Below are 57,671 nucleotides of genomic sequence, written 5' to 3' on the forward strand. Positions count from 1 at the left end.
CTGACACGCACTCGAGGAGTTACAAAGCTGGTGGCTAGTCGAACAGTCTGGAATGGCTGACCGTAGACGGTGATAGTCCGGTAGGTGAAAGTTGCCAGTCTTCTGTGGGTGTTCCCGAGTAGCGGCGGACTCCTGAAATCTGCCGTGAATCTGCCAGGACCACCTGGTAAGCCTAAATACTTCCTGGTGACCGATAGCGGACGAGTACCGTGAGGGAATGGTGAAAAGTACCCCGGGAGGGGAGTGAAATAGTACCTGAAACCGTTCGCCTACAATCCGTCGGAGCCTTGCGGGGTGACGGCGTGCCTTTTGAAGAATGAGCCTGCGAGTTAGTGGCATGTGGCGAGGTTAACCCGTGTGGGGGAGCCGTAGCGAAAGCGAGTCTGAATAGGGCGTATTCAGTCGCATGCTCTAGACCCGAAGCGGAGTGATCTAGCCATGGGCAGGCTGAAGCGCGGGTAAGACCGCGTGGAGGGCCGAACCCACCAACGTTGAAAAGTTGGGGGATGACCTGTGGTTAGGGGTGAAAGGCCAATCAAACTCCGTGATAGCTGGTTCTCCCCGAAATGCATTTAGGTGCAGCGTCGCGTGTTTCTTGCCGGAGGTAGAGCACTGGATGGTCTAGGGGGCCCACAAGCTTACCGAAATCAGCCAAACTCCGAATGCCGGTAAGTGAGAGCGCGGCAGTGAGACTGCGGGGGATAAGCTTCGTAGTCGAGAGGGAAACAGCCCAGATCACCAGCTAAGGCCCCTAAGCGTGTGCTAAGTGGAAAAGGATGTGGGGTCGCATAGACAACCAGGAGGTTGGCTTAGAAGCAGCCACCCTTTAAAGAGTGCGTAATAGCTCACTGGTCAAGTGGTTCCGCGCCGACAATGTAGCGGGGCTCAAGCACACCGCCGAAGCTGTGGCATTCACATTTCAACCTCGCTTGGACTTGATTCCTTGTGCAGGTGTGTGGATGGGTAGGGGAGCGTCGTGCCGGGGGTGAAGCAGCGGGGTGACCCAGCTGTGGACGCGGCACGAGTGAGAATGCAGGCATGAGTAGCGAAAGAAGGGTGAGAAACCCTTCCGCCGGATGACCAAGGGTTCCAGGGCCAGGCTAATCCGCCCTGGGTGAGTCGGGACCTAAGGCGAGGCCGAGAGGCGTAGTCGATGGACAACGGGTTGATATTCCCGTACCCGCGAAAGAGCGACCCTGATGAACCTCGTTGTGCTAACCACCCAAACCGTGGATGACCTTCGGGTCTGATGCGGGGAGCGTGGGAACCTGGCGGGTAGTAGTCAAGCGATGGGGTGACGCAGGAAGGTAGCTGATCCCGGCCGGTGGTTGTGCCGGGGTAAGCGTGTAGGCCGTACCGTAGGCAAATCCGCGGTGCATGTAGGCTGAGACGTGATGCCGAGCCGATTCAGGTGAAGTCAGTGATCCTATGCTGCCGAGAAAAGCCTCTAGCGAGTTCTGAGCGGCCCGTACCCCAAACCGACACAGGTGGTCAGGTAGAGAATACCGAGGCGATCGGGCGAACTGTGGTTAAGGAACTCGGCAAATTGCCCCCGTAACTTAGGGAGAAGGGGGGCCGGAGACGTGAAGCCCCGCGCGGGTGGAGCGTTGTATGGCCGCAGAGAGCAGGGGGAAGCGACTGTTTACTAAAAACACAGGTCCATGCGAAGAAGTAATTCGATGTATATGGACTGACGCCTGCCCGGTGCTGGAACGTTAAGGGGACCTGTTAGCTCTTCGGGGCGAAGCGGAGAACTTAAGCGCCAGTAAACGGCGGTGGTAACTATAACCATCCTAAGGTAGCGAAATTCCTTGTCGGGTAAGTTCCGACCTGCACGAATGGCGTAACGACTTCCCCACTGTCTCAACCACAGGCCCGGCGAAATTGCATTACGAGTAAAGATGCTCGTTACGCGCGGCAGGACGGAAAGACCCCGGGACCTTTACTATAGCTTGACATTGGTATCTGAATTAGCTTGTGTAGGATAGGTGGGAGCCGGTGAAGTCCATACGCCAGTATGGGTGGAGGCAATCTTGAAATACCACTCTGGTTGATTTGGGTATCTAACTTCGGACCGTTATCCGGTTCAGGGACAGTGTCTGGTGGGTAGTTTAACTGGGGCGGTTGCCTCCTAAAGGGTAACGGAGGCGCCCAAAGGTTCCCTCAGCCTGGTTGGCAATCAGGTGTTGAGTGCAAGTGCACAAGGGAGCTTGACTGTGAGACTGACAGGTCGAGCAGGGACGAAAGTCGGGACTAGTGATCCGGCACTGGCATGTGGAAGCGGTGTCGCTCAACGGATAAAAGGTACCCCGGGGATAACAGGCTGATCTTCCCCAAGAGTCCATATCGACGGGATGGTTTGGCACCTCGATGTCGGCTCGTCGCATCCTGGGGCTGTAGCAGGTCCCAAGGGTTGGGCTGTTCGCCCATTAAAGCGGTACGCGAGCTGGGTTTAGAACGTCGTGAGACAGTTCGGTCCCTATCCGCCGTGCGCGTAGGATACTTGAGAAGGGCTGTCCCTAGTACGAGAGGACCGGGACGGACGAACCTCTGGTGTGCCAGTTGTCCCGCCAGGGGCACGGCTGGTTAGCTACGTTCGGAAGGGATAACCGCTGAAAGCATCTAAGCGGGAAGCTCGCTTCAAGATGAGGTATCCCACCCACTTTGTGGGGTAAGGCCCCCAGCTAGACGACTGGGTTGATAGGCCGGAAATGTAAGCCCGGTAACGGGTTCAGTTGACCGGTACTAATAGGCCGAGGACTTGACTACCAAGCTGCTACGCGTCCACTGTGCAACTCTGAACAAACACCACCCGACGTGGGTTGGTTGACATGTTCATAGAGTTACGGCGGTCATGGCGGAGGGGAAACGCCCGGCAACATTCCGAACCCGGAAGCTAAGCCCTCCAGCGCCGATGGTACTGCACTCGGGAGGGTGTGGGAGAGTAGGACACCGCCGGACAATCTTTCAGTCGAGGGCCGCCCCAGCAGGGTCGGCCCTCGACTGCGTTAGCGTTACGGCGGAAACGCCATCAGGAAGGATGCACCTGTGAGTTCAGGACCGCAGGGCGGGGACCGGCCCCGCCGTCACGAGGACAGCGCCGACCGCGGCCGGGGGCGTAACGACGCCCGCCGCGACGACCGTCCTTCGTACCGGGGTGGCCGCGACGACCGCGCCGGCGGCTTCCGTGGGGGCGAGAACCGCGACGGCGGTTTCCGTCGCGACAGCCGGGCCGGCGGTGGCGAGCGTCGCGAGGGTGGCTTCCGCGGTGGGGACCGTGAGGGTGGTTTCCGCGGTGGTGAGCGTCGCGAGGGTGGCTTCCGTGGCGGGGACCGCGACAACCGCCCCGGCGGCGGCGACCGTCGTGAGGGCGGCTTCCGTGGCGGTGACCGTCGTGAAGGCGGTTTCCGTGGGGGCGACCGCGACAACCGCCCCGGCGGCGGCGACCGTCGTGAGGGTGGTTTCCGTGGCGGGGACCGCGATGGCGGCTTCCGGGGTGGCGACCGTCGTGAGGGCGGTTTCCGCGGCGGTGACCGCGAGGGTGGTTTCCGCGCTGGTGAGCGTCGCGAGGGTGGCTTCCGTGGCGGGGACCGTCGCGAGGGTGGTTTCCGTGGCGGGGACCGCGACAACCGGCCCGGTGGCGGCGACCGTCGCGAAGGTGGCTTCCGCGGTGGCGACCGTGAGGGTGGTTTCCGCGGTGGCGAGCGTCGCGAGGGCGGCTTCCGTGGCGGCGACCGTCGCGAGGGTGGTTTCCGTGGGGGCGACCGCGACAACCGCCCTGGCGGCGGCGACCGTCGTGAGGGTGGCTTCCGTGGCGGTGACCGTGAGGGTGGCTTCCGGGGTGGCGACCGTCGTGAAGGCGGTTTCCGTGGCGGTGACCGCGAGGGTGGTTTCCGCGGTGGCGACCGTCGTGAAGGCGGTTTCCGTGGCGGTGACCGTGAAGGTGGTTTCCGCGGCGGTGACCGTCGTGAAGGTGGTTTCCGTGGCGGTGACCGCGACAACCGCCCCGGCGGCGGCGACCGTCGTGAGGGTGGCTTCCGTGGCGGTGACCGCGAGGGTGGTTTCCGCGGTGGCGACCGTCGTGAAGGCGGTTTCCGTGGCGGTGACCGTGAAGGTGGTTTCCGCGGCGGTGACCGTCGTGAAGGTGGTTTCCGTGGCGGTGACCGCGACAACCGCCCCGGCGGCGACCGTCGCGAGGGCGGTTTCCGTGGCGGTGACCGCGAGGGTGGTTTCCGCGGTGGCGACCGTCGTGAAGGTGGTTTCCGTGGCGGGGACCGCGACAACCGGCCCGGCGGCGGCGACCGTCGCGAAGGCGGCTTCCGGAGCGGTGACCGCGAGGGTGGTTTCCGCGGCGGTGACCGTCGCGAGGGTGGCTTCCGCGGCGGTGACCGCGAGGGTGGTTTCCGCGGTGGCGACCGACGCGAGGGTGGCTTCCGTGGGGGCGACCGCGACAACCGGCCCGGCGGCGACCGTCGTGAGGGCGGCTTCCGCGGCGGTGAGCGTCGCGAGGGCGGCTACCGGGGCGGCGACCGCGACGGCGGCTTCCGCCGCGAGGACCGGGCCCCGGGTGGTTACCGGGGTGGGCGTGACGACCGGGGCGGGGAGCGTCGCGGCTACGAGGACCGGCCGGGCAACTACGGGCCGCAGCGTGAACGTCAGGACGAGCGCGGCGAGGGGCGTACCGGCGAGGCGCCGGAACTGCCGGACGAGGTGGTCGCGAGTGACCTCGACTCGACCGTCCGCGCGGAGCTGCTCTCGCTCGCCAAGCCGGTCGCGGAGACGGTCGCCCGGCACCTGGTCGCGACCGGCCTGCTGATCGACGAGGATCCGACGCTGGCGCTGGCGCACGCCATGGCGGCCCGCCGGCTCGCCTCGCGTATCTCCGCCGTGCGGGAGGCGGTCGGGCTGGCCGCGTACCACGCGGGGGAGTGGCAGACCGCCATCGCCGAGCTGCGGACGTACCACCGGATGAGTGGCCTGCAGAGTCACCTGGCGGTGCTGGCCGACTGCGAGCGGGCGCTGGGCCGGCCGGAACGGGCGATCGACCTGTTCCGTGGCGCGGACCGGGAGAAGCTCGACCAGGCCGTCGCCATCGAGCTGCTGATCGTCGCCGCCGGTGCCCGGGGCGACCTGGGGCAGAAGGACGCGGCCGTGGCGATGCTGCAGGTCCGCGAGCTGACCACCGACTCGCCCGAGCCGTGGACGGCGCGGCTGCGCTACGCGTACGCGGACGCGCTGCTCGCCGTGGGCCGACGTGAGGAGGCCCGGGAGTGGTTCTCCCGGGCGGCCGACGTCGACTCCGAGGGTGAGACCGACGCCGCCGAGCGGCTGCTGGAGCTCGACGGCGTGGTCATCGAGGGTGACGACGAGGACGACGAGCCGGCGGACGACGCGGACGGCAGCGGCCCGGCGGCCGCGCGCCCCGACGACGAGACCGACGCCGCCGACGACCACCTCGACGAAGACGAGGACGACGACCTCGACGACGACCTCGACGGCGACACCCGTCCGCGGGCCGACGGCGCCGACACGGCGGACGCCGGTGACGCGGCTCGGGCCGGTTACCGCGACCGCGACGCCGGCGACCTGGGCGACGACGAGCTGACCGACGCCGAGGCGGAGTCGCTCGCCGGTGACACCCCGCCCGCGTCCGGTGGCACGCCTGCCGGCGGTGACGAGGCGGCGGAGCGCCGGTGACAGCGCCCGCCGGGGACACCGCTTCCGGCGCGGACCGGGGTGCACCCGACCGCGCCGGGGCGGGCGGCCGGCTGGTCGACGGGTACGTCCTGGTCGTCTTCGACCTGGACGGGGTCATCTACCTGATCGACCGGCCCATCCCCGGCGCGGTCGAGGCGGTCGCCCGGCTGCACGACGAGGGGCGGGCGGTCGCGTACGCGACGAACAACGCCTCCCGCCGCTCCAGCGAGGTGGCCGACCTGCTCACCGGCATGGGCGTGCCGGCCCGGCCGACCGAGGTGCTCACCTCGGCGGCCGCCACCGCCGAACTGCTCCGGGACCGACTGCCGGCCGGCGCGCCGGTGCTGGTGGTCGGCGCGGAGGCGCTGCGGGCGGAGTTGCGCGCGGTGGGCCTGCGGCCGGTGTCCACGGCCGACGAGGAGCCCGCCGCCGTGGCCCAGGGCTACGGGCCGCAGGTGGGCTGGTCCGACCTGGCCGAGGCGTCCCTGGCCGTCCGCGCGGGCGTGCCCTGGTACGCCACCAACACCGACCGGACGCTGCCCAGCCCTCGCGGACCGCTGCCCGGCAACGGCTCGCTGGTGGCGGTGCTGCGCACCGCGCTCGACCGGGATCCCGACGTGGTGGTGGGCAAGCCGGAGCCGGCGCTGTTCACCACCGCCGCCCGGCGCGCCGGCAGCGGGCGGACCCTGGTGGTGGGGGACCGGCTCGACACCGACATCGAGGGCGCCCGCCGGGCCGGGCTGGACAGCCTGCTGGTGCTCACCGGGGTCAGCGACGCCGCCGAGCTGCTGGCCGCGCCGGAGTCGCGCCGGCCGGCGTACGTCTCCTTCGACCTGGCGGGGCTCTTCGACCCGGCGGCCGTGGTGGCGGTGCCCGGCCGGCCGGAGGCCGGCGGCTGGTCGGTGACCGTGACCGGCGGGGAGCTGGTCCTCGACGGTGCGGGACGGCCGCTGGACGCGCTCGCGGCGCTGTGCGCGGTGGCCTGGTCGACGTCGGTCGACCCGCGTGTGCGGGCCGGCTCGGCGCAGGCGGCGGAGGCGCTCGCCGCGTTCGGTCTCGACGGCTGAGCCGCCGGCCGCTCAGAGCAGCTTGCGGAGCTTCATCAGGTCGAACGGGTTGGCCTTGATGGAGACCCGCCGGGACGCCATCGCCGACATGATGTCGAGCTTGCCGTGCACCAGGGCGACCAGGTCGTCACTGCCGGTGCTCAGCGCGATCTTGGCCTTCGGGTCGTCGCCGTCGGCGAGGTCGACCAGCCGGCCGCCCTCCAGCCGACCGTGGAAGGCGGTGCCCAGGTCGGTGATCCGGCAGGCCAGGGTGCGGTCCAGGTCGATCTTCCCCTGCGCCTCGGCGTGCTGGTCCAGCCGGGTCGCCAGGTCCTGCAACGCCTGCCGGCACTCGTCCACGCTGGCCACATCGTCTCCTCACCACGAGCCACGCCGTTTCCCGGCACCGTACCGCAATGGGACGTCCCAGGCGCCCGGTAGCGTGGCACCTGCACACCTCGCCCCGCGGAAGGACTCAGGCATGCAGGACGCGTGGCGCGCCTACCTCGAGCTGGCCATGGGCCTGACGGAGGCGCCCCGGAAGAAGGCGCAGGACGCGGTGATGCGCGTCGTCGGCCAGGGCGGCGCGACGGCCGCGCAGCTCCAGTCGCTCGCCGAGGAACTGGTCGCGACCGGCCTGTCGAACCGGGAGGCGCTGACCAAGCTGGTGCGCTTCGAGGTGGACCGGGCACTGGGCGCGGTCGGCCTGGCCACCGCCGACGAGGTCGCCGAGCTGACCCGGCGGGTGCACGACCTGGAACGGCAGCTGCGCGAGGCCCGCACCGTCCCGGCCGGTGCGGGCCCCGAGCGGCCCACGTCGTCGAGCGGCGCGTCGACCGAGCCCGCGCCGTCCGGGGCCGAGCCGCCGGAGGTCGCGCCGACCGGAGCGGCGCCGACCCCGGCGCCGTCCAAGGCGGTCGTGAAGAAGGCCGTGGCCAAGAAGGCGATCGCGCGCAAGCCGGCCGCCACCGTGGCGCGCACACCGGCCGACGACTCGCCCGCCGCCCCGGCACGGCCGGCGAAGAAGACCACCGGGCGCCGGGCGGCCGAGTCGTGACCGCGCCCTTCCGTCCGGGTCCGCCGCCCGGGCCGCGCCCCGGCCCGCCCGCGCGTCCCGGCCCGCCGCCCGGTGTCCGCCCGGCGCCGGTCGAGGAGGTCGGCGAGGCCCGGCACCCGGCGGTCGACGCCGCCGTGCGGGGCATGGCCAACGCCGAGGCGCTCGCCCCGGCCGACCAGATCGCGCAGTACGAGGCGGCGTACGAGACGCTGCGCGAGACGCTCGCCAGCATCGACCAGGCCTGAGCAGAGGCGGAGAACCACACCGATGGCTCGTCGTACCCGGCTGGACGCCGAACTCGTCCGGCGTGGCCTGGCCCGCTCCCGCGAGCAGGCCGCCGCGCTCGTGGAGGCCGGTCGCGTGCAGCTGCGCGGAGTGCCGGCCCGTAAGGCCGCCGCCATGGTCGACCCGGCGGACCCGCTGCTGGTCACCGGCGAGGACCCGACCGAGGACTACGTCTCCCGGGGCGGCCACAAGCTGGCCGGCGCGCTCGCCGCGTTCGCCCCGGGCGGGCTGGCCGTGACCGGCCGGCGCTGCCTGGACGCGGGCGCCTCCACCGGCGGCTTCACCGACGTGCTGCTGCGCGCCGGAGCCGCCGAGGTGGTCGCCGTCGACGTCGGCTACGGGCAGCTCGCCTGGCCGCTGCGCACCGACGAGCGGGTCCGGGTGTTCGAGCGCACGAATGTGCGTACCCTCACGCCGGAGGCGATCGGCGGGCCGGTCGACCTGACGGTGGCCGACCTGTCGTTCATCTCACTGCGTCTGGTGCTGCCGGCACTGGCCGGCTGCACCGGCCCCGACGGCGACCTGGCGCTGATGGTCAAGCCGCAGTTCGAGGTCGGCAAGGAGCGGGTCGGCGCCGGTGGCGTGGTGCGCGACCCGGCGCTGCGGGCCGAGGCGGTGCTCGACGTCGCCGCGGCCGCCGCGCGGCTCGGCCTCGGGCTGGCCGACGTGGCGGCCAGCCCGCTGCCCGGGCCGAGCGGCAACGTCGAGTTCTTCGTATGGTTGCGCCGGGACGCGCCCGCCGCCGATCCGGACCGGGTCCGCACGGTGGTGGCCGCCGGCCCGCAGGGAGCCGCCGCGACGGCGGCCACGACCGAGGAGGTGTCCGGATGAGCCGTACCGCGCTGCTGGTGACCCACACCGGCCGTCGACGCAGCACCGAGCACGCCCGGTCCGTGGCCGCCGACCTGATCGCGGCCGGGTTCGAGGTGCGGGTGGTGGCCGAGGAGGCCGACGACCTGGACCTGCCCGGCGTGGTGCCGGTGACCGGTCCGGAGGCGGCCGAGGGCGCGGAGATCGTCTTCGCGCTCGGCGGGGACGGCACGTTCCTGCGCGCCGCCGAGCTGGCCCGCCCGGCGAAGGCGCCGCTGCTCGGCATCAACCTGGGCAAGGTCGGCTTCCTCGCCGAGGCGGAGATCGACGACCTGGACACCGCGGTGCGCGACGTGGTCGGGCGCAACTACACAGTGGACGAACGGCTCACCCTCGACGTGACCGCCGAGTTCGACGGCGGGCCGACCATCGAGTCGTGGGCGCTCAACGAGATCAGCGTGGAGAAGGGCGAACGCGCCCAGATGCTGGAGCTGCTCGTCGACGTGGACGGCCGGCCGCTGTCGCGCTACGGCTGCGACGGTGTGGTCTGCGCGACCCCGACCGGCTCCACGGCGTACGCGTTCTCCGGCGGCGGCCCGGTGGTCTGGCCGGAGGTGGAGGCGCTGCTGCTGGTGCCGATCAGCGCACACGCGTTGTTCAGCCGCCCGCTGGTCACCGCGCCGACGTCCACGTTCGCCATCACGGTCGACCCGTTCACCACGCTCGCGGTGCTCTGCTGCGACGGCCGGCGGGTCTACGACCTGCCGCCGGGCGCCCGGGTCACCGTGCGGCGCGGCGCGTTGCCGGTGCGCATCGTCCGGCTGCGGGCGCGTCCGTTCACCGACCGGCTGGTGGCCAAGTTCGACCTGCCCGTGCAGGGCTGGCGCGGCAACCGGCGCTGATCGGCCGCTCAGATCCGGCCGGCTCCGCCCCGCTGCGCGTTACCGTGGGCGCACGGGTCACGTCGAGGTGAGTCCGGGCACGGCGGTGAGGCCCGCCGGTTCCCGGACGCGTGACCCGGTGGTCGCGGGCCCGACCAGGGGGTGGTCGGTCCGCGACGGTCGGGGCGCCGGAGCGTTCGCGGCCGGGCCACGGCGGGTGGACCGGCGCGCCGCGCCCGGTCGGGTGTCGACCCCGGTCGGGCCGACAGCTCGTCGAGCCGCCGCCGGAGGAAGCGGCGGCGCACGAGCTGGGGCGACGACGCGACGTCCGGCGCCCCGACCACCCGCGCGGGCAGTGCCCGCCGGCGCCGGACCGACCGTCGAGAACGGTACGGCGTCCACAGGCCACCGTGCCGGCTGGTCAACTGTCACACGGCGGGGCTACTGTCGGGTGCTGTGCTGGAAGAGCTGCGCATCACCGGACTGGGCGTCATCGAGGACACCACGCTGCCGTTGGCCGGGGGGATGAACGTCATCACCGGCGAGACCGGCGCCGGCAAGACGATGGTGGTGACCGGTCTCGGCCTGCTCTTCGGTGGCCGGGCCGACGCCGGCCGGGTGCGCGCCCAGCCGGGCCGCGCGGTGGTCGAGGGGCGGCTGCGCCTGCGCGGGCGGGTGGCCGAGGCGGTGCACGCCCGGATCATCGACGCCGGCGGCGAGCCCGACGAGGACGGCTCGCTGCTGCTGAGCCGCACGGTCACCGTCGAGGGCCGCTCCCGCGCCCACCTGGGCGGGCGCAGCATGCCCGTGTCGACGTTGGGCGAGGTCGGCGAGCAGGTGCTGGCGGTGCACGGGCAGTCCGACCAGCTGCGGCTGCTGCGCCCGGCCGAGCAGCGGGCCGCGCTGGACCGGTTCGCCGGCCCGGAGCACGAGAAGCTGCTCGACGCGTTGCGCGAGACGTACGGCCGGTGGCGGACGGTGGTCGACGACCTGGCCGACCGGCGGCGCAACGCCCGCGAGCGCAACCAGGAGGCCGACCTGCTGCGGTTGGGCCTCGACGAGATCACCCGGGTCGATCCGCAGCCGGGGGAGGACGACGAGCTGAAGGCGGAGGCGCAGCGGCTGGAGCACGCCGAAGGGCTGCGCACCGCCGCGCAGGTGGCGCAGCAGTGCGTCGCCGGCGGCGTGGAGGCCACCGACGAGGCGCCGGACGCGACCGCGCTGCTCGGCACGGCCCGGCGCACGCTGGAGGCGCAGGCCGGCACCGACCCGGCGCTGGGTGAGCTGGCGGCCCGGCTGGAGGAGGCCGCGACGCTGGTCACCGACGTGGCCGCCGAGCTGTCCACCTACCTGGCCGCGCTGGACGCCGATCCGGCCCGCCTGCAGACCATCTACGAGCGGCGGGCCGCGCTGCGCGCGCTCACCCGCAAGTACGCCGACGACGTCGACGGGGTGGTGGCCTGGGCCGAGCGGGCCCGGACCCGGCTGTCCGACCTGGACACCTCCGACGAGCTGCTGGACGAGCTGGACCGCGAGGCGTCCCGGCTGGCCGGTGAGGTGGCCGACCTCGCCGGGCGGGTCTCCGCGTCCCGGCACGAGGCCGCGGTCCGCTTCGCCGAGCAGGTCACCGTCGAGCTGGCGGGGCTGGCCATGCCGCACGCGCGGATCGAGGTGGCGGTGCTGTCCCGGCCGGCCGGGCGGTCCGAGCCGAGCCTGCCGGTCAACGGCGTCGAGGCGGGCGTCGGCGCGGACGGCGCCGACGAGGTCGAGCTGCGGCTCCTCGCCCACCCGGGTGCGCCGGCGCTGCCGTTGCAGCGGGGCGCGTCCGGCGGTGAGCTGTCCCGGGTGATGCTCGCCATCGAGGTGGTGTTCGCCGGTTCCGGCGGCCCGCCCACGCTCGTCTTCGACGAGGTCGACGCCGGGGTCGGCGGCCAGGCCGCGGTGGAGATCGGCCGCCGGCTGGCCCGGCTGGCCCGCAGCCACCAGGTGCTCGTGGTCACCCACCTGCCGCAGGTCGCCGCGTTCGCCGACCGGCACCTGGTGGTGGCGAAGGACACCGGCGGCGCGGTGACCACCAGCGGCGTGCGGGTGGTGGAGGACACCGAGCGGGCCCGCGAGCTGGCCCGGATGCTCGCCGGTTTGCCGGATTCCGATCTGGGTATCGCTCATGCCGAGGAACTCCTGGCCGTGGCGGCCAAGGAAAGGCGTCCGTGATGCCCCGATTGTGAGCGCAAGCACACCGGGGCGCGTCCCGGTGTGCTTCCCTGGGTAGGCGGCCCTGCTCAGGCATGTCGCGACAGCATTACCTGCCCCACATGCCAGGATGGTCACGATGCGTCTACCCACACTGCGCCGGACCCGGAACGCGGAACCGGGCTCGATCCTCGGCACCGCGCGCCTCGACCGCCGGACGAAACGGCTGGTCGGTCGCCTGCGCCCCGGTGACATCGCGGTCATCGACCACGTCGACCTGGACCGGGTGGCGGCCGACTCGCTCGTCGCGGTGGGGGTCGCCGCGGTGGTCAACGCCAAGCCGTCGGTCTCCGGCCGCTATCCCAACCTCGGCCCCGAGGTGCTCGTCGCGGCCGGCATCCCGCTGCTCGACGACCTCGGGGAGAGCGTCTTCGAGCAAATCCGCGAGGGCGACCTGGTGCGGATCGAGGGCAACACCGTCTTCGTCGGCGACGAACCGGTCGCGCACGGCGCGCTGCAGGACGCCGAGACCGTGGCCAAGTCGATGGCCGACGCCCGGGAGGGCCTGTCGGTGCAGTTGGAGGCGTTCGCCGCCAACACGATGGACTACCTCAAGCAGGAACGCGACCTGCTGCTCGACGGCGTCGGCGTGCCGGAGATCCAGACCCAGATCCAGGGCCGGCACTGCCTGATCGTGGTCCGCGGCTACGACTACAAGGCCGACCTGGACGTGCTGCGGCCCTACATCCGCGAGTTCAAGCCGGTGCTGATCGGCGTCGACGGCGGGGCCGACGCGCTGGTCGAGGCGGGCTACACCCCCGACATGATCATCGGCGACATGGACTCGGTCACCGACGACGTGCTGCGCTGCGGCGCCGAGGTGATCGTGCACGCCTACCCGGACGGGCGGGCCCCGGGGCTGCCCCGGGTCAACGGTCTGGGCGTCCCCGCGATCACGTTCCCGGCGGCGGCCACCAGCGAGGACCTGGCCATGTTGCTGGCCGACGAGAAGGGCGCCTCGCTGCTGGTGGCCGTCGGCACCCACGCCACCCTGGTGGAGTTCCTCGACAAGGGCCGCGGCGGCATGGCGTCGACGTTCCTGACCCGGCTGAAGGTGGGCGGCAAGCTGGTCGACGCCAAGGGCGTCAGCCGGCTCTACCGGCAGAGCATCTCCGGTTCGTCGCTGCTGCTGCTGGTCCTCTCGGCGGTGGCCGCGATGGCCTCCGCGGTGGCGGTCTCCACCGTCGGGAAGGCGTATTTGGGCGTGGTCTCCGAATGGTGGGACAATTTCGTGTTCCAGCTCGGCCAGCTCTTCTAGCTCCCCCGACGATCAAGAGGCTGCAAGCGTGATCAACTTCCGCTACCACGTGGTGTCCCTGACCGCGGTCTTCCTCGCGCTGGCGATCGGCCTGGTGGTCGGCACGGCCGCCCTCAACGGCCCGGTCGCCGACGCGCTCCGGGAGAACGTCAACGGCCTGCGCAAGGACAACTCACTGATGCGCCAGTCGGTCAACGACATGCAGAAGCAGTTGGAGACCGAGGAGGACTTCGCCGCCCAGATGGCCCAGGTCGTCCTGCCCGGCAAGCTCAACGACCGCCGGGTGCTGGTGCTCACCCTGCCCAGCGGCCGGGACCAGGCCGAGGGCGTCATCAAGATGCTCCGCACCGCCGGCGCCGACGTCACCGGCCGGATCGACGTGCAGGACAAGTTCATCAACCCGGACAGCAACAACAACCTGCTGGAGTTGGCGGTCACCGCCGCCCGCCCGAACAGCGCCCCGGCCTCCAACCTGCCCGGCAACGGGCACGGCGTGGAGACCTCCAGCGCGCTGCTGGCCAACGTCCTGGTGGACCGGCCGGCGGGCAGCCCGCCGGTCAGCGACGCCGACCGGAGCAGCGTGCTGCAGCAGTACGCCACCGCCGGCTACCTCACCCCGGAGGACAAGATCTCCGGCGCCGCCGAGGCCGTCGTGCTGGTCACCGGCCAGCCGTACGTGGACAAGGACTCGGCGAAGAAGGACGAGTCGGTGGTGAAGATCGCCGAGCAGTTCGACCGGGCGGGGGCGCTCGTGGTCGCCGGCATGGGCTCCACCGGCGGCAACCTGGTCGCGGTGGTCCGCGGCGACCCGGTGCTGTCGCAGACCATCTCCACCGTCGACAACGCCAACACCGTGCAGGGCCAGCTGGTCACCAGCCTCGCCCTGGCACAGCAGCTGACCGAGAAGAAGACCGGCCAGTACGGCGTGGGCGACAACGCCACCGGCCTGCTGCCTAAACTGCCCCAGTGAACGCGCCCGGACCGTCCGGTCCGTGCCGTGCCGCGTTCGGAGTCCGGATCGGAGGGGTCGCGTGAGACTGGGTCGGCTGCTGGCCGTGGGCGTGGGGGTGCTGACCGCCCGCTACGTGCTGCGCGAGGTGCGGATGTCGCCGAGCGCGCCCGCGCTGGAGCGCACCAACTACCGGGGCCGCACCGTGACCCTGGCCGCCGGTCCGGCGCTGGCCGTCGGCGCCGCCACCGCGGGCGCGCTCGGCGCCGGCAGCGCGACGGCCGGCGCGGCCGCCCTGCTCGCCGGGGTCGGCGCGGGCGCGGTCGGGCTCTACGACGACGTGGTCGGCGCCCGCCCGGAACAGAAGGCCGCCAAGGGGTTCGCCGGGCACCTCGCCGCGCTGCGCGAGGGGCAGGTCACCGCCGGGCTGGTCAAGGTCGCCGGGGTGGGCGCGGCCGGGCTCGGCGCCGCGGCGCTGCTCGCCGCCGACCGGCGGGTCGCCGCCCACCCGCGCCGGCAGCGGGCCGGCGCGCTCGGGCGCGGGCTCGACGTGCTGCTCGGCGCCGGCGTGGTGGCCGGCACCGCCAACCTGGTCAACCTGCTCGACCTGCGCCCCGGCCGGGCGCTGAAGTCCGGCATGCTGCTCGGCGCGCCGCTGTCCACCGGCCCCTACGGCGGCATCGCGGCGGGCGCCGTCGGCGCCGCCGCCGGCCTGGTCCGCGAGGACCTGGACGAGCGGGTGATGCTCGGCGACAGCGGCGCCAACGCGCTCGGCGCGGTGCTCGGGGTCAGCCTCGCCGCGCGTACCGGGCCGCTCGGGCGCGCCGCCGTGCTGGCCGTGCTCGCCGCGCTGACCGCGGCCAGCGAGAAGGTCAGCTTCACCCAGGTGATCCAGCGGACCCCGGGGCTGCGACACCTCGACGAGCTGGGCCGGCTCGCCGACTGACGTGACGAAACCGGCACCCCTCGCCGCCGCCGGCCGCGTCGCCGGCGCGGCCGCCCTCATCGCCGTCCTCACCGTGGTCAGCCGGCTCGCCGGGTTCGGCCGCACCGCCGTGTTCACCTGGTCGCTGGCCCCCACCGACCTCGGTGGCGCCTACCTGGTGGCGAACTACGTCCCGAACTTCATCTTCGAGATCGTCGCCGGCGGGGCGCTGGCCAGCCTCGTCGTACCGCTGCTGGCCGGCGCGGTCGAGGTGGGTGACCGGCGGGCGGTGGCCGCCACCACCGGCGCGCTGCTGACCTGGACGTTGAGCCTGCTGGTGCCGCTGGCGGTGCTGGTGGCGCTGTTCGCCGACCCGCTGATGGGCCTGCTCGGGCACGGCCTGGGCGAGGTGCGGCAGGCCTCCGGCGCGCGGATGCTGCGGGTCTTCGCCCCGCAGCTGCCGCTCTACGGCGTGGGGATCGTGCTCACCGGCGTGCTCCAGGCGCACCGGCGGTTCGCCTGGCCGGTCATCGCGCCACTGCTGTCCAGCGTCACGGTCATCGCGGTCTACCTCGGTTTCACCGCCGTCGAGGGCCGGCTGGCCACCATCGGCGTGGCCGGGCGCGGCGGCGAGCTGCTGCTCTCCGGCGGCACCACGCTCGGCGTGGTCGTGCTGTCGCTGTCCCTGTTGATCCCGCTGCGCCGGCTGCGGCTGCCGATCCGGCCGGGCTACCGGTTCCCGGCCGACGCCCGGGCCCGGGTCGGCGGGCTGGTGGGCGCCGGCGTGGTCACCGTCGCCGCCCAGCAGATCGCGCTGGCCGTCACGCTCAACCAGGTCACCTACGGCCGGGTCGCCGACGTCGGCGTCTACAACCTGGCCCAGACGGTCTACTTCCTGCCCTGGGCGGTGCTGGCGGTGCCGCTCGCGGTCGCCGCGTACCCGACGCTGGTGGCGGCGCGGGCGAGCGGTGACGAACGGGGCTACCGGGAGACCCTCGCGCCGGCGGTGCGCGGGATCGTGCTGTTCAGCCTGCTCGGCACCGCCGCGCTGGTCGGCACCGCCATCCCGGTCGGGCACTTCTTCTTCAGCGACCCGCTCGACGCGCGGACCGCGGCGGTCGGGATCGCCGGTTTCGCTCCCGGCCTGCTCGGCTACGGCCTGTTCGCGGTGCTCACCCGGGCCCTCTACGCCCGCGGCGAGACCCGCGCGGCAAGCGTCGCCACCGCGGTGGGCTGGCTGAGCGTGCCCGTGCTCGCGGTCCTGCTCGGCCAGGCGCTGCCGCTGGCCGACCGGGTGCTCGCGGTGACGCTGGCCACCTCCGCCGGGATGGTGCTGCTCGGCGGCCTGCTGCTCGCCGCCGTGGGCCGGTCCGCCGGCCGGGAGGCGCTGGCCGGCGTCGGCCGGTCCGGGGCCGCCGGGCTGCTGGCCGCCGCCGTCGCCGCCGGCGGCGGAGTGGCCACCGCCAGGGGACTCGCCGGGCTCGGCGACGGGACCCCGACGACACTCGCGGCCCTCGCGCAGGGCATGCTGTCCGGGGTCGTGGTCGGTGTCCTGTTCCTCGCCGTCGCCTGGCTGACCGACGCCCGCGACCTGCGGCCGCTGCTCGCGGCCCTGGCCCGCCGGGTACGCCGGCGGCGCCCGGCCGGCGGGGCCGACGGCCCGCGGACCGACCAGCACCCCGGCGAGCGGGGCGACGGAAAGGAGACCGTTTCCTCATGACGGACGCCTCGCCGGCACCGCGCTGGCCCGGGTCGGTCGCCCTGGTGCTCGCCTCCAGCACCGGCGGGGTGGGGCAGCACGTCCGCTCGGTCGCCCGGGGCCTGACCGAGGCCGGCGCCGCCGTGCTGGTCTGCGGCCCGGCCGCCACCCAGGACCAGTTCGACTTCACCGGGGCCGGCGCCCGGTTCACGCCGGTGGAGATCCCGGCCAGCCCCACCCCGGGCGACGCGCGCGCGGTCACCGCGCTGCGCCGGGCGCTCACGCAGACGCCGGTCGACGTGGTGCACGCGCACGGCCTACGCGCCGGGCTGGTCGCCGCGCTCGCCCGCCCCGCCGCTCCGCTGGTCGTGACCTGGCACAACGCGGTGCTCGCCGGTGGGCTGCGCGGCACCGTGTCCCGGCTGGTCGAGCGGGTCGTCGCCCGCTCCGTCCGGGTCGCGCTGGGCGCCTCCGCCGACCTGGTCGAGCGGGCCGCCGCGCTGGGCGCCACCGACGCCCGCCTCGCGCCGGTCGCCGCGCCCGCGCTGCCCGCGCCGCGCCGCCGTCGCGCCGCCGTGCGGGCCGAGTTCGGGGTCACCGGGGACCGCCCGCTGATCCTCTCGGTGGGCCGGTTGCATCCGCAGAAGCGGTACGACGTGCTGATCGACGCGGCCGCCCGGTGGCGGACCCGGATCCCCGCCCCGGCGGTGGTGATCGCCGGCAGCGGGCCCGCCTACCTGCCGCTGGCCGCGCGGATCTCGGCCGCCCGGGCGCCGGTGACCCTGCTCGGGCACCGCACCGACGTGGCGGACCTGCTGGCCGGCGCCGACCTCGCCGTGGTCACCAGCGACTGGGAGGCACGGCAGCTGTTCGCGCAGGAGGCGCTGCGGGCCGGCGTACCGCTGGTCGCGACCGCGGTCGGCGGCCTGCCGGAGCTGGTCGGCGACGCCGCGGCCCTGGTGCCGCCCGGTGACGTGGACGCCGTCGACGCGGCGGTGCGCGAGCTGCTCGACGACGCCCCGCGCCGGGCCGAGCTGAGCCGGCGCGGCACGGCCCGGGCCGCGACCTGGCCCACCGAGGCTGACACCGTGGCCGCCCTCGCCGCCCTCTACGCGGAGCTGACGCCCCAGCACTCGACGGGGAACCGCTGATGCTGCGCCGACTCGTCCCGGTGCTGTTGACGCTGGTGGTGGTGGCGCTGGGCGTCACCGCGCTGGCCGCCCGCCCGGACAACGGCACGCCCCGGCGCAGCGCCGACTTCGTGGTGCTGGTCGGCGCCGCCGGTCTGCGCTGGGACGACGTCGACCCGCAGAACACCCCGACGCTGTGGCGGATGGCCGAGCAGGGCGCGATCGGCTCCCTCTCGGTGCGCTCCGCGCACCGCCCCACCTGCCCGGTCGACGGGTGGCTGACCCTGGGCGCCGGCAACTTCGCCGCCTGGAACGGCCCCCGGACCGGCGGCGGCTGCCCGGCGACCGGGGTGAGCGTCGAGCAGCCCGACCGGATCGGCGCCAACCTGCCCGACCAGGAGTCCGTCGTCGCGTACAACCAGGACAAGCTCGCCTGGGGTGCGACGCCCGGGGCGCTGGCCGAGTCGGTGCGCTGCTCGGTGGCGGTCGGCCCGGGCGCCGCCGTGGCCGCCGCCCGGCCGTTCGGCCGGGTCGACCGGTACGCGCCGGCGCTGCCCGAGGACCCGGCGGAACTGCTCGGCTCCTGCGTGCTGAGCATCGTCGACGTGGGCACCGTCGACGACGACGACCCGGTCGTCCGCGCGGGTCAGGCGCGCGAGGCCGACGCCCGGCTGGCCCGGGTGCTCGCCGCCCGGCCGCCGAACTCGCTGGTGCTGGTCGCCGGCGTCTCCGACACCGACTCGCCGGCGCGGCTGCACGTCGCGGTCGCCGACGGTCCCGGCTGGGACGGCGGGTGGCTGACCTCCGCGAGCACCGCTCGGGCCGGCTACCTGCAACTGGTCGACCTGGCGCCGACCGCGCTCGCCGCGCTCGGCCGGCCGATGCCGGAACGGGCGTTCCTGGGCCGACCCGCGGTGACGGTCGACGACCGGCCCGACGACCTGCGGACCGCGATCGAGGCGCCCGCCGACGCCGACCGGGAGGCCGCCGCCCAGCGGCGGGTCGCCGGCTGGTTCTTCACCCTGCTGGCCGCCGCCCAGCTGGCTCTGGCGGTGGCGGTGCTGCCGCTGCTGCGCCGGGCCCGCCGGCTGGCCGGCCCGCACGGGCCCGCACCGGTGTCCCGGCGCGTGGTCGCCGTGGTGGAGCTGCTGCTGATCGCCGCCGCGCTGGCCGTGCCGGCGGCGTTGCTGGCCGACGCCGCGCCCTGGTGGCGTGGGCACCACGCCGGTTGGTGGTTCGCCTCGGTGACCGGCCTGCTCATCGTCGGCGGCACGGCGGCGGTCCGGTTCACCCCCGGGCACGACCGCACGCTCGGGCCGCTGGGTGCGGTCGCCGGGCTGGCCACGCTGGTGGTCGGCGTGGACGTGCTCACCGGCTCCCGGTTGCAGCTCAACGGCGTGGTCGGCTACTCCGCCCTGGAGGGCGGCCGGTACGCCGGGCTGGGCACGGTCGGGCTGGGCGTGTTCATCGCCGGGTCGCTGCTGTGCGGCGGCTGGCTGGCCCAACGTTTCCGGCGGGGCTGGCGGCCGTTCGTCATGGTCGCGGTCGGCGGCCTCGCGGTGGTGATCGTCGGCAGCCCCTATCTGGGCGCCGACTCGATCGGCGCGATCGCGCTCACCGCCGGCGTGAGCGTCGCCGCCGCGATCTGCACCGGCGGATGGCTGACCGTGAGCCGCCTGGCCTGGGCCACCATGGCCGGGCTGGCGGTCACCATCGGGTTCGCGCTGGTCGACCTGGGCCGGCCGGCGGTCGAGCGGGGCAGCCTGGGCCGGTTCCTGGCCGCGCTCGGCGACGGCACCGGCGGGCTCACCGTGCACCGGTCCAGCACCTCCAACTTCCAGACGCTGGTGAACAGCCCGTTGACCGTGCTGGCCCTGGCCGGGGCGGCGCTGGTCTGGCTGGCCCTGCTCCAGCCCTGGGGCGGGCTGATGCGGCTGTTCGGCATCTACCCCGCGATTCGGGCGGCGATGGCCGGCACCGGCGTGGCGGCCGGCCTCGGCGGGGTGCTGGGCGGCTCGGCGCTGGACGTGGCCGGGGCGGCGGGGGCGCTGGTGGTGCCGATGGCGGCGCTGGCCGCGCTCCGGGTGCTCGACCACTCCACCGACCGCACCCGGCCCGACAGCGGACGTCCCGGGGGCGAGGTCGGCGCGACCCCGCCCGGCGGCGGGCCGGCCGGCGGCGCGGCGGGTCGTGACCCAGCCCGCGACGGCGCGGGCGGTGACCCGGCCGGCGTCGGGTCGGATGGTGGTGGCCCGGCCGGCGGCGGTTCGAGGGGCGGCGCGACCCGCTCGGGCGGCGGCGCGGCGGCTCCCACCGTCGACGTCCCGTCGGGCGACCCCCGCCCTGCCGGTGACGCGGACCGGCCGGCCGGGTCGCCGGGAGGCGTCGCCCGGGGTGGCCCGTCGGCGGCGGGGGAGGACGCCGCGCCCGGCGGGCCGGCCGACCCCCGACTGCCTTCCCAGCCGACCGGGCCGCCCACCGAGGTGCCCGCGACCTGACCCGCCCGGCTCCCGTTCGTCCGGTCCGGTCCGGTCGGGTCCGGCCGCGCCAGCTCGGCGAGGTGGCGGTGTCCGGCGGGGTGTGACCCCGCCGTTCCGGCGTACCGGTGTGGATCTTGGGTGAAGCAGGTCGTCCGGGAGGGTCCGCGGCGGGCGGATGCGGCCCCACGTGCACCGACAGCGGGTGCGACGCCGGCTCACCGTCCGGAAGGTGTTACCGTGGAATCCCGTGGATCGCGTGATCACTTGGCTGATCGGCACGGCGGTTCGCACGACCGCTACGGACGACACGGGAGCAGGCCTTGGCCCCTTCAGCACGGACGACCAGGCACATTTTCGTCACCGGGGGCGTCGCCTCCTCGCTGGGTAAGGGCCTCACCGCCTCCAGCCTCGGCAACCTGCTGACCGCGCGCGGGCTGCGCGTGGTGATGCAGAAGCTCGACCCGTACCTGAACGTCGATCCCGGCACGATGAACCCGTTCCAGCACGGCGAGGTCTTCGTCACCGAGGACGGCGCCGAGACCGACCTCGACGTCGGGCACTACGAGCGGTTCCTCGACCGGGACCTCTCCGGCAAGGCGAACGTCACCACCGGGCAGATCTACTCGGCGGTGATCGCCAAGGAGCGACGCGGCGAATACCTGGGCGACACCGTCCAGGTCATCCCGCACATCACCAACGAGATCAAGGCCCGGATCCTCGGCATGGCCGACCCGGACGCCGACGGCCAGGTCCCCGACGTCGTGATCACCGAGGTCGGTGGCACGGTCGGCGACATCGAGTCGCTGCCGTTCCTGGAGTCGATCCGGCAGATCCGCCACGACCTGGGCCGGGACAACTGCTTCTACCTGCACGTGTCGCTGGTGCCCTACCTGGCGCCCTCGGGCGAGCTGAAGACCAAGCCGACCCAGCACTCGGTGGCGCAGCTGCGCAGCATCGGCATCCAGCCCGACGCGCTGGTGCTGCGCTGCGACCGGGAGATCCCGGACAAGGTCAAGGAGAAGCTGTCGCTGTACTGCGACGTCGACCGGGAGGCGGTCACCGCCGCCCCGGACGCGCCGAGCATCTACGACATCCCGAAGGTGCTGCACCGCGAGGGCCTCGACGCGTACGTGGTGCGCCGGCTCGGCCTGTCGTTCCGCGACGTGGACTGGACCAGCTGGGACGACCTGCTGGAGCGGGTGCACCAGCCCCGCCACACGATCACCGTCGCGCTGGTCGGCAAGTACGTCGACCTGCCCGACGCGTACCTGTCGGTCAGCGAGGCGATCCGGGCCGCCGGTTTCGGCCACCGCGCCCGGGTGCAGCTCAAGTGGGTGCCCAGCGACGACTGCGTCACCCCGGCCGGCGCGGCCGCCGCGCTGGCCGGCGTCGACGGCATCGTCATCCCCGGCGGGTTCGGCGTGCGCGGCATCGAGGGCAAGGTCGGCACCGCCCGGTACGCCCGGGAGAACGGCGTCCCGCTGCTCGGCCTCTGCCTCGGCCTGCAGTGCATGACCATCGAGGTGGCCCGCCACCTGGCCGGCCTGGACGGGGCGAACTCCCTGGAGTTCGACGAGGAGGCGGTGCACCCGGTCATCGCCACCATGGCCGACCAGGAGGACATCGTCGCGGGCCGGGGCGACCTGGGCGGCACCATGCGGCTCGGGGCGTACCCGGCGAAGCTGGCCGAGGGTTCGATCGTCGCCGAGGCGTACGGCAGCGTCGAGGTCAGCGAGCGGCACCGGCACCGCTACGAGGTGAACAACGCCTACCGCGACCAGCTCACCAAGGCCGGCCTGACCATCTCCGGCACCTCGCCCGACGGGCGGCTGGTCGAGTTCGTCGAGCTGGACCGCGAGCTGCACCCGTTCTTCGTGGCCACCCAGGCGCACCCGGAGCTGAAGAGCCGCCCGACCCGGCCGCACCCGCTGTTCGCCGCGTTCGTCGGCGCTGCGGTCGCGTACTCCGAGGCCGACCAGCTCCCGGTGGACCTGGACGGCACGGCGAAGAAGACCGGCCGCGGCGGCGCGGCGAAGGCGTCCGCCAAGTGAGCGGGGTGGAGCACCGGTACGAGGTGACCGCGCGCCGGGACGTCTGGTCCGGCCGGATCTTCTCGGTGGTCAGCGACGACGTGACCATGCCGGGCGGCGGCACCGCCGCGCGCGACTACGTCCGGCACGTGGGCGCGGTGGCCGTGGTGGCGCTCGACGACGCCGGCCAGGTGGTGCTGATCCGCCAGTACCGGCACCCGGTCGGCCGGCACCTGTGGGAGCTGCCGGCGGGTCTGATGGACGTCAGCGGGGAGGACCTGGCCGCCGCGGCGGCACGGGAGCTGGCCGAGGAGGCCGACCTCACCGCGGGACGCGTCGACGTGCTGGTCGACCTGCACAGCTCGCCCGGTTTCTCCGACGAGGTGGTCCGGGTCTTCCTGGCCCGCGACCTCGGCGACGTGCCGGCCGAGCAGCGACACGACCGGCACGACGAGGAGGCCGACCTGCAGGTGGTCCGCGTCGACCTCGACGAGGCGGTCCGGATGGTGCTCGCCGGCGAGATCACCAACGCGTCCTGCGTGGCCGGGCTGCTCGCCGCCGCCCGGGCCCGGGAGACCGGCTTCACCGAGCTGCGCCGCCCCGAGGCGCCGCTGCCGCGCTGATCCGGAAGCGACGACTCCCGGAGCGACGACGAAGGGGCCGCGCGGTGCGACGCACCGCGTGGCCCCTTGGCGTGTGTCGGCGCTCAGTCGCGCAGCGGGCGACCCTGCCCGTCGACGCCACCGTTGACCAGGATCAGGATGCCGTCGATGGTGCCCCAGAGGGCGCCGAAGCCGCAGGTCACGACGCTCACCACGAGCTGGAGGACGCCGGTCTTGGTGTCGCCCATGTAGAACCGCCCGGCGCCGAAGAAGCCGAGCAGGATGCCGAGGACGCCCGCGACGACCTTGCTCTTGTCCGAGACGCCCTGCGGGTACTGCTGGTAAGGAGTGGTCATGAGCGGACACCATAGTGATCCACTCGCGTCCTGTCCGCATCGGCACCCGCCGGTGGGAAGATATTTACCGAAGTCTGTCCTGTCGGCTGAGGTCGTCTCCACCGGGCAGCCCGGTCCACGCCTGACAGATCGTCAGCACCACCGGGCACCGGATGTCACTGTGTTGGCGTCCCCGGGCCTCCCACGCGCCTAGACTGCCGCCGGCGGGACCGGTGGACCGCGTCGGCAACGGAGCCGTCGCGGCGCCGTTCAGTCGGGGGTGAGCCGCCCCGGAGGAAGGTGTCTGCATCGTGAAGGTCGGAATCCCCCGCGAGGTCAAGAACCACGAGTACCGGGTGGCGATCACGCCCGCCGGCGTCAACGAGTTCACCCGCCACGGCCACGAGGTCTTCGTCGAGGCCGGCGCCGGGGTCGGCTCCAGCATCACCGACGACGAGTTCGCCGCCGCCGGCGCGAAGATCCTGGCCACCGCCGACGAGGTCTGGGAGACCGCCGAGCTGGTGCTCAAGGTCAAGGAGCCGATCGCCGAGGAGTACCACCGGATGCGCGAGGGGCAGGTGCTCTTCACCTACCTGCACCTGGCCGCCTCCCGCGAGTGCACCGACGCGCTCGTCGACCGCAAGGTCACCGGCATCGCGTACGAGACGGTGGAGCTGCCCGACCGGTCGCTGCCGCTGCTCGCCCCGATGTCCGAGGTGGCCGGCCGGCTCGCCCCGCAGGTGGGCGCCTTCTACATGATGCGCACCGGCGGCGGGCGGGGCGTGCTGCCCGGCGGCGTCTCCGGCGTGTACGCGGCCAAGACCGTGGTCATCGGCGCCGGCGTGTCCGGCCTGAACGCCGCCGCCATCGCGCTCGGCCTGCAGTCCGAGGTGCTGCTGCTGGACAAGAACGTGGCCCGGCTCCGCTCGGCCGACGCCATCTACCGTGGCCACCTGCAGACCGTCGCCTCCAACGCGTACGAGATCGAGCGGGCCGTGCTCGACGCGGACCTGGTCATCGGCGCGGTGCTGGTGCCCGGCGCGAAGGCCCCGAAGCTGATCTCCAACGAGCTGGTCTCCCGGATGAAGCCGGGCAGCGTGCTCGTCGACATCGCCATCGACCAGGGCGGCTGCTTCGAGGACTCGCGGCCGACCACGCACGCCGACCCGGTCTACAAGGTGCACGACTCGATCTTCTACTGCGTGGCGAACATGCCCGGCGCGGTGCCGAACACCAGCACCTACGCCCTGACCAACGTCACCCTGCCGTACGCCCTCGAACTGGCCAACCAGGGCTGGCAGCAGGCGCTGCGCAGCGACCCGGCGCTGGCGCTGGGCCTGAACACCCACGCCGGCAAGGTCGTCTACGGCCCGGTGGCGGAGGCGCACGGCATGGACGTGCTGCCGCTGGCCGAGGTGCTCAGCTGACCGACCCCACGGTGGACCGGGCCGGCGCGGAACCCGCGCCGGCCCTGCGCCGCGCGGTCCGGGGCTACCTGGACCACCTCACCGTCGAGCGTGGACTGTCCGCGAACACGCTCGCCTCGTACCGTCGGGACCTGGACCGCTACCTCGCCACCCTGGCCGACGTCGGGGTGACCGACCTGGCCGCCGTCGGCGCCACCCAGGTCGAGGTGCACCTGGCCCGGCTGCGCGCCGGCGACGACACGCACCCGCCGCTGGCCGTCTCGTCCACCGCCCGCGCCGCCAGCGCGGTGCGCGGCCTGCACCGCTTCGCGCTGCGCGAGGGTCTGGCCGGCGCCGACCCCGGCCGCGACGTCCGCCCGCCGACGCCGCCGCGGCGGCTGCCCCGGGCGCTGCCCGTCGACGCCGTCCTGCGGCTGCTGGAGGCCGCCGGTCCGGCCGGGGCCACCGGCGACGCCGCGCCCCGCGCGCTGCGCGACCGGGCGCTGCTGGAATTCCTGTACGGCACCGGCGCGCGCATCTCCGAGACGGTCGGCGCCGCCGTGGACGACCTCGACCTCGACGCCGGCACGGTGCTGCTGCGCGGCAAGGGCGGCAAGGCCCGGCTGGTGCCGATCGGCGGGTACGCCGCCGACGCGACCCGCGCCTGGCTGGTCCGCGGCCGCCCGGCGCTGCTCGCCGCCGGCCGGGGCACCCCGGCGCTGTTCGTCAACGCCCGTGGCGGCCCGCTCACCCGGCAGGGCGCCTGGGGCGTGCTGCGCGCCGCCGCCGGCCGGGCCGGTTTGCCGGTCGACGGCCCGGACGCGGTCTCCCCGCACACCCTGCGCCACTCGTACGCCACCCACCTGCTCGACGGCGGCGCGGACGTGCGGGTGGTGCAGGAGCTGCTCGGCCACGCCTCGGTGACCACCACCCAGGTGTACACGTTGGTCACCGTGGAACGCCTGCGCGAGGTGTACGCCACCGCGCACCCGCGCGCCCTCGCATGAGCGGCCGACACGCCGACCCGCTACCGAACGTGCTGCTGGCCGGTGGCGTACAGTCGGCATCGGCGCGGGCCTCCAGGTACGACGGACCGGGGGGTGCGCAGCGGCGCCGCGAGGGACGTCGGACGGCTCCGACGCCGGGTGGTCGTCGGGAGGGGGCAACGAGGACATGGCAGGAAACGGTGACCGTGCCGAGACCTGGACGTCGGAGCTCCGTGAGCAGCAGGCGACGCTCGGCGCCGACCTCGGCCCCGCCGACCCGGCCGCCTACACCATGCGCAAGCCGATCCCCGAGCCGATGCCGACCGACCGGCACGGCCCGGCGCGGATCATCGCGATGGCCAACCAGAAGGGTGGCGTCGGCAAGACCACGACCACCATCAACCTGGGCGCCGCGCTCGCGGAATACGGCCGCAAGGTGCTGCTCGTCGACTTCGACCCGCAGGGCGCCCTCTCCGTCGGCCTGGGCGTCAACCCGCACAACCTCGACCTCTCGGTCTACAACCTGCTCATGCAGGACGACGTCACCGCCGAGGACGTCCTGATCAAGACCGACGTGGCCGGGCTGCACCTGCTGCCGGCCAACATCGACCTCTCCGCCGCCGAGATCCAGCTGGTCAACGAGGTCGCCCGGGAGATGGCCCTGGCCCGGGTGCTGCGGACCATCCGCAAGGAGTACGACTTCATCCTGATCGACTGCCAGCCCTCGCTGGGGCTGCTGGCGATCAACGCGCTGACCGTCGCGCACGGCGTGCTCATCCCGCTGGAGTGCGAGTTCTTCAGCCTGCGCGGTGTCGCGCTGCTGCTGGACACCATCGACAAGGTGCGCGAGCGGCTCAACTTCGACCTGGAGCTCGAGGGCATCCTCGCCACCATGTACGACAGTCGCACCACCCACTGCCGGCAGGTGCTCCAGCGTGTGGTCGAGGCGTTCGGCGACAAGGTCTACCAGACCGTGATCACCAAGACGGTGAAGTTCCCCGAGTCGACGGTGGCCGGCGCGCCCATCACCACCCTCGACCCGGCCTCCTCCGGCGCGCGTAACTACCGCCAGCTCGCCCGAGAGGTGATCGCCGCCCAGGCGGACCGGTAGGCCGCAGGCCGCCCGCCCACCGCGTCGACTACGGTTTCCCGGTGACCGCACCGCCCCTCGACCCGCCGCACGGCACCGGCGACCCCGCCGCCGCCGCGGAGCTGGCCGCCGAGGTCGACGGCGGGGTGTCCGCCAACCCGGAGACCAGTGGCTTCACGGTCCGGCTGGACAACTTCACCGGCCCGTTCGACCTGCTGCTCCAGCTGATCAGCAAGCACAAGCTGGACGTCACCGAGGTCGCCCTGCACAAGGTCACCGACGAGTTCATCGCCTACCTGCGGGCCATGGGCGACCAGTGGGACCTGGACGAGACCAGCGAGTTCCTGCTGGTCGCCGCCACCCTGCTCGACCTCAAGGCGGCCCGGCTGCTGCCCTCGGCCGAGGTGGAGGACGAGGAGGACCTGGCGCTGCTGGAGGCGCGGGACCTGCTCTTCGCCCGGCTGTTGCAGTACAAGGCGTACAAGGAGGCCGCCGCGCACATCGCCGAGCTGGAGGCGGTCGGCGGCCGGCGCTACCCGCGGGCGGTCACCCTGGAGCCCCGGTACGCCGAGGCGCTGCCCGACCTGGTGCTCGGCATCGGCCCGCAGCGCCTGCTCAAGCTCGCGCTGAAGGCGATGAGCCCGAAGCCGGTGCCCGAGGTGTCCATCGCGCACGTGCACATGGTCCGGGTCAGCGTCCGGGAGCACGCCGGCATCATCGCCGACCGGTTGCGCCGGGCCGGCGTCGCCACCTTCTCGCTGCTCTGCGCCGACTGCGAGATGACGCTGGAGGTGGTGGCGCGGTTCCTGGCGCTGCTGGAGCTGTACCGGCAGGGGCTGGTCGCGTTCGTGCAGGAGCAGGCGCTGGAGGAGCTGACGGTGCGCTGGACCGGCCCGGCCGAGGGCGAGGCCGAGCTGACCGTCGACGAGTACGCCGGCACCCCCGAATCCACGACCACATCCACCCCCGCCGCGCCGGCCGACGGCGATGCCGCCGGATCCGCCGGCGCCGCCGCGCCGGGCGATCCGGTCGTGGCCGCATCCGACGCCGTCGTGCCGACCGACGCTGCGGACGAACCCGTACCGACGCAGGAGTAGAGGGATGAGCGACGAGGAACGCCACGACTCGCTGGCCGATCAGGCTGCTGCCTGGATCCCTCCCTGGCAGCGTCCGTCTCCGCCCCAGGCCGAGCCTGACCCCGAGCCCGAGCCGGACGACGCCAGCTCGGCCGCCGGGCAGGCGGAACCCGAGATCTCGGACACTTCTGGCTCGCCACGAACCGAGACCGCCCACGATCTCGACCCCACCGCAGAGCCGTCCAGAGATCTTGGAAGCGAAGGGCCCCCAGAGGGGCCGAATCCTTCCAAGATCGCCACAACCGGGCCGGATCTTGGTACGGGGGCGCCCCCGGAGGGGCGGGACCGTACCAAGATCTCTGGCGGAAGCGGGGCGGACGTCGGCACGTCCGAGCGGGACGCGGCGGACCAGGGGAGTGGGGAAGCGGCAACGGACGGCGTACCCCCGAAGCGGGGGCGGCGGCGGGCGGCGCCGGAACCGGCGCCCGCGCCGGTGCTCGACGACGCGGAGCTGCGCGGCGCCCTGGAGGCCATCCTGCTGGTGGTCGACCAGCCGGTCAGCGAGCTGACCCTGGCCGAGGTCCTCGAACAGGCCCCGGAGCGGGTCGGTGCGATGCTCGACGAGATCGCCGCCGGCTACACCGCCGCCGGGCACGGGTTCGAGCTGCGCCGGGCCGCGGGTGGCTGGCGTCTCTACACCCGGCCGGAATACGCCACCTACGTGGAACGGTTCGTACTGGACGGGCAGTCGGTCCGGCTGACCCAGGCCGCGCTGGAAACCCTCGCCGTGGTCGCCTACCGGCAGCCGGTGACCCGTTCCCGCATCTCCGCCATCCGGGGTGTGAACTGCGACGGGGTGCTCCGTACCCTGGTGGGTCGCGGCCTGGTCGAGGAGTGCGGCACCGAAGCGGACAGCGGTGCGTTCCTCTACCGGACCACCACCATGTTCCTGGAGAAGCTGGGGCTCAACTCGGTGGACGACCTGCCGCCCCTGGCCCCGTTCCTTCCCGACGACGTAGAAGAGCTTGCCGATGCGACGCGATGACCGTGCCCCGAAGCCCGACGCCCCCGTCTACGAGAGCGCCGAGCGCCTGCAGAAGGTGCTCGCCGCCGCGGGGGTGGGTTCCCGGCGCGCCTGCGAAGACCTGATCTTCCGGCGTCGGGTCACCGTCAACGGGCGGGTGGCGCAGCTCGGCGACAAGGCCGACCCGACCCGCGACGTGATCGTCGTCGACGGGGAGCGGCTCCAGGCCGACGTCCGCCTGGTCTACGTGGCGATGAACAAGCCGCGCGGAGTGGTCACCACCATGGCCGACGAGAAGGGCCGCACCGAGCTCGCCGACTTCATCGGCGCGCGGCTGGAACAGCGGGTCTACCACGTCGGCCGACTGGACGCCGACAGCGAGGGCCTGCTCCTGCTCACCAACGACGGCACCCTCGCCCACAAGCTCATGCACCCGTCGTACGAGGTGCTCAAGACCTACCTCGCCGAGGTGGCCGGGCCGATCCCGCGCAACCTGGGCAAGCGGCTGACCGCCGGCATCGAGCTGGAGGACGGGCCGGTGAAGGTCCACGGGTTCAGGGTGGTCGACACGCTGGGCAAAACCGCCCAGGTGGAGCTGACCCTGCACGAGGGGCGCAAGCACATCGTCCGGCGCCTGATGGCCGAGGCGGGACACCCGGTGTCCCGGCTGATCCGTACCTCGATCGGTCCGATCAAGCTCGGCGACCTGCGCACCGGGCGGCTGCGGCGGCTGACCAACGCGGAGGTCGCCGCCCTGTTCAAGGCCGTGGGTGACTGACCGGAGACGGCCGGGGTACGGCTCCCGGTAGGCTTCGACGCGGTCCGCGGGCCGGCGCACGCGCCGCCCGGCGGGACGCCCGCGCGGCGCGGGCATGATTGACGACGAAAGACATCCGCTCAACGGCGCCGGAGACACCGGCGACCCGCGAGGTACGGGCTGAGGAGGACAACGGTGGAGGAAAACGTACCGGCCGGGCGATGTGTGGTCGCTGTGGACGGGCCGTCCGGTTCGGGGAAGTCCACCGTGTCGCGGCGACTGGCGGTGAGCCTGGGCGCCCGCTATCTCGACACCGGCGCCATGTACCGCGCGCTGACCTGGGCGGTCCTGCGCTCCGGGGTGGAGCTGACCGACGCCGAGTCGGTGGCCAAGGTCGCCGGCGAGGCCGACCTGCGCCTCGGCACCGACCCCCAGGGGTACGCGGTGACCGTCGACGGCACCGACGTGTCCACCGACATCCGCGGCCCGGAGGTGACCGGCGCGGTCTCCGCGGTGGCCGCCGTGGGCGCGGTCCGCGAGCTGCTCGTGGAGCGGCAGCGGCGCATGATCGCCGAGGCGGGCCGGATCGTCGTGGAGGGCCGCGACATCGGCTCTGTGGTGGCGCCCGACGCCGACCTGAAGGTCTACCTGACCGCCTCCGAGACGGCCCGCGCCCAGCGGCGCAGCGCCGAGGACGCCGCCGACGTCGCGGCGACCGCCGCCGACCTGGCCCGCCGGGACCGGCTGGACTCGACCCGCAAGGTCAACCCGCTCCAGCAGGCGCCCGACGCGGTGGTGCTGGACACCACCGAGCTGGGCATCGACGAGGTCGTCGCCCGCCTGCGCCAGCTCCTCACCGAGCGGGGCGTCGCGTGAGCGGGTTCTCGTGGGTGTCGCAGACGCGAACGAAGGGTGGCCCGGCGTGAGCGCGGACGATTTCGGCGGCTGGGTGGAGCTGCGCGAGCCGGAGGTCGACTCCGGTGAGCCGACCGGCCCGCAGCCGGTGGTGGCCGTGGTCGGCCGCCCCAACGTGGGCAAGTCCACACTGGTCAACCGCATCATCGGCCGCCGGCAGGCGGTCGTGGAGGACATCCCCGGCGTGACCCGGGACCGGGTGCCCTACGACGCGCAGTGGAACGGCCGGGCGTTCACCGTGGTGGACACCGGCGGCTGGGAGCCCGACGCCAAGGACCGGGCCGCCGCCATCGCGGCGCAGGCCGAGATCGCCGTGGTCACCGCCGACGTGGTGCTGTTCGTGGTGGACGCCATGGTCGGCTCGACCGACGTGGACGAGGCCGCGGTGAAGATGCTGCGCCGCAGCGCCAAGCCGGTCATCCTGGTGGCCAACAAGGCCGACAACACCACCATCGAGATGGAGGCCACGTCGCTGTGGTCGCTCGGTCTCGGTGAGCCGTTCCCGGTCTCGGCGCTGCACGGCCGGGGCTCCGGCGACCTGCTCGACGCGATCCTGGACGCGCTGCCCGAGGCGCCGAAGATCGTGGAGAACCGCCCGCGCGGCCCACGCCGGGTCGCCCTGGTGGGCCGACCCAACGTCGGCAAGTCCAGCCTGCTCAACCGCTTCTCCGGCGAGGAGCGCGCGGTGGTCGACTCGGTCGCCGGCACCACCGTCGACCCGGTGGACAGCCTGGTCGAGATCGGCGGCGAGACCTGGCAGCTGGTCGACACCGCCGGCCTGCGCAAGCGGGTCGGCAAGGCCAGCGGCACGGAATACTACGCCAGCCTGCGGACCGCCTCGGCGATCGAGGCGGCCGAGGTGGCCGTGGTGCTGCTGGACTCCAGCGAGGTGATCAGCGAGCAGGACCAGCGGATCCTCACCATGGTCGTGGAGTCCGGCCGGGCGCTGGTCATCGCGTTCAACAAGTGGGACCTGGTCGACGGGGACCGCCGCTACTACCTGGACAAGGAGATCGACCGGGAGCTGCGCCGCATCCCTTGGGCGATCCGGCTGAACCTGTCCGCGCGCACCGGCCGCGCCGTCGACAAGCTCGCCCCCGCGCTGCGCAAGGCCCTCGCCAGCTGGGAGACCCGCATCCCGACCGCGCAGCTCAACCAGTGGCTCACCGCGCTGGTCCAGGCCACCCCGCACCCGGTACGCGGCGGGCGCGCGCCGCGCATCCTGTTCGCCACCCAGGCCGGGGTGGCGCCGCCGCGGTTCGTGCTGTTCACCACCGGTCCGCTGGACGCCGGCTACCAGCGGTTCGTGGAGCGCAAGCTGCGCGAGGAGTTCGGCTTCGAGGGCAGCCCGATCGACATCTCCGTACGCCCCCGCAAGAAGCTCGGCCCGGGCGGCCGAGGCAAGGCGCACGGCTGATCCTCCCACCGCGGGTGGCCTGCCGGCCCTTGCCCGGCAGGCCACCCTCCTAGGACGCTCTAGGGGGTGTGGCGCGGGAGGGGCCTGCGCGCACGGTGCGAAGATCCTGCGCTAAGCTGTACCGGCTGCCGCGGGGGAGACCGCGCGGGGGCATCGGGACGTGGCGCAGCTTGGTAGCGCACTTGACTGGGGGTCAAGGGGTCGTCGGTTCGAATCCGGCCGTCCCGACAAGAAAAAAAGCCCTGACCAGCGAGAATGCTGGTCAGGGCTTTGATCTTCTTCTATGAAGTTTTGAACCGCCACCCGAAAACCCCCCATTTACGGGGTACGGCAACCAAGTTCGTCATCGGTGTGCATCGCTGCATGCTGCTGGTGACTGCGGCCCCTTCCGGCTGGTGCCGAGTCGCTCGAGGATGCCGGACACGTCCGGGGCTTGGACGGGCTTGGCGATGTAGTAGGTCACGGGCCTGCATCTCGGCGATGGACCGATCCATGTCGGCCAGGTGCTCGGCCCACTGCGGCTGATGGGCGCCGCAGTGCGGGCAGACGACGGCGGGTTTGATGTCCTGTCCGCACGAGGCGCACCTGAAGCTCTTCCACGGCAGTCTCCCGTCCGCCCGTGCCCTCGCACTGTGGACCTCCCAGAGGCAGCATGCCTTGAGCGGGCCGGGATTTCGACAGTTGCAGGCGCGTTCCGGACAACAAGAAGGACCGGCCCGCTCGGAGAGGGTGTCCCCGGCGGGCCGGTCCGGCCGGTCAGCGGGTCAGGGGCGGCCCATGCCGCGGGTAATCCCACCCGGCCTGCCGTGCCACTGGCGCGTTCGCCAACGACGCGAGCCAGAAGGACGTCCGGTTCACCGCGAAGACCGGGCAGCACTTGCGACTGCGTGACGCATACGAACACCAAGTATCGGTCCGCTGAACAGGGATGACATGGTGCACTCCCGAAGAGTCGACGACTTCCGGAGTCAGTCTTCACCGAGCGGCGGCATAGGTCGGATCCTTGATCTGGCAGGGATCGGGTTCACGACTGCCCCGGGTGACCGAGGGCTCCTACGCTGAAATGTGTGGAAGATGTCGATGACGCCCGCGAGCTCGTTGAGCAGCGGATGCGCGCCACGGGGTTCGAGGAGGACATCCTCGACAAGGTCTTGGATCTGCTGGAACGCTTCGACACCGATCGGGAGAAGCTGTTCGAGGAGATGCTCTCCAAGCTGGAGCAACCGGGCTATGACGGCCTGACCGACCGCTGGGAGACCAACTGCGAGCAGGCCGAGGCGCTGATGGAGCGCCTCGAATCGGACATCCGGTCGGTGCTGGAGGACAGCCAGGCCAACGCGATGTCGGTCGACGAACGGTGGACCGCGGTCGGCCCGCGTGACTTCCTCGCCGGGGAGCGCAAGATCTGGGCGCAGGTCGCCCGGCTCGACGTCCCCGAGGTCGCCACGCTGATGAGCAAGGTCCTGGAGGCCGACCTCGCGCTCATCAAGAAGTGCGAGGAGGACCTCAAGAACGCGCGCAGCAACGACGCGATCGTCGAGCAGCTGCTCCTCAAGAACTTCGGCTCCATCCAGGACACGGTCAAGAGCCTGCTCGTCAAATACCTCCCGACCTCGGGCGCCCGCCTGATCGTCCTCTTCATGAAGGACCCGTCGTCCAAGGAAGCCGCCAACGAGGCGATCAAGAACTTCGAGAAGCTCACCGCGGAGAACCTCATGGCCGCCAAGCAGAAGCGTGCCGCGAAGCAGACGGTGGTCGACAACATCAAGCTGCTGACCGCGGCCCGCGAACAGCTCGACGAGGACTGGATCGACAAGCTCTTCGCCCGCGGCGCCGAGGCGGCGGGGAACTGGCGCGGCATCGGCGCGTCCGGCGACTACCGGGCCACCGACTGGGACTGGATGAAGGAGAACGTCCTCGACCGAGGGCTCGACACGCGGGCCGAGGCGGCCAAGGAGCAGTCCAGCAAGCTCTACGACGAGCTCTTCCCCACGCTCGTGGAGGAGAGCACCAACGCCTTCGCCCAGCTGACCGATGATCCGGGCACGCTGGCGAAGTTCAACGAGGAGCTGAAGAAGGCCTCGGAATCCCTGGAGTCGCTGCTGGCGACCGAGGAGGAATACGTCAAGGACCTGGCCGAGGGACCCTACAAGCAGACGGGCCTCGCCGCGTTCGCACAGGTTCGAGACGCGGTCAAGGTGGGCTTCAAGCTGCTCGCGGACAAGATGGAGGAAGCCGACGACGAGGTGAAGAAGTCATGACCGACCTCTTCGTCGCGGCAGGCGGCCCGGTCGGCGACGGCACCCGGGCCCGGCCGTTCCACGACCCGTGGCTCGCGCTGCGGCAGGCTGCGCCCGGCGACCGCATCCACATCGCGGCGGGCACCTATACCGGGCGTGGCGAGCGCTCCTCGTGGGTCGTCGACACCCCCGAGCTGACCCTGCTCGGCGGATACAGCCCCGACTTCGCCCGCCGTACCCCCTGGCAGACACCGACGGTCTTCGCGGCAAAGACCGGCCTGCGCGTCCCGAACGAGCCGAACATGCTCCAGGGCATCGGCGGCCACGACGGCCTCGTCCTGGACGGGCTGTTCTTCGACGGGGCCGGGCGTGACGACTACGACGAGCAGGGCGGCCTGCAGCGTGCCTCCTACGGGGACGGCCCGCTGGTGAGCCTGCGCGGCGAGCGCATCACCGTCCGCGACTGCTGCTTCGCCAACGGCAGCTCCGGCGCCGTCGAGCTCGGCGGCGACTCCGTGGTCTTCGACAACAACATCGTCGTCAACTGCGTCGGCCTCAGCCTGCTCACCGTCCGCGACGGCGCCCCCGAGGCCCCGGCCGCGGTCAGCCGCAACACCTTCGCCTTCGCCCACGACGACTCCGACCCGCCGCGCGGCTCCGGCGCCGACCGGGCCGTCGGCGTACGGGTCAACGGCGCTGCCGCGATTGCCGACAACGTGTTCGTCGGCTGCGGCAACGCGGCTGTCGCCTGCCTGCGCGACGTCGGGCAGATCGCCATCGACCGCAACCTGTTCTTCGCCACACCGCGCGACATCGTGCGCAGCCGGGTGTCGGGCGCGGAGGCCGAGCTCACCGAGGAGTTCGCCGCGGAGCTCGAAGACGTCGGCCTGCGCTCGGCGGCCGGCAACACCGTCGGCGACCCACAGCTGACCGGGCTCCCGGCGGCGTGGCTCGACACGTACACGGTGGACGTCGCCGTCACGTACGAGCGCCCGCCGATCGCCGCCCTCAACGCGCTGCGGAAATCGGCCGGCCTCGGCGAGCTGTCGTCCACATCAGACCGTGATGTTCAGCGGCCCGTCATGCGCCGGCTCGCCCCGGCCGAGGTGCTCGCCCTCGCGGTCGGCGCGGCGCCGGGCGCGCACCCCGCCGACCTGGCGGCGCCGGAGCCGTTCACCGAGCTCCCGGCCGGTCCGGCGTACCAGGCCGTCGACTGGGCGCGGCTCTACGAGGCCGACCCGGCGCTCGCCGGGGCCCCGGTGCAGGTGCGGGCCGGGGTCGGCTTCGACCAGAACACGCAGATCCTCCCCGAGCTTGCGGAGACGCACATCGGCGTCGCCGTCTACGAGCCCGGCACCGACAACAGCCCGTGGTGGGCGCTCGCCCCGCGCTACGGCCTCGTCCATCACCAGACTGAGGAGGCCGTACGGTATTCGCGCGGCCTCGACGTCGAGTCCACGTACCTGCTCCGCGGCACGTATCGCCTCACGCCGCCCGGCGGGCGTCAGGGCGCCACCATCGTCCTCGACTCCCTCGCGCCCGTGCTCGACGTCACGGCCCCCGAGCCGCCCAGGCCGGCCGGCCGCGACTGGTTCGTGCGGGCCGGATCCTCCGGCGGGGACGGCAGCCGCGAGGCGCCGTTCCGCGACCCGTTCCAGGCCCTCGAAAAGGCTGCCGAGGGCGACCGCATCCTCGTCGCGGCAGGTGAGTACACGGGCCGCCTGCGGTCGGGCACGTGGCGCATCCCCGTTCGCAACCTGACGCTGCTGGGCGGGTGGGACGCCGAGTTCGCCGCGCGCGACCCCTGGCGACACCCCGTGCGCTTCGTGCTCACTCCGGAGACCAAGGCGAAGGGCATCTTCGGCGATCCGGTGCTCACCGGCGAGGACTCGGGGGAGGGCCTCATCCTTGACGGGTTCATGTTCGACGGGGCGACCTACAACGCGTACGCCGACAGCGGCGCCCTCGACGCGGGCCATTCCCAGTCGGCGGCGCTGCTCGACCTGCGCGGCGGCAGCGGTGGCATCACCGTGCGCAACTGCGTCTTCGCCAACGCGGCGTACTGCGCCGTGCAGCTCAGTGCGGCGTACGGGACGTTCGAGAACAACGTGGTCGTCAACACGAGCGGCACCGCCGTCCGTATCCAGGCACCCGGCGCGGGCCCCTGGACCATCCGCGGCAACACGGTCCTGTTCGCCGCCGACCCCACCGGCCGGGCCTCGACCGGGCGGTCCACGACCGGCTGCCTGCTGGACATCTCCGGCCGGGGTGTCATGCGGGTCGAGGCTAACGTGCTTGCCTTCGCCGACAGCATCGCCGTCCGCGCGACCGTGCCCGACCAGAACCTGCTGCTCGACGGGAACGTGCTCGCCGCCAACCTGTACGCCGACGTCCACGACGGCCGCCACGTGCTCGTCGACGCCGAGAACCGCGACCGGGTGTTCCGCGACGCCCCGTTCGGCGCTCAGACCGGAACCCGGTTCGAGCTGCCGGCGGTGCCGGTCGACGCCGCGTACGCCGACCAGGCCGTCGGCCGCCTCTCGGCGCTGGCCGCCGCGATGCCGAAGGACGGGCTCAACGCCGCCGCGGCGGCGCTCGGCGTCTCGATCACGGCGCCGGAGACGGAGGCACCCGTCGAGGCGGCGCCCTCGGAGCCGAAGAAGGAACCGTCAGTGGCCGACCTGCTCGCGGACCTCGGCCGGGCCCGCAAGGCGTTCGAGGCGAAGGACGCGGCCCCGCCGGCCACAGACACTCCGCTGTACTGCCCGGTCTATCCGGTCGAGGCGGCGCTGAGGCTGGCCCTCGACGCCCCGCCAGGCGAGCCCGGCGCCCACGCCCCGCCTTCATGATCGAAGAGCTTGTTGCACCTGATTCCGCAGCTCATCTGGCTTGCTCCACCCACTCGCTCGAATCCGCGAGTAAGACGCGACGCACGTGGGCCGGCAGGTTCGGGTGGCCGGCGACCGCGTGGCGTGACCTCGACCAGCCCGTTCCCGGACTCCCCGGCCTCAGTACACGCGGCCGCGCCGCAATCGCCCAACTGGAGCGAACACGGCTATGGCCCGGGGCAGCACGTGAGGCCCTCGACGCAAGGGCTCGCTTCTTGCGGGACCCTTACCACCGGCTATTCGATCCGGCCTACGGCTGCGGCGTCCTCGCCTGCTGTCCCGAACCAGTCGAGCTACGCCGCGTCCTGAACGCCGTCAACGGCCTCTGTTGACCGGCTGGCGCTCTGCCTGATCGCGCCCTGTCGGGCCTGGCCTCATCAGCATTGCCCTTCGAGCCCATGATGGGATCGTGTTGATCAGCGAAACGAAGTCGCTGCTGACGTCGATGCTCGACCTCGCCGGGGTACGCCCTGGCGAGATCCCGGCTGACGCCGTGCGTACGACGGTCGAGGTCTTTCAGCGATTCGCCTCCGTTCCGGTCGATGACTCGGTGTCGCCCGAGGAGGACGGTGACGGGGTCCTCGCCCAGAGCGGGACGTTCGACCTCGACGGGGTGCATCAGTTCTGTGCCGACCTCACCCGGCAGTTCATCGACTCCGCCGACCGGGATGTGATCTGGCAACTGCGATGTACTTTCCAATGGATTCCCAGCGCCGAGACCGAAGCGCTCGGGTCCAGTGTCCTGTGGTCCTTCGGCATGCCTCTCGAGGACTTCTTCGCCGCGGCTCTCGGCCTTCCCGGCTGGGCGTGGGCGCTGGCCGGCGTACGGGCCCCCCGGCGCCTCACGATCGAACTGGAACAGGTCTGAGCGCACCTCCTCGAGATGAGCGGTCGAGGTTGTCCTTGGTCGCGTCGGTGAGCGGGATGTCGGGAACGCAGATCGACGGCGCTTGCGGACCGGGCGGACTGTTACCGTGCGCCGCGTGAAGAGCGATGACGAGCTCCTGGAATCGGTCCGCTGTGATCCGAGTCTTGCGGAGCTGCTGTCAGAAGTCTGCGAGTTCGACCTCACGCGTGGTGATCACGGTCAGGCTGTCCGGATGTCGTCGAGGCAGCCTCTGGAAGGCGTAGCGGGTGACTTCACGGGCGGGAGGTTCTTCCTGTGCGGTGAACGCCGCCCGGTCCGTCCGGTCTTGTATGCCAACTCGGAGGGACAGGCAGGCCTGATCGGCTGGAGCTTGACCGACGCGCTGCCGGTCATGATCGGGCTGCCGTCCTGGCGGGACTGCCTGAAGTTCTCCGGCGGCGGGGATCTGGCGACCATGCGATCCGCTGCGCAGCACCTACAACGCGACGAGCTGAGGAAACGCTCGGACGCCGAAACCCAACGGCGCCGGCTCGCGATGGCGCTGTCGTTGGAATTGGGAACTATCCCGGTGCTGCTGACTCGCTTACGTGATGCGGTTGCTGGGACCGCCCCTGGCTTTGTCCTCACCGATGAGACCGGTGAGGAGTACGAGTCGCTGTTCGGTCCTTGGCTGCCGAGCCGGAACCCCTCCTGGAGGTGAGACCGCCGTCACCGCCGACCACCCCATACATCAGCAAGGGTGACGGTTCGCGTGGCGCTTCGGCTCGCCGGCCATGCCGCAGCATGGGCGCCGTTACGGCCCGCGCCGGGGGCCGAACATGCGGACTTCACCCGCCAGGTCGGGCACCATGGGCTCGGCCTTCATGCACGCGCCATCGAACGAGAACACCCTGAGTGCGACGACGGCTTCACCGGCCTCGGGTATTGATCGTTGGCGCTTATATTCGCCCGTGTGGAGTTGACGGGTTGGCGGAGATGGCTGCGGCGGGGAGCGCGGGATGACGCTTCGCTGCGTCAGGTCGGGGCGGTGGTTGATGAGGCGGTGCAGCTGTCGCGCGCTGGCCGTTTCGACGATGCGGTCAAGACGGGTCGCCGGGCTGTGGAGATGTTGTATGGCGTGACAGCGCGGGACCGTGGCGCCGGTCTGCCCACCCTCGTTCTGGCATGCACGAACCTGTCCTACTACTTGTCGGATGCTGGCCGGCTGGTGGAGGCACTGGAGCGTGCCGAGGAGGCGGTCCGGCTGGCCCGGGAGCTTTACACCATCGACCGCCGTCACGAGGAGCAGTTCGCGGAGGCCCTTGACGCGCTCGCCAGGCGACTGATGAGTTGTGGCCGGGCGTCGGAGGCGCTGGCTGCCTGCCGTGAGGCGCTGGCGTTGGTGGATGCATGTCCTGACGCGCTGCTGTCGCGGCTGCTCGAGCCCTACGCGATGGCGTTGGCGGCGACCGGCCAGCACGCCGAGGCGCTGCAGGTCAGCGACCGTGCCCTGCAGTTGCTGCGCGGGCTGGCTGTGGATCAACCGGTCGGCTCGCAAATGCACGACGCACTGGGCAGGGTCTTGAGCCTGCACGCGAACCGGCTGTTCGAGGCAGGGCGGTGGGAGGAGGCGGTCGACGTCGGCGCCGAGACGGTCACGCATTTCCGTGAGTCGATGACGGGCGGCCAGCCGCGGCGTATCGTCTACCCGGCGATCGCCCTCAAGAACCAGGCGGTTTACCTGGCGGGAGTACGACGATCGGGGGAGGCTCTGGCGGCGGCCGCGGAGGCGGTCGAACTGAGTCGTGAACTTGTCGCAGCACAGCCGGAGACCCATCAGCCGCTGCTCGCCTCGTGCCTGGACACGTACGGCGGGCGGCTCGGCGAGATGGGCCGGCGGGCGGAGGCCGCGGCCACGACCGGTGAGGCGGTGGAGCTGTATCGCGCACTGGCCGTTGTCGACCGGGAGGCATACCTGTCAGGGCTGGCGGAGGCGGTGGGCAACCTGGGAGCCGCTACCGAGGATCGACAGGCAAGCCTCGCCTTCACGACGGAAGCTGTGCAGCTGCGTCGGGAGCTCGTTGCGGACAACCGGGCCGGGCACGTGGGGAACCTGGCGCTGTCGCTGTCGAACCTGGCTAACGGCCTGGCCAAGTCCGGACGGCTCGACGAGGCCCTGGCCGTTGGCGAGGAGACGCTCGAACTGCAGCGTGAGGTCGCGGCGGTCAACCGGCCTGCAATTGTGTCGCGACACGCGGAGATGCTGAGGCGACAGGCGGTGTGGCTGAACGACGCGGGCCGCACGGTCGAGGCGTTGGCGATGGGCGAGGAAGCGATCGCGGTCGCTCGCGAGGCTGTGGCCGGTAACCGGGCCGCCAATCTCAAGATTTTGTCGTATGCGCTGGAGGATCAGGCGGCACGGCTCGGCAAACTGTCCGGTCGTGGATCGCGGCAGACTCGACGGCCCGGGGACACGCCAAGCTTCAGCAAGAAGAAGGCACGCCGTGCGCAGGCGATGGCGCGGGAGGCGCAGGAGCTGTGGGCGGAGTACCAGCAAGGCGCTTCGGCCTCCGGCTGAGCGACTCCACCGCGTGCGGCAACCCGTGCTGGTTCCGGAGTGGCCGTCCGGTGCGGTCGGGAAGATCCTGTCGGATCCGCCGCCTAGGGTCGGCGCATGTACTTCGTGTGCCGTTGGCGAGAGGGCTCTCCATTCAGTAAGCGAGTGGTCACCCTGCCTGATGCGACCGTGCTCGACTGGTTTCGCCGCGGCTGGGAGCACGAGGACCCGAAGGGGTGGATCGACAGCGAGTTGGGCGGCGACGTGTACGGCTTGGAGTCGATCTTCGAGGAGGTCGGGGAGCGTAACCTGCCGCCGCCGGAGTCGGTGGACGAGCTGCGGCAGTTGCTGACCGAGTACCTGTGGGTGGAGGGCGACGACACCGGGGACCTCATTCGGCTCGGTGAGCACGCGCTGAGGGTGCGGACCGATGACGACGAGGTGGACCTGGCCTACTACTTCGTCGACGACGACGCGGCCGCTGCCTCACCTGACCGGCTCGCGTTCCTCCTGCACGACACGTGGCCGCTGCCCACCGACGCGGGGAGGTCAGAGACCGCCTTCAGTCACAACGTTCCCGTCCGCGCCGTCCGGCTGGCCCCGCCCGGCACGGACTGCACCTTCTCGGTCCGCCTGTGCTGGCAGTCGCCTGACCTGTACCGGAACCTGGATCTGACCGGTGCCGTCCAGTTTCCCGGCGTGAGCCTGCCGGACCTCGCCGCCCACCTGGCCGTCGACGACCCCGGCAGCCACCGATGGCCACACGACGTCCGGCTGCTGCGGGCGCTTGTCGCCCCCGGGGAGCACGATCTGGGTCGGGCGTTGGAGCGCTATGCCCGGTTGCCCGGGTACGCCCCGTCACCTGCCAGTCTCGACCGGATGCCTACGCACGAGGCCGTTCACCGGGAGATGACCGACCTGCTGCACGCGGAGCGTCCCACCGAATCGCTGATACGGCTGGATACGCACATCGCGCAGGTCGCCCGATACATCGACGGCTTCTTCGGTTTCGACCAGTGGTTCCTGTTCGACAATCGGTGGGCGGCAGCCAATCCCGACCTGGCACGCTCGCTACTGCGACACGCCGCCCACTGGGACCCCTACGAGAACTAGCGTGTGGCGCGGGTCGTCGTGATCATCGAGGGATCTGCCGGGTGAACATGTCGTGGAGTGCCACGTCCCCGACGACAGGGACCTTCGTCGCAGCGGAGCGGTCGGACATCGCTGGCCTCATCGAGCGGTTCGATGAACTGCGTACCCCAGGGGCGCGGGTACCTCGAAGTGCGGGCAGGTGCTGGCGCATCCTGTGCTCACGCTGGGTTCACGGATTCCGCGGCCGGTCGCTGCCTCCGGCAGCCCGGGGAAACCTCAGCGCGCACCTGCACCCGTCCGCATGCCGGGCAACCAGTTACGGCGTTCGCGGAGGCTCGGCCGGGCTGCTGCTGGTGTCGTACGAGTTCTTGGCGGCGACAACGGCCGCCTGGATGTGCTCGGGGCCGACGCCGTGGACGTTGAGCGGCGGGTGCACACGCCGGACGAGTTCGGCCTCGATGGTCGCCGGTTCCGCGTCTTGCGCCCACGTCAGGCGCAGGTGCGTGTGCATCCACGTGGTCAGCCGCGCCTCATCCTCGGGGACCAGGACGACCCGGTCGGTCCAGGTCGTCCGGTATCCCTCGGACACAAGGAGCCCGGCCAGGGTACGGCGCAGAGTCGAGCTGCCCGAACGCCTCAGATGGTTGCGCAGGATCCGCCCCCGCAGGCTGGTGGCACGTCCGAGGTACAGCAGCCGTAACGACGGGACGTTCTCATTCGGCGGCCCGGGAAGGTCGGGAAAGACCGAGGGAGCAGCCCACCAGGCGTAGAGGCCGCTGCCACGGCTGAGCCGCTTGACGGCGACATCGAGTTCGACCGGCACACCGGAGAGCAGCCGCAGGGCCTCCTCGACCCGCGCTTCGCCGGTGGGGACATCCTCGGGTCGCCGTTCAGGAATGGCCATCGAGACCATCGTAGGTCCCGGACGGATCCGGACTCGCAGGTGCAGGCCTGACGATCATTCGGCGGAAGAAGCGGGCGCTCCGTGAGTGTTGGAGGGATCGTGGGGATACTCGATCCATGACTCGGGATCGGCGAAGACCCGGCGACGAGGCGTACCGAACTGCGGTCAGCGGTGTCGCTGCTCATCTCGCGGACGCGGACGCCGATGTCTACAACATCACCGAGGCAGCGGTTCGCGTCCACGGCTTGGTTCACGCGTTGACCCTCACCGCCCTCGCCGCGGCGGCGATCACTGCTCTGGCCGGGGCAACCGGCCGCACACCCTTGGACGTGCTGCGGTCGATGGAGCCCGAGGGACGGAACTTGCGCGGATAGCCGGTAGGGCGGCGCGCTGTCGGCGGTAGATCCGCGAAACCCGATCGAGGCCATCTGGGTGCTGCGCACGGCTGGCTTCGACGGCGGCTCTCACCAGGATTCGAGACGATCCGCACGTTGCTGGGCGAATGCCGGACGACCGGCAACCCAGACCGTTACGTCCGTGGCGATCCTGCTGCGGTCGTTCGAGACGTACAGCTCGTGTTCACGGGTCTTGGCATCGCGCAGTTCGATCTCAAAGCCGCATGTGTCGACGATGCTGATGACGACGTACCACTCCTGGCCGTTGCCAGCCCGCTCGATCGTGAGGAACGTGTTCTCGCGGCTGTCAAGGTCGCCCATCGCCTCGAAGATCACGTCTTCCGAGGGTTCGTCGATGACCACACCGGACTCCGGCTCCATGCGAACGACACCAGTGTCAGTGCCCGTCACAGCCTCTCCTGCCGAAGTCCCTCGCGTCGCGTGCAGCATACCGGCGTGCAGCCTTCCCGGTGCGCGCTCACCGGCATGATCGGACGTTGACCTGGCGCGCGGTCAGCGGCATGAGCGGATGCAGGGTGAGATCGATGGAGCCATCATCGGCTGCGACTCGGGTAGCTTCCCCACTGGCGACACCAGTCGTCAGTGGTCGGTTGCGCACGATCGTCGGGCTGGAGAGCCAGTGGCTACAGGAGACGAAGCCGCGCGTGGCGAAGGTCAGACCGTCGAGACTCGCCCACCTGTGCGGGGGTCTCGGTACGCGGTCACGGTGAAGCGTTCCCAGCGCTGCTTGACCGAGGGCCAAGTCTGAAGTGTCCAGCCAGGATGGCTGCCGAATCGTTCGCTTTCTGGATCAGGGCGGCCCGCAAAAGGGGCCTCGCCGGCCCGGCCACGCCGACGGACGACCAGAACCATGAAGACCTCGGGGCTCTGCCCCGAACCCCGGCCCTCCTCCGAGATCCGCCAACGCCTTCGGGCGACGGCAGACGGGCAGGACAGGGCATGATGCTCGGATGACATTGGCCGAGGTCTGGCCCGTGCGCCGTCTACGGGTGACGACGTCCGTGCTTGAGCTGGCTGTGCCGGGCGAGGACGAGCTTGCCGAACTGGCGATCCGTGCGGCAGCCGGCATCTACGATCCGCAGAGCCGCTTTCTGGCGCGTTCACCCGTAGCGGGATGGGAGTCGGGACCGTCTCCCCAGGCCGAGTGGTCGTTTCTGCGGTACTACTGGGCGTCCCTGGCGGACTGGCGGCCGCGCAGATGGAACCTGGTCATGGCGGTGAAGGTCGATGGCGCGTACGTCGGGGTGCAGGAGATCGGCGCGCAGGACTTCGGGATCACCAGGACCGTCTCGACGGGGTCGTGGATCGCGCGGCGGTTCCAGCGGCGTGGCTACGGCAAGGAGATGCGGGCCGCCATCCTGCATCTCGCGTTCGCCGGGCTGGGAGCGGATCGCGCCGAGTCCGCCGCCTGGTCCACCAACGCGCCGTCGCTGGGAGTCTCGTGGTCACTTGGCTATCAGTCGAACGGCACCACGATCCGGGCTTTCGACGGTGCCCGCCAGGAGCAGATCAACCTGGTGCTCGACCGCGAACGGTGGGAGAGCCACCGTGACGACATCGCGATCCACGGACTCAGCGACGAGGTGCTTGAGCTGATGGACGTCAAGCCGGCCGCATCCCGGTGATGGCCGCTGCCCGCCAGTACGACCCGTACCAGCCGGTCATCCAGGTCGTCGTGCTGGCGTCCAGCATGGTGGTGGCGGTGGCCGTCCGGCGGCAGTTCGAGCCCGCCACGCTGGCCTTCGCTGGAGGCCAGCTGCGGCAGGGTCAATCGCCCAGGAACCACAGATAGCGGTGGGATCCCGTCCGGGCCACCGCACAGAGTCGGCGTATCTCCGTCCTGCTGCCGTCGTCCAGTGCGACGCCGGGCGGCAAACGGTCCAACTCGTCGATCAGAAGTGGTAGCTGGCGTTCGTTGAACATCGTGTCCAAAAAGGCGCAGAGGCCGCTGAGCATCGGAAAGGCCGACGGGTCGAGATCGATCAGCTCCTGCGACCAGTCGAAGCCGCGGGCTCCCCGGGCAAGGGTCTCTCCTCGCTCTGTCCTCACCTGTATGTCGATCACGGCCCTCACCGTAGGCGCCGGCGCCAACGGTCTCCACGCCATTCGGCCGTCTCAGCTGGTGAGGTCGCGCCGGTTGAATGTGCTCACCGCGATGCTCAGTAGCACCGCGACGACGGCGGTCAGGACGCCCAGGTCGGCCCATTGGAAACCGTTCCGGAGCGGCTCTCCGCCGATGTAGTAGTGGAAGGGGGAGGCGTAACGGAGGGCGTCGGCGTCGAGCTGGGTGGCTGCGGTGCCGGCGGCGTAGGTGAGGACGGCGACGCCTGCGGTGCCCGCGAGTGCGGCGGGCCGGCTGCCGGTGGCCGCGCCGATGGTCATCGCGACCGTCCCGAAGACGACGATCAGCAGCGCCAGCGCGAGGCACTGGGCGGTGAACTGGCCGACGCTGATGCTGTCGAGCCGGGCGCCGGGCCGGACGGCGAGCATGGCCAGCAGGACCACTCCGGCGATGAGGGCCGCGCCGACGGTGAGCGCGGCGAAGCGGTGCAGCAGCAGTCGGGTTCGGCTGACCGGGTGGGCGACGAGCAGGTCGAGGTAGCCGGCCTCCTCGTCGCCGGCGATGGCGCGGGTGCCGGTGGTGATGCCGAAGATGACGGCGACCAGGGGCACGATGATGCCGAAGACGCTGGAGCCGAGGTACCCGGCGGCGGAGGCGAGGTCGTCCATCCGCAGCGCCTCGCGTAGCGCGGGGGAGAAGCCCTGGACGGTCTGTCCCATCGCGCCGTCGGCGACCTGCGGGTAGAAGCCGGCGTACGCGGCGCCGATCAGGGCGGTGCCGGCGGCGAAACCGGCCAGGCCGCGCCGGCCGTCCCACAGGGTCTTGGTCAGGACGTCAGGCATGGGTGGTCTCCTTGCTAGCGGCGTCGGCCTGGTAGTAGGTGAGGAACAGTTGTTCCAGGTCGGGTTCGGTGGCGCGCAGCGCGGCGACCCGGTGCCGCGCGAGGACACGGATGAGTCCGTCGGGGCTGCCGGCGAGCTGGAATCTCGCGGTCGGTCCGTCGACGGTCAGGTCGGACACCTCCGGGAGGGCGGCGAGCGCGGATCTGTCGATCGGGCCGCTGAAGGTGACCTGGAACTCGTGCACGCTGCGGTCGCGGAGTCGAGCCACCGTGTCGAGCGCGACGAGGCGGCCCTCCCGGATGATGCCGACCCGGTCGGCGACCGCCTCGACCTCGCTCATGATGTGCGACGACATGAACACCGTCTGCCCGGCGGCTCTGGCTTCGCGGACCAGGTCGAGGAAGGTCTGTTGCGCCAGGGGGTCCAGCCCCGACGTCGGCTCGTCCAGGATCAGCAGGGCCGGGCGGTGCATGAACGCCTGCACCAGGCCGACCTTCTGCCGGTTCCCCTTCGACAGGGCGCCGATGCGCGCCGTCAGGTCCAGCTCCAGCCGCCCGGCCAGCTCGTCGATGCGGGCCCTCGGTGTGTCACCGCGGAGGCCGGCCAGGAAGGTCAGGCACTCGGCCACCCGTTGCCGCGGGTTGACGACGACGTCACCGGCCAGGTAGCCGACGCGCCGGTGCAGGGACACGGCGTGCCGGCGCGGGTCGTCGCCGAACAGCAGCGCGCGGCCGCTGGTCGGTCGGATCAGGTCCAGCAGCACGCGGATGGTGGTCGACTTGCCGGCCCCGTTCGGGCCCAGATAGCCGAACACCTCACCCTCGGTCACCGAGAGGTCCAGGTCCACCAGGCCCCTGCGGCGACCGTACGTCTTGGTCAGCTTCTCCAGCTGGATCACATGGCGCATGTCTCGCAGAGTACCGAAGTTTCAAAGAATTCTGAAGAGTGCAAGATGTTACGATCCGGCCGATCGAGTAGGGAGGATGCGGATGGCACTCAGCGATCCGGCGGAGCGGCTGGCGCTGGCCCTCACCGAGGGTGGCCTGCAACGGATGACCGCCCGCGTGCTGGCGGCGCTGTTGTTCACCGAGCGGGAGACGATGACCGCCGGCGAGATCGCCGACACCCTCACCATCAGCTCCGGCAGCGTGTCCACCGCGCTCAAGTCGCTGTCGACCGTCGGGCTGATCGAACGGGTGCCCGCCCCCGGCAGCCGCCGGGAGCACTTCCGGCTCCGCGAGGGCGCGTGGGCGACGCTCATGTCCGGTCAGAACGCGATGATCGGAACCATGCGGGAAGCCGCCGACGAAGGCATCACCGTGACCGGTGCGGACAGCGTCGCCGGCGCCCGCCTCGCCGAGATGCGCGACTTCTACGACTACCTCTGGCGGGAACTGCCGGTCCTGATCGACCGGTGGCGGGACGGCCGGCGTCGCTGAAGTCGTGCCGGCCGTCAGAGCCGCAGGTCCCGCCGGGCATAGGCCCGGCTTCCCGCTGACATCACGGCGACGGCACCGGTGACCATGACGCCGGCTGCCGCCCAGTTCGGTGCCGTGGCCGGCACGGCGGCGAGGTGCGCGTACGGGGACAGCGAGCCGACCCAGGCCGGGGCGTGGACGCTGTCGACCGTCGCCGTGAGCAGGAACCCACCCGCGGTGGGCAGCATGCCGATCGTCGCCACCGCCCGCGGCGCCAGTCCGACCGCGAGGGTGGCGGCCGCGGCGCTCAGCAGCGCCACCGGCAGGACGTTGACGGTTCCGGCCAGCGCGGCGGTGAGCGGTAGTCCGGCGCCGACGGTCGTCGTACCGGCCCAGGTCGCGACGGCGGCCACGGCCACGAGGACGGCGGTGCCGGCGACGGTGGCGACGACCTCGACGGTCAGCAGGCGGACGCGGCTGACCGGTCCGGCGTGCAGCAGGGTCAACCGTCCCGTGTTCTCGGCGGCGGCGAACGCGGTCAGGCGGGCGGTGGCGAAGGCGCCGACCGGAACGGCGAGCAGCGCGAAGAGGGTGGCGGTGTATCCCTCGACGGTGCCGAGACCGGCGAAGCCGGCCTGGGCGGCGAGGTCGGCGAACCGAGGATTGTCGGTGAGGAAGCCGGTGAGCGACTCGGCCAGCAGGCCGATCAGCAGGAAGTAGGCGCCGATGCCCGTCGACCAACCCGCGAGAGGGCGTACCGCGCGCCGGACCGCGAAGGCGCCGACGGAGCCGAGCAGCCATCGTCGGGACGCCCGACCCGCCGGCGGACGCAGCAGCCCGGCCCGGACGTCGCGCCTGCCGGCCAGGACCAGCGCGACGCAGGCCAGCGCCGCCGCGGTGACGGCGAGCGCCAGCAGGGGAGTCCAGCTGTCGTCATGGTAGGGGCGGCTCAGGGCGAGCGGCCCGTACGGGGGCAGCCACCGCAGCCCGGCCAGCGCGGACACGCCGTCGCCGACCATGCGGGCCAGCAGCCCGACACCGAGGAAGGCCAGGGTGGCGCCGGTGGCGCCGGCGCGGGTGGGGAAGATCTGCGCGGCGCAGGCCGCCGCCGCGACCGCGGTCAGTCCGGCCAGGGCGAGTCCGGTGGCGTGCAGCAGCGCCCCGCCCGTCGGCGTCCCGAAGGCCGTGAGCGCCCCGGCGAGCAGGAGCCCGGTCGACGCCATCGCCAGGGTGAGCACGGCGAGGTGCCGGCCCAACAGGGCCGCCGGGGTCAGCCGGCCGGCCAGCAGCAGGTCCCAGCGGCCGGCCTCCTCCTCGCCCCGGGTCAGCCGGGTCGTCGCCAGCGCACCCCAGGTGGTGAGCAGGACGGCGAGGACGGTGCCGGTGCGCCAGACGGCGAACCCGCCGGCGGTGTCCAGGGCGACGGGTTCACCGAACAGGGTGCGGACGGCCGGGTTTCCGGCGAGCGCGGCCAGCGCCTGCGCCGCCGCGGGGTCGCCCACGGTGCGGGCGTAGGTGGCGACGACGAGGGCGGACATGCCGACGGTCACCGCGGCGACGACCAGCGCCGGGCGGCGCACCTGACGGGCCGCGAGGCGGGTGACCGCGCGGCCCGGCGCGGTGGGCGCAGCGGCGCTCACCGGTCGGCCTGTCCGTAGTAGTCGAGGAAGATCTCCTCCAGGCTGGGTTCGCGTACGGTGAGGGCGGTGACCTCGGCGGCGGCGAGCACGCGCAGCGCCGCGCCGGGCGGGCCGGCCAGGGTGAAGCGCAGCGTCCCGTCCGACTGGTCGAGCAGGTCGATGCCGGGCACGCCCGCCAGGTCGGGTGCGGGGCCGGTGAACCGGGCGGTGACCTCGCTGCGGTGCAGCCGCCGCAGCTCGGGCACGGTCGCGACGTCGACGAGCCGGCCGGCCCGCAGGATCCCCACCCGGTCGCAGACCGCCTCCACCTCGGCGAGCTGGTGGGAGCAGAGGAACACGGTCTGTCCCTTGTCGCGCGCCTCGGCGACGGCACGGCGGAACTGCAATTCCATCAGCGGGTCCAGGCCGCTGGTGGGTTCGTCGAGCACCAGCAGGGGAGCGCGGGTGGCGAACGCGGCCACCAGCGCCACCTTCTGCCGGTTGCCGGTGGAGTAGGTCCGGGCCGGCCGGGACAGGTCGAGGTCGAAGCGGGCGACGAGGTCGGCGCGGTACGCGGTGTCGACGCCCGGGCCGGTGGCGGCGAGCAGGTCCAGCAGTTCCGCGCCGGTGAGCTGCGGCCACAGCGCGACGTCGGCGGGCACGTACGCCAGCAGTCGGTGCGCGGCGGCCACGTCGCCGGCGTCGACGTCGAAGATCCGGGCCCGGCCGGCGGTGGGTCGGGCCAGGCCGAGCAGCAACCGGATGGTGGTGGACTTGCCGGCGCCGTTGGGGCCGAGGAACCCGAACACCTCACCGGCGTCGACGGTCAGGTCCAGCCCGTCCAGGGCGAGGAGCCGGCCGTAGCGTTTGGTGAGCTGGTCGGTGCGGATGGCAGGTGCGGTCATCAGGGGCCTTCCGGTCGACGACGATCACGAACGCCGACCAGGCTTCCCGGCACACCAGCGGCCACCGTACCCACGATCCGGTGACCGGGGAAGGGCTGCCCGTCATCGATCCGACGCAGACGGCCTACTCGCTGGCGGCGAACCGTTCCACGCTGTCGATCGGCCCGACGATGAGGATCAGGTCGCCGTAGGCGAGCACCGTGTCCGGGGTGGCGTGGCTGAACTCCGCGCTCACTCCGGGCGGCGGAGCCTGCGGTTTGACCGCGACCACGGTGACGCCCCAGCGACTGCGGAGCCGGCATTCGCGCAGCGGCACGCCCACGACGTCGCGCGGCGGGGTGGTCTTGACCACGGCGAAGTCGGCGTCGACCTCGACATAGTCGAGGATCCGGCCGGAGAGCAGATGGGCCACCCGCTCGCCCATGTCGTGCTCGGGCGCGACGACCCGGTGGGCGCCGACTCGGGTGAGGATGTGCCGGTGCTGGTCGCTGACCGCCTTGGCCCAGATGTCGGGGACACCGATCTCGGACAGCAGGCTGGTGGTGAGGATGCTCGCCTGGATGTCGGTGCCGATGGCCACGACGGCGCGCCGGAACTCCCCGACGCCGAGTTGTCGCAGCGCCTCGATGTCGGTGGAGTCGGCCGTGACCACGTGCGGGAGGTGGCCGGACAGAGCCTGGACCACCTTCGGCCGGTGGTCGATGCCGAGGACCTCGGTGCCGCGGCTGATCAGCTCCAGGGCCAGCGCGGAGCCGAACCGGCCCAGGCCGATGACCACCACGGGTTCGTTGAGGTCAGCCAACGATCGTCCTCTCCTCGGGCAGTTCGAAACGTCGGGTCCGCTCCCGCAGTGCGAGCGCGGAGGCAAGGGTCAACGGCCCGATCCGGCCGGCGAACATCAGGACGATCAGCAGCAGGTCCGCCTGCGGTGGCAGGCTGCCGGTGATCCCGGTGGACAGCCCGACGGTGGCGAATGCCGACACCGCTTCGAACAGTGCCCGGTCCAGTCCGTGCGGAGTGATCACCACCAGGGTGAACGTGGCGGCGGCCACCGCGCCGACACTCAGCAACGCCACCGCGAGCGCCTGCCGTTGGTTGCTCGCCGGGATGCGCCGGTTCCCGACGTGGACGTGGGTCTCGCCGCGCATCTCCGACCAGAGCACGAACGCGAGCAGCCCGAACGTGGTGACCTTGATCCCGCCGGCGGTGCCGGCGCTGCCGCCGCCGATGAACATCAGCACGTCACTGGCGAGCAGGCTCTCCGGACGCATCGCGCCGATGTCCAGGCTGTTGAAACCGGCCGTGCGGGTCATCGTCGAGGCGAAGAACCCGGCCAGCAGTTTCTCCGGACCGCCGAGCGGGCCCAACGTGGCGGGGTTCGTGAACTCCGCCACGGTCAGCACGACGGTGCCCAGCACCAGCAGGGCAGCCGTGAGGGTGACGGTCAGGCGGGTCATCACCGACCACGCCGCGGGCCGGCGCCAGCACCGGGCGAGCTCGAACACCACCGGGAAGCCCAGGCCACCGAGGATCACCGCCCCGGAGATCGTCAGCGTGATCCAGGGGTCGGTGACATAGCCGACGAGGCTGTCGGCGTTGGTGGAGAAGCCGGCGTTGTTGAACGCCGACACCGCGTGGAACACGCCGTGATACGCGGCCGCCCCGACCGCTTCGCCGTGCCCGAGGGCGAACCGTAGCGTCAACACCACTGCCACGACTGTCTCGGCGGCGAGGCTGAACAGCACGATGCGCCGCACCACCCCCCGTACGTCGGTGAGGTCCAGGCTCTTCGTCTCCGCCTGCGCGAGGAACCGGGCCCGTAACCCCAGCCGGCGCGACACGAGCACGGTGAACAGTGTGGCCAGCGTCATGATGCCCAGGCCACCGGCCTGGATCAGCAGCAGGATGACCACCTGCCCGAACAGCGACCAGTAGCTGCCGGTGTCCACGGTCGCCAGGCCGGTGACGCACACCGCCGAGGTCGCGGTGAACAGCGCGTCGACCAGCGGCGCTCGCCGGCCCGACGCGGTGGCCACCGGCAGCGACAGCAGACCGGTGCCCAGCGCGATGGCCGCGCCGAACCCGACGGAGATCACCTGGGCCGGATGTCGAAAACGGGCGCTCCGGCGCTGCCAGACGGGCCGTCGAGCGGTCAGCGCCACGGTGGGCCCGCCCGCCCCGGTCCTGTCGCCGGGTTCGTCCGCTCCACCTGTCCTGCCCGCGTCACGCCTGGATCCTGTCATGCCGGCGGCGGTGGCGATCATCAGCGTCGGCCCCGGGGTGACGTGCGAAGGCGGCCCGGGCGCGGGCCCGTTATGATCGGCCGGATCCGTGGAGCGCCGGGAAGTCTGGTCGGCACCCTGCTTCGCCGTGCCCGCCGGAGGTCCCCGTGCTGCTGCTCTGCTTCGCCGCCGTCCTGCTCGCCGCCGTGCTGGTGTCGGCGCTGGCCAAGCGGACGATCCTGTCGACCGCCGCGCTGTTCCTGGTCGCCGGCATCGCCCTCGGCGAGGGCACCACCGGAGTGCTGCACCTGCAGGCGGACTCGCCGATCGTGGCGCAGCTGGCGGAGCTGGCGCTGTTCGCGGTGCTGTTCACCGACGGGATGCGCGTGGGCTGGGCGGACCTGCGCAGCGCGTGGCGGCTGCCCGGCCGGGCGTTGGGCTGGGGCCTGCCGCTGACCCTGCTGGTCACCGCCGTGCTGGCGCACTACGTGGCCGGCCTGGACTGGCCCGAGGCGCTGCTGATCGGCGCGATCCTGGCGCCGACCGATCCGGTGTTCGCCGCCGCGCTGGTCGGCAACGACAAGGTGCCGGCCCGGCTGCGGCACCTGCTCAACGTGGAATCGGGCGTGAACGACGGGCTGGCGCTGCCGTTCGTGGTGGTGCTGCTGGCCGTCGCCGCCGGCTCGGACGACCTGCACCTGGGGGAGCTGTCGACCGAACTGGCCGTCGGCCTGGCGATCGGCGTGCTGGTGCCGCTGCTCGCGATCGCGCTGGAGCGGACCCGGTTCTTCGCCGCGTCGGCGGCGTACGCGCCGCTGAACGGGGTGGCGATCGGGTTGCTGGTGCTGGCGCTGGGCAAGGCCACCCACGGCAACCTGTTCCTGGCCGCGTTCGCCGCCGGTATCACGGTGGCGACGTTCGGGCCGCGGGAGCGCGCCGCGTTCGAGCACTTCGGGGAAAATGTCGCGGAGCTGCTGAAACTGGCCGCGCTGCTGGTGTTCGGGGCCCTGATCTCCCCCGGGTTCCTCGGCGAGATCCCCTGGACGGGCTGGGTGTTCGCGCTGCTGGCGATCGTGGTGGCCCGGCCGCTCGCGCTGTGGGTGTCGTTCCTGCGTTCCGGGTTGAGCCTGCGCGAGCAGGCCGCGGCGATGTGGTTCGGCCCGAAGGGCTTCGCCTCGGTGGTCTACGGGCTGCTCGTGCTGGAGGCCGGCATCGGCGCCGCGGACGAGGTGTTCCACCTCGTCGCGTTGACCATCGTCATCTCCATCCTGGCCCACTCCTCGACCGACGTGGTGATCGCCCGGGCGTTCGACGACAGCGCCGAGACGCCGAACTGGCACGGTGTGCTGCGCCGGATCCGCCGCGCCCGCCGTGTCCGCCGCGCCGACGCCGCTCCGCGGCACCGGGTCGTGGTCGGCGCGGACGCGGCGGACACCGACCGGACCGGGCGGGACGACAGCGCGACGACGGACCCTCAGGCGAGGGCGAAGTAGCGCAACCACAGGTACGGCACGGCGAGCCCGACGGTGACCACGGTGACCACCAGGCCGTACCGGGTGAACTGCCAGAAGCTGATCCGCTGCCCGGCCCGTTCGGCGAGCCCGAGGACCACCACGTTGGCGGAGGCGCCGACGGCGGTGGCGTTGCCGCCCAGGTCGGCGCCGAGGGCGAGGGCCCACCACAGGACGCGGGACTGCCCGGCGTCGCCCTGGGCATGGACCAGGTCGGCGACGACCGGACTCATGGTGGCGACGTACGGGATGTTGTCGACGAGCGCCGACAGCGCGGCGGAGCCCCACAGCAGGACCATCGAGGCGGGTAGCAGGCGACCGTCGGTGACGTCGATCGCGGCGCGGGAGATCTGCTCGACCACGCCGGTGTTCACCAGCGCCCCCACCATGATGAACAGACCGGCGAAGAAGACCAGCGTGGGCCATTCGACGTCACGGCTGATCTCGCCGGCGTCGAGGCGGGAGAGCGCGAGCAGCAGCAGGCCGCCGAGCAGCGCCACCACCGCCGGCTCCAGGTGCAGGGTGGTGTGCAGCACGAACGCGGCGGTGACCGCGCCGAGCACGGCCAGGCCGAGGACGAGCAGCCGCCGGTCCCGGATGGCATCGCCCTCGTGCAGGGCGGCGATCTGGGCGGCCCGCTCCGGGTCGTACCGGAACGCGTCGCGGAACAGCACCCGGCACAGGCCCAGGAACACCACCATCAGCAGGGCCACGAACGGGGCCAGGTGGATGAGGAAGTCGTTGTAGCTCAGGCCGCCCCGGCTGCCGATGATGATGTTCGGCGGGTCGCCGACCAGCGTCGACGTGCCGCCGATGTTCGAGGCCATCGCCTCGGCGATGAGGAACGGCACGGCCGGCACGCCGAGGCGCTCGCAGACCAGGAACGTCACCGGCGCGATCAGCAGGACGGTGGTGACGTTGTCCAGCGCCGCCGACGCCACCGCCGTGATCACCACCAGGATCACCAGCACCCGGTACGGGCGGCCTCGGGCCCGCTTCGACGCCCACACCGCCACGTACTCGAACCCGCCGGTGCGTTTCAGGACGGCGACGATGAGCATCATGCCGATCAGCAGGAAGATCACGTTCCAGTCGACGCCGGCGTCCTCGGAGAAGAACGCGTGCGCGGTGTCGGTCGCGCCGATCAGGAACATCACCGCCGCCCCGCCCAGCGCCGCGGCCACCCGGTGGATCTTCTCGGTGGCGATCAGCACGTACGCGACGGTGAAGACGGCCACCGCCGTCCAGGCAGTCGCGGTCATGCGGCGAGCATCCGGTCGAGCAGGGCGTCGAGTGTGATGCCGCCGATCATCGGCTCGCGGGGCGGTGCCACCGCGACCAGGGGGCTGCGCTTCTGGGCCATCACCGCGGCCACCTCCAGGACGGTGGCCTCCGGGCCGACGACAGGTGGCGCCAGCCGTTCCGGTGGCAGCAGGTCCGCGACCGACCGGCCCTCGGCTCCCCGCAGGAACATGTCGGCGGCCGGCTCGTCGATCATGCGGGCCAGGGTCGGGTCCTCCCGGCAGTAGCCGGGGATCACCAGTCGCAGCACCTGCGTGCCGGGCAGGACGGTCACCGGACGCCCGGCGGCGTCGACCACGATCAGGCCGGGCAGGTTGTGTCCGGCCAGGAGGCGGGCGGCCTCCAGGACCGAGGTGGCGACGGTGATGGTCGGGAAGGGAACGGCCAGGTCTCGGGCTCGCACGACAACTCCTGGGATTCGGTGGACGTGACGGTGGGTGGGCCGACCGGACGTCGGTGCTCCGATGATCATTCAGCCCGGGGGGTGCGGGAGCCTGGAGGCGCTCCGTGACCGGGTGGACGCTCAGACACCGGGCTCGCGACCGACGCTGCCGGCCCACTCCCGCCACCACTGGTCCTCGGTGGGCTCGCCGGCAGCCGCCACCAGGGCGGTGACGAGGCTCGCCGCGTCCGCGGAGGAGGCCACGCCCGCGGCGCGGACGAGGTCGCGGATCCGCTCGGTCCGTCCCCGGACCACCTGCCCGACCAGGTCGCGTCCGGCCTCGGTGAGGGTCAGCCAGGCCACCCGCCGGTCGGTGGTGCCCTGCCGCCGGGCCACCAGGTCGCGCCGGACCAGCCGGTCGCAGGCGCGGGTCGCGGTCGACGGGTGGACCCCGAGGACGGTGGCGAGGTCCACCGTCCGCAGCGGTCCGCGTGCGGCGAGCAGCACCAGCGTGCGGTACTGGGAGAGGGTCAGCTCCGTGTCGAGGCCGGCGAGCGTCCGCGCGGTGAAGCCCACCATCACCCGGCTCAGCGCGGCGAGTCGGGCGACGAGGGCCGACTCGGGGTCGGTCACCGGCGCCTCGGGCGGCACGTAGAGTTCCACCGCACAATGGTTGCATGGATACAGGAAAGGTGGCGGGGGTGGTCCTCGACCAGCGGGACGGATTCCGACGGCGCGCGATCGGGCGCTGGGAGCAGCTCAGCGCCGCCCCGCTGACCCTGCTGTCCGTGGTCTTCCTGGTCGTGTACGCGTGGCCCATCCTCGTGCCGCAGCTCTCCCGCCGGTGGGTGGTCGCCTGCGAGGCCACCGGTCTGACCATCTGGCTGCTCTTCTGGGTCGACCTGCTGGTGCGGTTCGCGCTCGCCGGTGACCGGCTGCGGTTCCTGCGTACCCACCTGTTCGACCTGACCGTGCTGGTGCTGCCGTTCCTGCGTCCGCTGCGGGCCCTCCGGCTGGTCACCGTCGTGCTGAACCTGACCCGGCGCACCACCGACTGGGCCCGTGGCCGCCTCGCCCTGTACGTCAGCGCCACGACCGTGCTGCTGGTGGTCGTGTCGGCGCTGGCGGTGCTCGACGCGGAACGGGCGGCGCCGGACGCCTCGATCACCTCGTTCACCGACGCCCTCTGGTGGGCCGCGGTGACGATCACGACGGTCGGGTACGGCGATCTCTTCCCGGTGACCACGGCGGGACGGATGGTCGCGCTCGGCCTCATGGTCGGCGGGATCGGCCTGATCGGTTTCGTGACCGGGTCGCTCGCGACCTGGATCGTCGAGCGGGTCGCCGACCGGAACCGACCGGAGCCGGCCACGGCCGCCGACGTCGCCGCGCTGCGGGACGAGATCGCCGCGCTGCGGGCGAGGTTGGAATCGGGGTCCTCCGCCGCCGGGGTGCCTGATCGGCTCGCCGTCGATGACTGAGCCGGGGCGTTCCGCCGACTCCGGTCACCGGTCGTGGCTCGGACTGCCCGCGGCGTTGGCGCTCATCGCCGTCGTGCTGCTGGTCGACGTGGCGGCCGCCGCACACGCCGTACTCATCGGTTTCCTGGCCCTGGCCCCGCTGCTGGCCGCCGCCGTGGACACGCCGAGACGGACCGCCGTCGCGTCCGCCGCGGCGACGGCCGCCGCCGTCCTGGCCGGCCTGCCGAGCCAGACCCTGGGCAGCCTCGACCACGTCCTGCGGGTCGCGGTGGTCATCGCGGTCAGCGTCGCGGCACTGTACGTGGCCCGGGCCCGCACACTCCGCGAGGAGCGGATCCGGCGGATGAGCGAGATCGTGCGGGTCACCCAGAAGGCCATCCTGCGGGAGGTCCCACCCAGGATCGGCGACGTCGCGCTGGGCGCCCGGTACGTCTCCGCGCAGCGGGGTGCGGGGGTGGGCGGCGACCTCTACGAGGTCGTGCCGGGACCGGACCGGGTGCGCGTCATCATCGGCGACGTGTGCGGCAAGGGACTACCGGCGGTGCAGCTCGCCTCGGCGGTGATCGGCGCCTTCCGGCAGTCCGCGATCGTGCGTGACCGGCTGGAGGAGGTCGCCACGGATCTCGACGCCCTGGTCGCCCGGGAACCGCGGCCCGCCTACGGGGTCACCTTCGTCACGGCCGTGCTGCTGGAGGTCCGTGGGCCGGACCTGTGGGTGATGAGCTGCGGGCATCCCGTGCCGCTGCGGCACCACCCCGGGCGTACCCCCGTTCCGCTCCACGAGAACGAGCCGGACCGGCCGCTGGGGCTGGGGGGCCGGCGTACCCCGCCGCGGCACCACAGCTGGGCGACCGGCGACCGCCTGCTGCTCTACA

50 protein-coding genes, 1 tRNA gene and 2 rRNA genes (2 of these 53 only partly in view) are annotated in these 57,671 nt (G+C 72.1%); 37 read left to right on the forward strand and 16 right to left on the reverse strand.

Features of this window, described 5'->3' with window-relative positions:
* A 23S ribosomal RNA gene (locus tag ACN27B_RS21610) occupies nucleotides 1-2,769 on the forward strand; it begins 340 nt to the left of the window's first position.
* Between the two features lie 75 nt (nucleotides 2,770-2,844).
* Nucleotides 2,845-2,961: ribosomal RNA gene (gene rrf / locus ACN27B_RS21615) — 5S ribosomal RNA — on the forward strand.
* 93 nt (nucleotides 2,962-3,054) lie between these two features.
* On the opposite strand, the gene ACN27B_RS21620 is transcribed toward rrf, so the two are convergent.
* Complete coding sequence (locus ACN27B_RS21620; RefSeq protein ID WP_422741364.1) at nucleotides 3,055-4,794, reverse strand: hypothetical protein; 1,740 nt, start codon at nucleotides 4,792-4,794, stop codon at nucleotides 3,055-3,057.
* Here ACN27B_RS21620 and ACN27B_RS21625 point away from each other — a divergent pair.
* Nucleotides 4,711-5,697, forward strand: coding sequence for a tetratricopeptide repeat protein (locus ACN27B_RS21625; protein ID WP_422741365.1), 987 nt, complete (start codon nucleotides 4,711-4,713; stop codon nucleotides 5,695-5,697). The genes ACN27B_RS21620 and ACN27B_RS21625 overlap by 84 nt on opposite strands.
* Before the next feature lie 71 nt (nucleotides 5,698-5,768).
* A complete protein-coding gene (locus ACN27B_RS21630) occupies nucleotides 5,769-6,764 on the forward strand; it encodes an HAD-IIA family hydrolase (protein ID WP_422746034.1) in 996 nt (331 codons plus the stop codon).
* Nucleotides 6,765-6,776: 12 nt separating this feature from the next.
* Here ACN27B_RS21630 and ACN27B_RS21635 read toward each other — a convergent pair whose 3' ends face one another.
* On the reverse strand, nucleotides 6,777-7,112 hold the full coding sequence (locus tag ACN27B_RS21635; protein WP_281591787.1) for an SCP2 sterol-binding domain-containing protein: 336 nt from the start codon (nucleotides 7,110-7,112) through the stop codon (nucleotides 6,777-6,779).
* Nucleotides 7,113-7,224: 112 nt separating this feature from the next.
* Here ACN27B_RS21635 and ACN27B_RS21640 point away from each other — a divergent pair, with 112 nt between their 5' ends.
* The 13 genes from ACN27B_RS21640 to ACN27B_RS21700 all read left to right on the forward strand — a co-directional run bounded on the left by ACN27B_RS21640 (nucleotide 7,225) and on the right by ACN27B_RS21700 (nucleotide 23,123).
* Nucleotides 7,225-7,800: a hypothetical protein gene (locus ACN27B_RS21640; RefSeq protein ID WP_422741366.1), complete on the forward strand. Its 576-nt coding sequence runs from the start codon at nucleotides 7,225-7,227 to the stop codon at nucleotides 7,798-7,800.
* Complete coding sequence (locus ACN27B_RS21645; RefSeq protein WP_099161486.1) at nucleotides 7,797-8,045, forward strand: hypothetical protein; 249 nt, start codon at nucleotides 7,797-7,799, stop codon at nucleotides 8,043-8,045. Before ACN27B_RS21640 ends, ACN27B_RS21645 begins: the two co-directional genes overlap by 4 nt.
* A gap of 22 nt (nucleotides 8,046-8,067) precedes the next feature.
* Nucleotides 8,068-8,916 (forward strand): TlyA family RNA methyltransferase, encoded by an 849-nt coding sequence (locus ACN27B_RS21650; RefSeq protein WP_099161485.1) that lies wholly within the window; start codon nucleotides 8,068-8,070, stop codon nucleotides 8,914-8,916.
* Nucleotides 8,913-9,797 (forward strand): NAD kinase, encoded by an 885-nt coding sequence (locus ACN27B_RS21655; protein ID WP_091577872.1) that lies wholly within the window; start codon nucleotides 8,913-8,915, stop codon nucleotides 9,795-9,797. Before ACN27B_RS21650 ends, ACN27B_RS21655 begins: the two co-directional genes overlap by 4 nt.
* A gap of 435 nt (nucleotides 9,798-10,232) precedes the next feature.
* Nucleotides 10,233-11,990: a DNA repair protein RecN gene (gene recN, locus ACN27B_RS21660; protein WP_098745298.1), complete on the forward strand. Its 1,758-nt coding sequence runs from the start codon at nucleotides 10,233-10,235 to the stop codon at nucleotides 11,988-11,990.
* Between the two features lie 118 nt (nucleotides 11,991-12,108).
* The gene (steA, locus tag ACN27B_RS21665) at nucleotides 12,109-13,287 is read left to right on the forward strand and encodes a putative cytokinetic ring protein SteA (protein WP_099164652.1); all 1,179 of its coding nucleotides are present in this window, start codon (nucleotides 12,109-12,111) and stop codon (nucleotides 13,285-13,287) included.
* A gap of 28 nt (nucleotides 13,288-13,315) precedes the next feature.
* The gene (locus tag ACN27B_RS21670; RefSeq protein ID WP_099161484.1) at nucleotides 13,316-14,257 is read left to right on the forward strand and encodes a copper transporter; all 942 of its coding nucleotides are present in this window, start codon (nucleotides 13,316-13,318) and stop codon (nucleotides 14,255-14,257) included.
* A gap of 61 nt (nucleotides 14,258-14,318) precedes the next feature.
* Nucleotides 14,319-15,182 (forward strand): hypothetical protein, encoded by an 864-nt coding sequence (locus ACN27B_RS21675; protein ID WP_422741367.1) that lies wholly within the window; start codon nucleotides 14,319-14,321, stop codon nucleotides 15,180-15,182.
* Between the two features lies 1 nt (nucleotide 15,183).
* Nucleotides 15,184-16,881 (forward strand): murein biosynthesis integral membrane protein MurJ, encoded by a 1,698-nt coding sequence (gene murJ, locus ACN27B_RS21680; RefSeq protein WP_422741368.1) that lies wholly within the window; start codon nucleotides 15,184-15,186, stop codon nucleotides 16,879-16,881.
* Complete coding sequence (locus ACN27B_RS21685) at nucleotides 16,878-18,011, forward strand: glycosyltransferase family 4 protein (RefSeq protein WP_422741369.1); 1,134 nt, start codon at nucleotides 16,878-16,880, stop codon at nucleotides 18,009-18,011. Before murJ ends, ACN27B_RS21685 begins: the two co-directional genes overlap by 4 nt.
* Nucleotides 18,011-20,488: a hypothetical protein gene (locus ACN27B_RS21690; RefSeq protein ID WP_422741370.1), complete on the forward strand. Its 2,478-nt coding sequence runs from the start codon at nucleotides 18,011-18,013 to the stop codon at nucleotides 20,486-20,488. Before ACN27B_RS21685 ends, ACN27B_RS21690 begins: the two co-directional genes overlap by 1 nt.
* A 302-nt stretch (nucleotides 20,489-20,790) precedes the next feature.
* Complete coding sequence (locus tag ACN27B_RS21695) at nucleotides 20,791-22,521, forward strand: CTP synthase (protein ID WP_422741371.1); 1,731 nt, start codon at nucleotides 20,791-20,793, stop codon at nucleotides 22,519-22,521.
* Nucleotides 22,518-23,123 (forward strand): NUDIX domain-containing protein, encoded by a 606-nt coding sequence (locus ACN27B_RS21700; RefSeq protein ID WP_098745293.1) that lies wholly within the window; start codon nucleotides 22,518-22,520, stop codon nucleotides 23,121-23,123. The genes ACN27B_RS21695 and ACN27B_RS21700 overlap by 4 nt, the downstream gene beginning before the upstream one ends.
* A gap of 83 nt (nucleotides 23,124-23,206) precedes the next feature.
* Here the strand turns inward: ACN27B_RS21700 and ACN27B_RS21705 are convergent, their stop codons facing one another.
* Entirely contained in the window at nucleotides 23,207-23,560 is a 354-nt protein-coding gene (locus ACN27B_RS21705) for a TM2 domain-containing protein (protein WP_091577847.1), read from the reverse strand.
* 188 nt (nucleotides 23,561-23,748) lie between these two features.
* Between ACN27B_RS21705 and ald the strand changes: the two genes are divergently transcribed.
* From ald to ACN27B_RS21780, 15 genes are all read left to right on the forward strand, one after another.
* A complete protein-coding gene (gene ald / locus ACN27B_RS21710; protein WP_091577845.1) occupies nucleotides 23,749-24,864 on the forward strand; it encodes an alanine dehydrogenase in 1,116 nt (371 codons plus the stop codon).
* A gap of 11 nt (nucleotides 24,865-24,875) precedes the next feature.
* Complete coding sequence (locus tag ACN27B_RS21715) at nucleotides 24,876-25,850, forward strand: site-specific tyrosine recombinase XerD (RefSeq protein ID WP_422741372.1); 975 nt, start codon at nucleotides 24,876-24,878, stop codon at nucleotides 25,848-25,850.
* Between the two features lie 166 nt (nucleotides 25,851-26,016).
* Nucleotides 26,017-26,940, forward strand: coding sequence for a ParA family protein (locus tag ACN27B_RS21720; protein ID WP_013285595.1), 924 nt, complete (start codon nucleotides 26,017-26,019; stop codon nucleotides 26,938-26,940).
* A 41-nt stretch (nucleotides 26,941-26,981) separates the two neighbouring features.
* Nucleotides 26,982-28,016 (forward strand): segregation and condensation protein A, encoded by a 1,035-nt coding sequence (locus ACN27B_RS21725; protein WP_099161478.1) that lies wholly within the window; start codon nucleotides 26,982-26,984, stop codon nucleotides 28,014-28,016.
* 4 nt (nucleotides 28,017-28,020) lie between these two features.
* The gene (gene scpB / locus ACN27B_RS21730) at nucleotides 28,021-29,040 is read left to right on the forward strand and encodes an SMC-Scp complex subunit ScpB (RefSeq protein WP_099161477.1); all 1,020 of its coding nucleotides are present in this window, start codon (nucleotides 28,021-28,023) and stop codon (nucleotides 29,038-29,040) included.
* Nucleotides 29,027-29,797, forward strand: a complete 771-nt coding sequence (locus tag ACN27B_RS21735; protein ID WP_091577834.1) for a pseudouridine synthase — start codon at nucleotides 29,027-29,029, stop codon at nucleotides 29,795-29,797. Before scpB ends, ACN27B_RS21735 begins: the two co-directional genes overlap by 14 nt.
* A 174-nt stretch (nucleotides 29,798-29,971) precedes the next feature.
* Nucleotides 29,972-30,652: a (d)CMP kinase gene (cmk, locus tag ACN27B_RS21740; RefSeq protein ID WP_357962580.1), complete on the forward strand. Its 681-nt coding sequence runs from the start codon at nucleotides 29,972-29,974 to the stop codon at nucleotides 30,650-30,652.
* Between the two features lie 46 nt (nucleotides 30,653-30,698).
* Entirely contained in the window at nucleotides 30,699-32,108 is a 1,410-nt protein-coding gene (gene der, locus ACN27B_RS21745; protein ID WP_422741373.1) for a ribosome biogenesis GTPase Der, read from the forward strand.
* Nucleotides 32,109-32,262: 154 nt separating this feature from the next.
* A tRNA-Pro gene (locus tag ACN27B_RS21750) sits at nucleotides 32,263-32,336 on the forward strand.
* A gap of 839 nt (nucleotides 32,337-33,175) precedes the next feature.
* The gene (locus ACN27B_RS21755; RefSeq protein ID WP_422741374.1) at nucleotides 33,176-34,369 is read left to right on the forward strand and encodes a hypothetical protein; all 1,194 of its coding nucleotides are present in this window, start codon (nucleotides 33,176-33,178) and stop codon (nucleotides 34,367-34,369) included.
* On the forward strand, nucleotides 34,366-37,197 hold the full coding sequence (locus ACN27B_RS21760; protein WP_422741375.1) for a hypothetical protein: 2,832 nt from the start codon (nucleotides 34,366-34,368) through the stop codon (nucleotides 37,195-37,197). The genes ACN27B_RS21755 and ACN27B_RS21760 overlap by 4 nt, the downstream gene beginning before the upstream one ends.
* A 448-nt stretch (nucleotides 37,198-37,645) precedes the next feature.
* Entirely contained in the window at nucleotides 37,646-38,104 is a 459-nt protein-coding gene (locus tag ACN27B_RS21765; RefSeq protein WP_099161474.1) for a hypothetical protein, read from the forward strand.
* Nucleotides 38,105-38,219: 115 nt separating this feature from the next.
* Nucleotides 38,220-38,804 (forward strand): hypothetical protein, encoded by a 585-nt coding sequence (locus ACN27B_RS21770; protein ID WP_422741376.1) that lies wholly within the window; start codon nucleotides 38,220-38,222, stop codon nucleotides 38,802-38,804.
* A 327-nt stretch (nucleotides 38,805-39,131) separates the two neighbouring features.
* Entirely contained in the window at nucleotides 39,132-40,661 is a 1,530-nt protein-coding gene (locus tag ACN27B_RS21775; protein WP_422741377.1) for a tetratricopeptide repeat protein, read from the forward strand.
* A 144-nt stretch (nucleotides 40,662-40,805) separates the two neighbouring features.
* Complete coding sequence (locus ACN27B_RS21780) at nucleotides 40,806-41,753, forward strand: hypothetical protein (protein WP_422741378.1); 948 nt, start codon at nucleotides 40,806-40,808, stop codon at nucleotides 41,751-41,753.
* A 295-nt stretch (nucleotides 41,754-42,048) separates the two neighbouring features.
* Here ACN27B_RS21780 and ACN27B_RS21785 read toward each other — a convergent pair whose 3' ends face one another.
* Nucleotides 42,049-42,636: a GIY-YIG nuclease family protein gene (locus ACN27B_RS21785; RefSeq protein ID WP_422741379.1), complete on the reverse strand. Its 588-nt coding sequence runs from the start codon at nucleotides 42,634-42,636 to the stop codon at nucleotides 42,049-42,051.
* 464 nt (nucleotides 42,637-43,100) lie between these two features.
* The gene (locus ACN27B_RS21790) at nucleotides 43,101-43,442 is read right to left on the reverse strand and encodes a hypothetical protein (RefSeq protein WP_422741380.1); all 342 of its coding nucleotides are present in this window, start codon (nucleotides 43,440-43,442) and stop codon (nucleotides 43,101-43,103) included.
* Between the two features lie 560 nt (nucleotides 43,443-44,002).
* Here ACN27B_RS21790 and ACN27B_RS21795 point away from each other — a divergent pair.
* Nucleotides 44,003-44,677, forward strand: coding sequence for a GNAT family N-acetyltransferase (locus ACN27B_RS21795; RefSeq protein WP_422741381.1), 675 nt, complete (start codon nucleotides 44,003-44,005; stop codon nucleotides 44,675-44,677).
* On the opposite strand, the gene ACN27B_RS21800 is transcribed toward ACN27B_RS21795, so the two are convergent.
* The 4 genes from ACN27B_RS21800 to ACN27B_RS21815 are packed head-to-tail and all read right to left on the reverse strand — an operon-like array spanning nucleotide 44,655 to nucleotide 46,863.
* A complete protein-coding gene (locus tag ACN27B_RS21800) occupies nucleotides 44,655-44,786 on the reverse strand; it encodes a hypothetical protein (RefSeq protein ID WP_422741382.1) in 132 nt (43 codons plus the stop codon). The genes ACN27B_RS21795 and ACN27B_RS21800 overlap by 23 nt on opposite strands.
* Before the next feature lie 33 nt (nucleotides 44,787-44,819).
* The gene (locus tag ACN27B_RS21805) at nucleotides 44,820-45,116 is read right to left on the reverse strand and encodes a hypothetical protein (protein WP_422741383.1); all 297 of its coding nucleotides are present in this window, start codon (nucleotides 45,114-45,116) and stop codon (nucleotides 44,820-44,822) included.
* 51 nt (nucleotides 45,117-45,167) lie between these two features.
* Nucleotides 45,168-45,956 (reverse strand): ABC transporter permease subunit, encoded by a 789-nt coding sequence (locus tag ACN27B_RS21810; protein ID WP_422741384.1) that lies wholly within the window; start codon nucleotides 45,954-45,956, stop codon nucleotides 45,168-45,170.
* Nucleotides 45,949-46,863 (reverse strand): ABC transporter ATP-binding protein, encoded by a 915-nt coding sequence (locus tag ACN27B_RS21815; protein WP_422741385.1) that lies wholly within the window; start codon nucleotides 46,861-46,863, stop codon nucleotides 45,949-45,951. Before ACN27B_RS21815 ends, ACN27B_RS21810 begins: the two co-directional genes overlap by 8 nt.
* An 82-nt stretch (nucleotides 46,864-46,945) precedes the next feature.
* Here ACN27B_RS21815 and ACN27B_RS21820 point away from each other — a divergent pair, with 82 nt between their 5' ends.
* Nucleotides 46,946-47,395, forward strand: a complete 450-nt coding sequence (locus tag ACN27B_RS21820) for a GbsR/MarR family transcriptional regulator (protein ID WP_422741386.1) — start codon at nucleotides 46,946-46,948, stop codon at nucleotides 47,393-47,395.
* Nucleotides 47,396-47,409: 14 nt separating this feature from the next.
* On the opposite strand, the gene ACN27B_RS21825 is transcribed toward ACN27B_RS21820, so the two are convergent.
* The 4 genes from ACN27B_RS21825 to ACN27B_RS21840 all read right to left on the reverse strand — a co-directional run bounded on the left by ACN27B_RS21825 (nucleotide 47,410) and on the right by ACN27B_RS21840 (nucleotide 52,054).
* On the reverse strand, nucleotides 47,410-49,014 hold the full coding sequence (locus tag ACN27B_RS21825) for a hypothetical protein (protein ID WP_422741387.1): 1,605 nt from the start codon (nucleotides 49,012-49,014) through the stop codon (nucleotides 47,410-47,412).
* Nucleotides 49,011-49,898, reverse strand: coding sequence for an ATP-binding cassette domain-containing protein (locus tag ACN27B_RS21830; protein WP_422741388.1), 888 nt, complete (start codon nucleotides 49,896-49,898; stop codon nucleotides 49,011-49,013). The genes ACN27B_RS21825 and ACN27B_RS21830 overlap by 4 nt, the downstream gene beginning before the upstream one ends.
* A 124-nt stretch (nucleotides 49,899-50,022) precedes the next feature.
* Nucleotides 50,023-50,700: a potassium channel family protein gene (locus ACN27B_RS21835; RefSeq protein WP_172967805.1), complete on the reverse strand. Its 678-nt coding sequence runs from the start codon at nucleotides 50,698-50,700 to the stop codon at nucleotides 50,023-50,025.
* Nucleotides 50,693-52,054, reverse strand: a complete 1,362-nt coding sequence (locus ACN27B_RS21840) for a TrkH family potassium uptake protein (protein ID WP_396822274.1) — start codon at nucleotides 52,052-52,054, stop codon at nucleotides 50,693-50,695. The genes ACN27B_RS21835 and ACN27B_RS21840 overlap by 8 nt, the downstream gene beginning before the upstream one ends.
* Nucleotides 52,055-52,287: 233 nt before the next feature.
* Between ACN27B_RS21840 and ACN27B_RS21845 the strand changes: the two genes are divergently transcribed.
* Nucleotides 52,288-53,613 carry a cation:proton antiporter gene (locus ACN27B_RS21845; RefSeq protein WP_422741389.1) on the forward strand — a complete coding sequence of 442 codons (1,326 nt, stop codon included), beginning with the start codon at nucleotides 52,288-52,290 and terminating at the stop codon, nucleotides 53,611-53,613.
* Here ACN27B_RS21845 and ACN27B_RS21850 read toward each other — a convergent pair.
* From ACN27B_RS21850 to ACN27B_RS21860, 3 genes are all read right to left on the reverse strand, one after another.
* Nucleotides 53,595-54,893, reverse strand: a complete 1,299-nt coding sequence (locus ACN27B_RS21850) for an ArsB/NhaD family transporter (RefSeq protein ID WP_099161458.1) — start codon at nucleotides 54,891-54,893, stop codon at nucleotides 53,595-53,597. The genes ACN27B_RS21845 and ACN27B_RS21850 overlap by 19 nt on opposite strands.
* Complete coding sequence (locus ACN27B_RS21855; RefSeq protein WP_091573785.1) at nucleotides 54,890-55,336, reverse strand: CBS domain-containing protein; 447 nt, start codon at nucleotides 55,334-55,336, stop codon at nucleotides 54,890-54,892. Before ACN27B_RS21855 ends, ACN27B_RS21850 begins: the two co-directional genes overlap by 4 nt.
* A gap of 120 nt (nucleotides 55,337-55,456) precedes the next feature.
* Nucleotides 55,457-55,978 carry a MarR family winged helix-turn-helix transcriptional regulator gene (locus tag ACN27B_RS21860; protein ID WP_099161457.1) on the reverse strand — a complete coding sequence of 174 codons (522 nt, stop codon included), beginning with the start codon at nucleotides 55,976-55,978 and terminating at the stop codon, nucleotides 55,457-55,459.
* 14 nt (nucleotides 55,979-55,992) lie between these two features.
* On the opposite strand from ACN27B_RS21860, the gene ACN27B_RS21865 reads away from it, so the two are divergent.
* Nucleotides 55,993-56,796: a potassium channel family protein gene (locus ACN27B_RS21865; protein WP_422741390.1), complete on the forward strand. Its 804-nt coding sequence runs from the start codon at nucleotides 55,993-55,995 to the stop codon at nucleotides 56,794-56,796.
* Nucleotides 56,789-57,671, forward strand: partial view of a PP2C family protein-serine/threonine phosphatase gene (locus ACN27B_RS21870; RefSeq protein ID WP_422741391.1) — the 5' portion only. Its footprint extends 215 nt past the window's final position; the window shows 883 of its 1,098 coding nt (coding positions 1-883); it begins with the start codon at nucleotides 56,789-56,791; its stop codon lies off the right edge, out of view. Before ACN27B_RS21865 ends, ACN27B_RS21870 begins: the two co-directional genes overlap by 8 nt.

Origin of the sequence: Micromonospora sp. WMMD754, from assembly GCF_049315235.1 — a bacterium.
Lineage (GTDB): Bacteria > Actinomycetota > Actinomycetes > Mycobacteriales > Micromonosporaceae > Micromonospora > Micromonospora sediminicola.

Coding starts and splice junctions, on each gene's coding strand:
- ACN27B_RS21640 (WP_422741366.1), top strand. CDS start 7,225: ATGCAGGACGCGTGGCGCGCCTACCTCGAGCTGGCCATGGGCCTGACG.
- ACN27B_RS21650 (WP_099161485.1), top strand. CDS start 8,068: ATGGCTCGTCGTACCCGGCTGGACGCCGAACTCGTCCGGCGTGGCCTG.
- ACN27B_RS21655 (WP_091577872.1), top strand. CDS start 8,913: ATGAGCCGTACCGCGCTGCTGGTGACCCACACCGGCCGTCGACGCAGC.
- steA (WP_099164652.1), top strand. CDS start 12,109: ATGCGTCTACCCACACTGCGCCGGACCCGGAACGCGGAACCGGGCTCG.
- ACN27B_RS21685 (WP_422741369.1), top strand. CDS start 16,878: ATGACGGACGCCTCGCCGGCACCGCGCTGGCCCGGGTCGGTCGCCCTG.
- ACN27B_RS21690 (WP_422741370.1), top strand. CDS start 18,011: ATGCTGCGCCGACTCGTCCCGGTGCTGTTGACGCTGGTGGTGGTGGCG.
- ACN27B_RS21720 (WP_013285595.1), top strand. CDS start 26,017: ATGGCAGGAAACGGTGACCGTGCCGAGACCTGGACGTCGGAGCTCCGT.
- scpB (WP_099161477.1), top strand. CDS start 28,021: ATGAGCGACGAGGAACGCCACGACTCGCTGGCCGATCAGGCTGCTGCC.
- ACN27B_RS21735 (WP_091577834.1), top strand. CDS start 29,027: ATGCGACGCGATGACCGTGCCCCGAAGCCCGACGCCCCCGTCTACGAG.
- ACN27B_RS21760 (WP_422741375.1), top strand. CDS start 34,366: ATGACCGACCTCTTCGTCGCGGCAGGCGGCCCGGTCGGCGACGGCACC.
- ACN27B_RS21785 (WP_422741379.1), bottom strand. CDS start 42,636: ATGGCCATTCCTGAACGGCGACCCGAGGATGTCCCCACCGGCGAAGCG.
- ACN27B_RS21795 (WP_422741381.1), top strand. CDS start 44,003: ATGACATTGGCCGAGGTCTGGCCCGTGCGCCGTCTACGGGTGACGACG.
- ACN27B_RS21810 (WP_422741384.1), bottom strand. CDS start 45,956: ATGCCTGACGTCCTGACCAAGACCCTGTGGGACGGCCGGCGCGGCCTG.
- ACN27B_RS21815 (WP_422741385.1), bottom strand. CDS start 46,863: ATGCGCCATGTGATCCAGCTGGAGAAGCTGACCAAGACGTACGGTCGC.
- ACN27B_RS21820 (WP_422741386.1), top strand. CDS start 46,946: ATGGCACTCAGCGATCCGGCGGAGCGGCTGGCGCTGGCCCTCACCGAG.
- ACN27B_RS21830 (WP_422741388.1), bottom strand. CDS start 49,898: ATGACCGCACCTGCCATCCGCACCGACCAGCTCACCAAACGCTACGGC.
- ACN27B_RS21850 (WP_099161458.1), bottom strand. CDS start 54,893: ATGACCGCGACTGCCTGGACGGCGGTGGCCGTCTTCACCGTCGCGTAC.
- ACN27B_RS21865 (WP_422741390.1), top strand. CDS start 55,993: ATGGATACAGGAAAGGTGGCGGGGGTGGTCCTCGACCAGCGGGACGGA.